Genomic DNA, 41582 nt, shown 5'->3' with positions numbered 1-41582 from the left:
CTAGGCCGCTTCCTAGATCGGGCCAAGTACGAGTAGTGCTAGAAGTGCTCTAAAATCAACGTCCGAGAATGGCTTGCTCAAAAGAGGCTTGCTCGAATGCGCATCGGCTATCCGGTCAGGTGCCTCAGAGGTTATGAAGGCGTACGGAATTCGACGGCGCGCGAGTATGTCCGCCACTGGATAGCTTAGCGCGCCATCAAGCAAGTGTACGTCGAGAACCGCGGCGTCGAGAGGTTGCGACGCTGCGATGGAGCAGGCGTCGCTCAACCGCGCGACTGGTCCAACAACTTGGTATCCGGCGTCGCTCGCAAAGCTAGCCAACAATATCGCAATCCACGCGTCGTCTTCGACGATCAGCAGTCTCTGACGTTGATCGTCCATGACGGCGGCACCATAGCCATTTCACCACAATTAACGCATGTCATATTCGGACGTTCCAACCATGGCCTCGGTCTTCCGCTTGCGCCCTTCCCCGCCGGCGCAGTCAGGCGGGACCGCGCCATGAGCAGTCGTAGCGCCGCCGTTCCAAGACCCGCCAGGAACCAGGCCGGCAGGGTTCGGCCCTTTCCGGGCTGCTGAATGACCGCTTCGAGAGAGACCGGGCGCCCCGGTCGCGGCGCCAGCTAAGCAACGCGCGATCGGGACGATAATCGCGCATCGTTGCGCGTCGCTGACGCTGCTGGATCGCCGTTAGAGGTGCCAAGGCCGCGAAGAATGGGCGGGAAGGAGAGCCCGACGCTCCCAGCAGCCGCAGCGCTGACAGCTCAAGCCGTACCTCAGAGTCCGAAAGGTACGAGAGCCCGTCTTGGAATAGGTTGGATTACCCCGTCAGCTCCGCACGACAGGACTGCGTGAAATCGCGCAGGATGTCGTGAGCGCCTTTGTCCCAGGCCGGCTCCTTCAGTTCGTCCGGGGGAAGCCCGTAGGTCTCGACAAGCCGGTCCAGCACCGCCTCGGCGGCCCCGATCGTGCGGGGCGTCGCGAAGAGCCGGAGCTTGTTGAGAGTGGCGTACAAGGGAACCAGCTTGGCCGGGTCGTCGAGATGATCCTGCAACAGAGCATCGCCGTAGACCTTCGACGCCTGCTCGATGAATTCGCCGAACAGCCGTTCGCGGCGCGACGCTTCTTTGCTCAACCGATCCGCATGGTCCTGGTGGCGTTGCGTGAGCCAGGTCGTGGCAAAGGATGCCGTAGCGCCGATCGCGGAGCCGGCGAGCGCCGACAAGGCTGAGATGTAGGCTGTGTCCATATCCGTGCTGCCGTTTTCGTCCTTCTCTTTTGTCCGATAGACACATCGCCGCGTCTCTATATGGCGCGCCTTGCGATCTGGTCGGCAAGCCCGGCAACGGCCTCGCTCATCGCGCGGACCTTGGCGGCGGTGCTGTCCTCGGCCGGACGGCGGGTGATGCGGGCGGCCTCGGTGGTCGGCCGGCCGCCAGTCTTGCGCCGCACGCGCCATTGCGCCTCCAGAACGATGGTGCCGTCGGGATCGGGATCCAGGCGACCGAGCGTCACTTCGACCGTCAGCGCCTCGTCGCCCGAGAGGGTGCGGCTGGCGGTGACGATCGAACCGGCCGGGAGGCGCTGAGCCAAGTCGTCGGCCAGCACCCGCTGCGCCATGTTGGCCAGGGGTTCGCCCCAGCGCTCGAACTCGTCGAGGCCGAGCTCGACTGTGCCGGAGCGGCGGACGATCTGCGGTCGGTCGAGGTATTTCGGGATCTCGACTACCGCCACCGAGGCCGCCATTGGCCGCCCTGTGGTGGCTGTGCCGGGCACCGTCGCCAGCGTGTAGACCCTGGGCGGCGGCGAGGAGCAGGCGGCTGGTGCCGCCACAGCCGCCAGGAGCAGGGCGCGGCGGGACAGGAGGGGCAGGGTCATTCGGTCAGTCCTTTGCCTCGGATCAGCGCCTCGGGGTGCTGCTCGAGATAGTCGGTCAGCACGCGGGCGGAGCGCAGCGTGTCCTCGCCCTGCCCTATCAGGCGGGTCAGGTCGCGCTTGAAGAGGGAATCGGCGCCATAGCCGCGATCGATCGAGCCAACGGCACCGCTCAGCTGCCGCACGGCCTGCTGTGCGCTGGCGAGGAGCGGCGGCAGCTTCTCCATCGCCGGGCGGAGATCGGTGTTGGCCTGGGTCAGGAGCGTTTGTGCCGACGCCAGCGCCCCGGCGAGCGAGCGCAGCGACTCCGTGATCTCCGGCGATGCGGCCAGGGTTTCGAACGACTTCAATGTGGCGTTCGCCTGGTCGACCAGCTTGTCGAGCGGCAGCGCCGAGACCTTGTCGAGAATGCCGTTGATCGAGCGCATGGCGCTATCGAGCGGCGCCGGGATGCTCGGGATCACCGGATAGCGGTCGCCTGTGCCCAGCTCCGCCGGGGTGGCGCCGGGAATCATATCCAGCGCCACGACCGTCTGCCCGGTGATCAGGTTGGCGGTCTTGAGCTGCGCCCGCAGCCCGCGCCGGACCAGCGCCGCGAGTTGCTCGCCACTGCCATCATCCGGGTTGCCGCCGACCACCTCGAAGCGCTGCGGCTCGATCTCGATTGTCACCGGGATGCGGGCCATGCCGGCGGCGATGTCGTATTGCAGCCGGATATCTGTGACTTGGCCGATCTTCAGACCGCGCCATTCGACCGGGGCGCCCGGCGCCAGGCCGCCGACCGAACCGTCGAAATACACCAGATAGGGCAGGCGGATCGTGTACTGCGCCTCATCGACGCTCTGCTGGTCCTTGTAAAACGGGAAGGCGGTGCCCGCCTCGGCCGGCCCGCCGGTGCGGGCGGTGGCCGGGGTGTCGAAGGCAATTCCGCCCGCCAGCACCGCCTCCAGGGATTCGAATTGGAGCTTGAAGCCCTGTGGCCCAGTGGTCAGCGAGATCCCGGCGGCGCTCCAGAACCGCGTGCCGGCATAGACCTGGCGGTCGTACGGCGCTCGGATGAAGGCATGGATGGTGACTCCGGCTCCGAGGTCGGTGGAGTCGAAGCCCATCACTTGGCCGACCTGGACGTCGCGGAAGTAGATCGGCGAGCCGGGTCCGACCGAGCCGATCCGGTCGGCGGTCAGCAGGAATTCGGTGCCCGGCACGTCGGCCCGCACCACCGGCGGGTCCTCCAGCCCGGTGAAGTGCCGCTCGCTCGCCCCTGGGCCGGGGTCGAGCTCGATAGAGGCGCCGGACAGGATCGTGCTCAATCCAGACACGCCGCCGGCGGAGAGCCGCGGCCGCACCACCCAGAAGCGGGTACCCTGGCTCAGATGCGGCGCCGCCTCCTTGGTCATCTCTGCGGTGACCTCGACATGGCTGAGGTCGTCGGACAGGGCGATGCTCTTGACTGTTCCGAACACCACCTCCTTGTGCTTGATCAGGGTCTTGCCGGCCTCGAGCCCGTCCGCCGTCTGGAAACGGATGGTGATGGTCGGCCCCTTCTCGGAGACGGTGACCCAGGCGAGATAGAGCCCCACCAGCGCCGCCACGATCGGCACCAGCCAGATCGCAGGCAAGCGGCGCCGGCGGTCGATGCGAGGAGCCGGGTGCGCCGGCACGGGCGGTTCCGGCGTGGCGGTGTCGCGGAGTGTATCAACCATGGTTCTGTCGTGCCGCGTCCCACATCAGGCGCGGATCGAAGGTCATGGCGGCAATCATGGTGACGATGACCACCGCGGCGAAGGAGACGGCCCCGATCCCCGGCTCGATCGTCGCCAGCGCACCGAGCTGCACAAGGGCCACCAGGATCGAGATCATGAAGATGTCGATCATCGACCAGCGGCCGACCGCCTCGACGATGCGGTAGAGCATGGTGCGGTTGCGGAGCTGCCCGGTCTTGCCGCGCTGGGTGGTGATCAGCAGGTAGATCAGCCCGGCCAACTTCAACACCGGCACCGTGATCGAGGCGAAGAACACCAGCAGCGCCAGCGGCCACATGCCGGCATCGGCCAAGGCGACCACGCCGCTCATGATGGTGTCGGGCTCGCCGCTGCCCAGCGAGATCACCGTCATCACCGGGAAGATGTTGGCCGGGATGTAGAGGGTGATCGCGGCGACAACGAGCGCCCAGGTGCGGGTCAGGCTCTCCGGCCGCCGCTGGTGCACGGCCGCTCTGCAGCGCGGGCAGGCGCCGGGGCTGGCGGGCGGCAGGTTCGAGACCAGGCCGCAGCCGTGGCAGAGGCAGGCCGGGCGGCGCGGATCGACCAGCGGCGGGGGCGCCACCAGGCCGCGGCGCTCGAATTCCCGCCACACCGTCTCGGTGTCCAGGCTGGTGCCGGCGGCGATGATCGCCAGCATCAGCCCGCCGACCGAATAGAGGCCGGGGCCGACCACGATGGAGGCGAGATCGATCAGCTTCACATAAGCGACGAAGACGCCGAGCATGTAGACCTCGACCATCGCCCATGGGCCGAACAGGTCGGCCCAGCGGTAGAGCCACGGCAGCCAGCGCGGCGGGCGCTGGAGGCGCTGGAGGCGCAGGCCGCCCAGCACCAGGATCAGCAGGCCGAGCCGCAGCCCAGGAGCGACCAGCATGGTCAACGCCACCACCGCCGCCAGCTCCCACAGCCCTTGCTGGTACAGCGCGAAGACCCCCGTGACCAGGCTGGCGCTCTGCACCCGGCCGGAGATCTCCAGCGAGATGAAGGGCAGGAAGTTCGCCATCAGGAACAGCACCAGCCCGGCGCAGGCATAGGCGAAGGCGTGGTCCAGCGAGCTGGCGCGGAACCTGTGCAGCGTCGCGCCGCAGCGGACGCAGCGGGCCGCGGTGCCGTCCGGCAGCGCCGGCACGGCGTGCCGCAGCCCGCATTCATGGCATTCCATCAGCCGATCAGGTCCGGACATGATCAAGGGCGCCCGGCTCTGATCGGGCCAACAAACTGTGTGGCGGTTCAGCTTCGTATCCTCCAGCACGACGACGGCGGCGCCCCGGGGCGTGGTACGAGACAGCCTCTCGCACCACGGGCGAGCCCATCGACGCGCTCTCTCCTGCAGGGCTGGCTGCCCGATCTAGTCCCGATGAACGCGCGTCATCGCGTCTATCCCGCCTGGACGAAGCGCCGGTGCAGACCGACGCCGGGCTGCCGGCCTTCCGATGTCGCCTGGGTCTTCATGGCGCCTGTTCGAATGACGACGATCACGTCTTCGGCTTGCAGGCAGGAGCCACGCCGAGGGCCCGCAGCGCGGCGTCGAGCGCCTGGCGGGCAAGGTCCGGCGCAGGCCGCCGCTCGAGGCTGCCGTGGACGACCTGAAGCCAGATGCCGATGACGATGTCGGCCGCCAGGTCCGCGTCCTGCACGGCCAGGAGTCCCCGGGCGATCGCCTCTGCGACGTCGCCCCTGACATTCGCGCGGATCCCCCGGCCGGGCGCAGCAGCGATCTGAGCACCGCGGACCACGAGCCGCGCCCAGACGGGGTCGTCAATCGCCTTCTCCAGGAGCTTGGTGAAGCCGAAGGACAGGCGCGCGAGGGGATCCGGCTGATCGAGCCTGGATGGCGCCATGAGCTCGTCGAAGCTCTCGGCGAGCTGCGCGCCCACCGCCGCGACCAGCTCCTCGACGCTCTGGAAGTGATAGTAGAACGTCCCCTTGGCGACGCCCGCGGCCTCGACGACGGCATCCACCGTGAGCGCCTCAGGTGGCCGTTCCGCCAGAAGAATGGTGCCGGCCTCCAGGATCTGCGCCCGGGTCCTGGCCCGCTTCTCCCGGCCGATCTCTGCCCTGCGTGCCAGATCAATCTTCGCCATCAGCCACCCACTCCGCTCGATCCGCGAAATTTCGAATTGACGATATAGTCGAATTGAACTAGATAGTCAATCCGAGATCGGCCGGCGTGATCGCCTGCCCTCCAACATCGCCCACTCCCCTGCAACTCGACCCTATTCCGGTGGAAGGCTTCCATGCGCCTCGCATCAGGTCCGTTCGTCTGCGCCTGCATCGCCTGCGTGGTCATCGCGGGCTGTAATGAAGAGAAGAGCTCCCCACCCGCCGCACCGCGGCCGGCGAGGATCGTCGAGGTGACGCCCCACAATCTCGGCTTGGTTGCCCAAGGCGCTGGCCGCATCCAGCCGCGCTATGTGAGCCGGGTCGGCTTCCAGGTGGATGGCCGCCTCGTCTCCCGCGACGTCGATGTCGGCGACCTCGTCAAGAAGGGCCAGAAACTCGCCCAGATCAGCGCCGTCGACTATCAGAGCAAGGTGGCCGCCGCCGAAGCCGACCTCGCTGCGGCCAGGGCCGCTGTCGACCAGGCGACGCCACAAGAGGCGCGCTACCGCACCCTGCTCGCGCAGGGCTGGGCGACCCGCGCCGCTTACGAGAACACGCTCAAGGTCCTGCAGAGCGCCCAGGCCCAGGTGCAGTCGGCCGAAGCCAATCTGCGCATCGCGCAGAACCAGCTGGGCTATACCGAGCTTCTGGCGCCTGACGACGGCGTGGTGACGGCGACCTACGCCGACCCGGGCCAGGTCGTGTCGGCGGGCCAGACTGTTGTCGAGATCTCCACGAATGCCGAGCGCGAGGCGGTCTTCGCCGTCGCCGGCGCGGATGTCGCCCATGCGAAGCCCGGCATGGCGGTCAAGGTCTGGCTGCAGGGCCGGCCCGACATCGCGGTCACCGGCTCGATCCGGGAGATCTCGCCCGAGGCCGACAGTTCGACCGGCACCTACACCGTGAAGGTGGCGCTGCCGTCGCCGCCGCCGGAGATGCGCCTGGGCGCCGTCGTCGTCGGGCGCGCCGAGGTCGAAGGCCAGGAGGTCGTCAGCCTGCCCCCCTCCGCGCTGCTGCAGTCGGGAGACGGGCCGCAGGTCTGGGTGGTGGGTCAGGACGGCAAGGTGCACCGCCGGGCGGTCGGGCTCCTCGAATTCGATGCCGGCGCCGTCGTCATCGGCCACGGCCTGTCGGCCGGCGAGAAGGTCGTGACCGCCGGCGTCAATGCGCTGGCCGAAGGCGAGCCGGTGAAGCCCGAGACGGAGGTCGAGTGATGGGGCGCTTCAATCTTTCGGAATGGGCGGTTCACAACAAGTCCATCGTCGTCTTCCTCATGCTGCTCTGCAGCATCGCGGGTATCCGCGCCTATGAGGGGCTCGGCCGCCAGGAGGACCCCGACTTCTCGGTGCAGACCATGGTGGTCCAGGTCTCCTGGCCGGGCGCCACCGCCCTCGACACGCTCAATCAGGTGACCGACCGGATCGAGAAGAAGCTCGAGGAGACGCCGAACCTCGACTACATCAAGAGCTACACCAAGCCCGGCCAGGCGACCGTCTTCGTCTATCTGAAGGAATCGACGCCGAAGAGCGAGATCCCGGAGCTCTGGTACCAGATCCGCAAGAAGGTCAGCGACATCAAGGCCACCCTGCCGCAGGGCGTGGTCGGGCCGTTCTTCAACGACGAGTTCGGCGACGTCTTCGGCATCGTCTACGGCATCACCTATGACGGCTTCACGCCGCGGCAGGCGCGCGACTTCGCCGAGACCGCCCGGGCCGAGTTCCTGCGCTCGCCGGATGTCGGCAAGGTCGAGATCTTCGGCGACCAGGACGAGAAGATCTATCTCAACTTCTCGCCGCAGAAGCTCGCCAACCTCAAGCTCAGCTTCGACGACGTGCTCGCGGCCGTGGCCCGGCAGAACGCGGTGGTGCCCTCCGGCGTCATCAACACACCGGGCGAGAACGTGCTCGTCGACGTCACCGGCGCCCTGCTGACGCCGGAGAGCATCGCCGGCCTCAACCTCTGGATCAACGGGCATTTCTACAAGCTGAGCGACATTGCCGAGATCCAGCACGGCTACAGCGACCCGCCGACCAAGATGTTCCGCGTCAACGGCAAGCCGGCGATCGGCATCGGCGTCAACATGCGCTCAGGCGGCAACAACCTGACCTTCGGCCAGGGCCTGCACGAGGCGGCGGAGCGTCTGACGCAGCGCTTCCCGGTCGGCATCGAGCTCAACCTCGTCTCGGACCAGCCCGAGGTGGTGCGCGAGGCCATCGGCGGCTTCACCGAGGCCCTGATCGAGGCGGTCGTCATCGTCCTCGCGGTGAGCTTCGTCAGCCTCGGCGTCAGGGCCGGGATCGTCGTCTCGCTGTCGATCCCCCTCGTGCTCGCGATCGTCTTCGTCGGCATGGAGGCGACGGGCATCAGCCTGCAGCGCATCTCCCTGGGCGCGCTGATCATCGCCCTCGGCCTGCTGGTCGACGACGCCATGATCACCATCGAGATGATGATCTCGAAGATCGAGGAGGGCATGGAGAAGATCAAGGCTGCGACCTTCGCCTTTACCCACACCGCCTTTCCCATGCTGACCGGCACGCTGGTCACCATCTTCGGCTTCCTGCCGGTCGGCTTCGCCGACAACAACACCGGGCAGTACACCTTCTCGCTGTTCGCCGTCGTCGCCATGGCGCTCGTGGCCTCGTGGTTCGTGGCCGTCATCTTCGCGCCGGTGATCGGCCTGTCCGTGCTGCCCGCGCGTATGAAGGCGCACAGCGCCGCCGGCCCGGGCCGCTTCATGCGCGCCTTCGGCAGCGCGCTCCAGTTCGGCATGCAGCACCGCTGGCTGACGATCGCCGTCTCGCTCGCCGCCTTCGGCCTGTCCGTCTACGGCCTGGGCTTTGTTCCGCAGCAGTTCTTCCCGGCCTCGAACCGGCCGGAGCTCCTTCTGACGACGACCCTGCCGAAGAACGCCTCGATCGCGGCGACCCTGGCGCAGACGGAACGGCTGGAGAAGGTGCTGGCGAACGACCCCGACATCGCCCGCTTCTCCTCCTATGTCGGCGGCGGCGCGATCCGCTTCTACCTGCCGCTCGACGTCCAGCTCGACAACGACTTCATGGCGGAGACCGTGGTCGTCGCCAAGGACCTCGAGGCCCGCGATCGGGTCAAGGCCAGGCTCGAGCGGCTGTTCGCCGAGGAGTTCCCCGACACCGTCGCCCGGGTCTCCCGCCTCGAGCTCGGGCCGCCCGTGGGCTGGCCGGTGCAATACCGGGTCAGCGCGCCGACCACCGACGAGGCGCGGCACTATGCCGAAAAGGTCGCGGACGTGCTGCGTGCCTCCGGCCTTGTCCGCCACGTCAATTATGACTGGGCCGAGAAGAGCAAGGCCCTGCGCATCGTCGTCGACCAGGATCGCGTCCGCCAGGCAGGGCTCAGCTCGACGCAGCTCTCTCTCGCGCTCAACCGGGTGATCAGCGGCGCGACGGTCACGCAGGTCCGCGACTCGATCTATCTCGTCGACGTCGTGGCACGGGCGGAGGCGGGCGAGCGGTCGAGCGTCGAAGCCTTGCGCAACCTCCAGATCACGACACCGATGGGCGCCTCGGTGCCGCTGCGCGAGCTGGCGCGGATCGACTACGACCTGGAGGAGGGCTATGTCTGGCGCCGCGGCCGCCTGCCCACCATCACCGTGCAGGCGGAGCCGCTGCCCGGGATGGAGCCGTCGCTGGTGAACCAGCGCATCGCCGCCGCGATCGACGGCGTGCGCGCATCGATGCCGGCGGGCACGTTGCTCGAGGTCGGCGGCTCGGTCGAGAAGAGCGCGCAGAGCAACGCCGCCCTGGCTGCGCAGGTGCCGCTCATGATCGCGCTCATGCTCACCGTGCTCATGGTGCAGCTGAAGAGCTTCCGCCTGGTGGCGCTGGTGATCAGCGTCGCGCCGCTCGGGCTCATCGGCGTCGTCCTGGCGCTGCTCCCCACCGGCACGCCGATGGGCTTCATCGCGATCCTCGGCACCGTCGCCCTGGCCGGCATGATCATCCGCAACTCGGTGATCCTGGTCGAGCAGATCGAGCACGAACGGGCGCGGGGCGTCGATGCCTGGGACGCGGTGATCGACGCGACCAGGCACCGGTTCCGGCCGATCATGCTGACGGCGGCCGCGGCCATCCTCGGCATGGTCCCGATCATGCACGACGTGTTCTGGGGGCCGATGGCCTATGCCATCGTCGGCGGCCTCGCCATCGCCACCGTGCTCACCCTCGTCTTCCTGCCGGCCCTCTATGTCGCCGTCAACGGCATCCGGGAGAAGGACGACCCGAGCGCCGAGCATGAGCCGGCCACTGCACCCAGCCCCGTCCCTCAGCACTGACGGCAGCGGTGATGCAACCTCGATCCTTGCAGCCTTCGTTCCTTGGAGATGACCATGCCTGATGGATCATCGGCGCCGGCGGCCGTGCGTCGGCCACCCGCACCATCGCCCCGACGCTCTTCCCGCCCGCCCTTCGACTGCATCGCTCTCCTGCTGCAGTGCGGCGGCGCGCTCGGTTCCTACCAAGCCGGCGTCTATGAGGCGCTGGCGGACGCCGGGCTGCATCCCGACTGGGTCGCCGGCATCTCGATCGGCGCCGTTAACGCCGCGATCATCGCCGGCAATGCGCCCGACGAGCGGGTCGCGCAGCTTCGGACGTTCTGGGAGGAGATCAGCGCCAACCCGCTCCTCGACTGGGCGCTCGCCTGCGACGCGTTGGTCCCGAAGGGCGATGCGGCGCGCGGCCTGCTCAACCAGATCAGCGCGACCTGGGCACTGTTCGGCGGCGCCCCAGGGTTCTTCGCCCCCCGGCAGCTCTTCCCATGGCTGCATCCGGCCGGCACGCTGGAGGCGATCGGCGGCGCCCCAGGGTTCTTCGCCCCCCGGCAGCTCTTCCCATGGCTGCATCCGGCCGGCACGCTGGAGGCGACCAGCTGGTACGAGACGAAGCACCTCAAGGCGACGCTCGAGCGGCTTGTCGACTTCGGGCGCATCAATTCCGGCGAGATGCTCTTCAGCGTCGGCGCGGTCAATGTGCGCACCGGCAACCTCGTCTGCTTCGACAACACGACCCACATCATCCGTCCCGAGCATGTGATGGCGAGCGGCGCCCTGCCGCCCGGCTTCCCGCCCGTCGAGATCGAAGGCGAGTTCTACTGGGACGGCGGTCTGATCTCGAACACGCCGCTGCAATGGGTCGTCGAGTCCGCCCCGCGCCAGGACACGCTCGCCTTCCAGGTGGATCTGTGGAGCGCGCAGGGCGACCTGCCGCGCAACCTCGCCGAGGTCACGACGCGGCAGAAGGAGATCCAGTATTCCAGCCGGACCCGCGCCAACACCGATCAGTTCAAGAGCGTGCAGCGCCTGCGCTCGGCGCTGGGAAGCCTGCTGTCGAAGCTGCCTCAGGATCTGCGTGAGACCGACGAGGCCAGGCTTCTGAGCCGGGAGGCCGATCAGAAGGCCTACAACCTCGTGCACCTCATCTATCGCGCCCGGACCTATGAGGGGCACTCCAAGGACTACGAGTTCTCGCGCCTCACCATGATGGAGCATTGGCGCGCCGGCCGTCACGACGCCGTCCGGACGCTGCGCCACCCCGAGGTGCTGGAGCGGCCCGATACGCCCGACGGCGTCTTCACCTTCGATCTCGCCCGGCACGGGCGCGAATGATCGCCTTTCCCAGCACAGGACGGAACAAATCATGAGAGAGGACGAGGTGCGCGAGCGCGCCTTCTCGATGCCGCTGACGAGCCCGGCCTTCCCGCCTGGCCCCTACCGCTTCGTGGACCGCGAATATCTGATCATCACCTACCGGACCGAACCGGCCCGGCTCAGGGCCCTCGTCCCGGAGCCACTCGAGGTGGACGCGCGCCAGCCGCTGGTGAAATACGAGTTCATCCGCATGCCGGACTCGACCGGCTTCGGCGACTACACGGAATCGGGCCAGGTCATCCCGGTCACCTTCCACGGACGTGCGGGCGCCTATTCGCATTGCATGTTCCTCAATGACGAGCCGCCCATCGCCGGCGGACGCGAGCTCTGGGGCTTCCCGAAGAAGCTGGCGAACCCGTCGCTGCGCACCGAGGTCGACGCCCTGGTCGGCACGCTCGACTACGGCCCCGTGCGGGTCGCCACCGGCACCATGGGCTACAAGCACCGGCCGGCCGATCGCGCCGCCGTCCTCGCCGCGCTGCAGGAGCCCAACTTCCTGCTCAAGATCATTCCCCATGTCGACGGCACGCCGCGCATCTGCGAGCTCGTCGAGTACCGTCTCGAGGATGTCGCCCTGAAGGGCGCCTGGACCGGCCCGGCGGCACTCGACCTCACCTCGCACGCGCTGGCGCTGCTCGCGGAGCTGCCGGTGCTGGAGGTCGTCTCGGCCGTCCATCTCGTCGCCGACCTGACGCTGGGGCTCGGCAAGGTCGCGCACGACTATCTGGCAACACCGCACCGTCAGACCGTGAAGGAAAGGACCTATGACTATGCAGCGTGACGTTCTGGACAGGGACGCGGCGAGCGCTGGCCGTCAGCTCCCGGCTGCAGGACAAGGTGGCCGTGATCACGGGGGCGGCGAGCGGCATCGGAAAGGAGATCGCGCTCACCTTCGCCCGCGAGGGCGCCAGGGTGGTCATCGCCGACCTCGACCGCGACAGGGCCGAGGCCGCCGCCTGCGACATCGATTCGAGCGGACGGCGCGCGATCGGCGTCGCCATGGATGTCACCAGTGAAGAGCAGGTCGAGGCCGGCATGTCGCGCGCGATCGAGGCCTTCGGGGGCATCGACGTCCTGATCAGCAATGCCGGCATCCAGATCGTCGCGCCCCTCGTCGAGTTCGAATTCGCCCAGTGGCGGAAGCTGATGAACATCCATCTGGACGGAGCCTTCCTGACCACGCGTGCCGCCCTGCGGCAGATGTACCGGCAGAAGAGCGGCAGCGTCATCTACATGGGCTCGGTGCACTCCAAGGAGGCCTCGCCGCTCAAGGCCCCCTATGTCACGGCCAAGCACGGCCTCATCGGCCTCGCCAAGGTGGTGGCCAGGGAAGGGGCCGCCCATGGCGTCCGCGCCAACGTGATCTGCCCCGGCTTCGTGCGCACGCCGCTGGTCGAGACACAGATCCCGGAGCAGGCGCGCGAGCTCGGCCTCTCCGAGGAGGAGGTCGTCCGGACGGTCACGCTGAAGCAGACCGTCGACGGCGAGTTCACCACGGTTGCGGACGTGGCCGAAACCGCCACCTTCCTCGCCGCCTTTCCCTCGAATGCCCTCACCGGCCAGTCGATCGTCGTCAGCCACGGCTGGTCCATGCAGTAGCCGGGCGCTCGGGGGTCATGTGACGCTGCGGCTCCGCAGGAAGTCCGAGGATTGCATGCACTGGAACCTCCATGGTCCAATCCCGTACTCGGACGACATCCAGGCCCTCGTCGAGGAGCTTGAGAGACGCCACCGCCGGTCCGAGGACGTCGAGCACATCCTGGACGAAGGGCGTGGCTATCTGGCGCGGATGACGCGTTCGTCGTGACTATGGCCGTCCGGCCGCGGGAGAAGCGGCGGAACGACAAGCTGACCTCAAAGCCCTGACCACTTTCGTGTCTTGACCCCAACAGGTGACGCAAATGCCAATCCAGGAGACGAGCCCGCAGCCCGCATCACCAAAAAATCGGGACTCAGGCCACGCGAGGCAAAGCAGCACCACCCATCGCTGCCAAGTCTGCGGCAACCACTATACGGCTCACAGCGTACTGCCCGGAAGCTTGGTGCGCGACAAGATTGCCGCGGTAATCACCGCCCGCCTGCCCGGATGGACCTCGGCCGGATTTATCTGCCGCTCTTGCCTCAACGGATTCCGCGCCGAATTCGTCCGCAGCGAGATGGAAAAGGATCGCGGTGCGCTTTCCGCAATCGAGGAAAGGGTGGTGCGCAGCCTTCACGACGGCGCGCTGATAGCCGACAACCTCAACCAGGAATTCGACCGCTCGTTGACCTTTGGCGAGCGCATTTCCGATAATGTCGCCGAGTTCGGCGGCAGTTGGCGGTTTATCATAATATTCTTCGGGATAATGATCATCTGGATCGCGGCCAACAGTTTCCTTTTGTTGTTCCATCCTTTCGACCCCTACCCCTACATCCTCTTGAATCTGGTGTTGTCGCTATTGGCAGCAGTACAAGCGCCAATCATCCTGATGAGCCAGAACCGGCAGGAGGCGCGTGACCGGATGCGCGCCGAAAGCGACTACAAGGTCAACCTGAAGGCCGAGCTCGAGGTGCGCGCGGTCGGTGAAAAGCTCGACCAGCTGGTCCATCACCAATGGGCGCACCTCCTCGAAATCCAGCAGATCCAGATCGAGATGATTGAGGATATGATGGAGCGAAGGACCAAGTAGTCGCGTCATCCCTGGCCCCGCCGCATCAACCTCGGCTTGACCCCGAGCCTCCGCTACTGGGTGGGCCGGCTGGGGGCTCTGAATCGGCATCGGGTCCCGACGCCATGCCGAATTTCAATCTGTAGCGCGGCCTGTCGTCACGGCCGGCTTTCCGTCCAAGTCCAGCGGCCGTCCTCCCCGCACTCAAGGACCGCATCGAAAAGGTCGGGCGAGGCAACGGCCTCCCCGTTGACAACGTAGGTGATCGACTTCTCGGAACACAGGCGCAGAGCCTTGTCGACCTGGCTGGATCCCAACGCCGTGCCGATTCGGTCGAGACACACAAATCGTGGCGCTGCAAGGAGGACACTGACCAGGGCCAGGAGTTGCTGCTCGCGCAGCGAAAGCATCGTGACCCAATCCTGTTCCGTATCGAGGCCGCCCGATCGGCTCAGAACCTGTTCGAGGTCGAGTTCGCGGAGCAGTCCGAGGATTTTGTCATCGGGACAGTCGGGACGGTGCGGTTCTCGCACGAGAACCTGCCGCAAGGTGCCGGGGGGCAGATAAGGCCGCTGTGCCAGAAAAAGGATGTTGCCGGGGACGGGGCGAATGATGCGCCCCTTCCCCGCCATCGTGATACCGGCCGTTGCCCTGAACAAAGCCACGCCGGGAGCATGGTTCGATCCTGCGATCAGAACGCGGGTCCCGGCCGGAATCGATACCGACAGGTCCTTGATCACGGGCTTGGCGTCGGGCGAGGAGCGCAATGTCAGGCCTTCGTAAGCAAGACCACCGTCCTTCTCGATGATCTCGATCGCCCCGGCGGCAGTTTGCGACTGCTCGATAGCATCCATCAGGGAACTGAGCCGTGCGACCACTGCGGCGAAGTTCGACAGCGACTGGAATTGGGTGACGATCAGGGAAAACGCGGCGATAAGCGCAGAAAACGCCATGGCCGACTGGGTTATCACACCGAATTCGATTTCTCCGTTGATGAAGGCCGGCGCGACGACCAACGCCGGAACGATCTGGATCAGCCAGTTGTAGCCGGTGGTAAAGAATCCCACGTTGCGATTGATGGCGGTGATCTTGCGGAAATTGGCGACCAGCTCCTCGAGCCGTCGCAGCAAACGCGCTATTTGTCGCCCCTCTCGGCGCGCCAGCATCACCGATTCGGCGTTCTGCTGGACATGAATGAGACCGGAGCGAAAGCTCGCCTCCTTGTCGAGTTGGTCGTAGTTCAATTTGATGAGCGGACGACCGAGGATGATCGTGAGGTACGATCCGCAGGCCGCATATAGGACAGCCACGACGAACAAAAGCGGACTGATCGACCACAGGACACCGGAGAACGCCACGATGGTGAAAGTGCCGTTGAGCCACATGAGGACGAAGGAGAGCGTGGTGGTCGTGAAAGCGCGAATGTCCTCGGCGATCCGCTGGTCTGGGTTGGCGAGCCCTCCGGAGACGTCCAGACGGTAATAGGCTGCATTGGCGAGGTAGAACTCGATCGCCCGCCGGGTGACGAATTCCCGCCAGAGCAGCCCGAGGCGTTCTTCGGCAAAACGGGCGATAACCGCAACGACGGTGGATGCTGCGAACACACCGATATAGAATACCGCCTGCCGCACGAACTCGGCCATGTTGCGATCCGTGATCGCGGTCATGAAGTTTCGGCCGACGTAGCTGTTGACGACGTTGAGGCCATTCACGCCGCACAGGAGCGCGACGAGACAGGCAAAGAGCAATCTCGCCTTCGATCCGACTTCGGAATGCATCAAATCCCGGACCACCTGTACGAAACGCGCTGCGGTGGCTCTGAAAGCTCTGAAGGGAGTCGATTGCTTATCCATGACATCCCTTGGGGAAGAATAAGCCCGAATCATCAGCGGGAGCAGCGCTGCCTACGCGGTCAACGCAATTGCAGTCGAATCGATCGAGCGCGATCTCCTGACGAACTGCCGCCGATCGGTCGAAACGGGACGCGCTACATGCTCATGATCGCCTTCCTGAACCGGACCAGCGAGATACCAAGGAAGACAGCGGTGAAGCCTACGAGGACCACCAATTCCGGCCACACGATGTCGAGCCCGGCACCGCGGTACAACACGGCCTGAGCAAGGGCGACATAGTGCGGGGTCGGCGTAAATTGCATCGCGTACTGCCATCCCACGGGCATGCTTTCCATCGGGGTCGTGGCGCCCGACATCAAATCCAGCACGGTTACGACCGGGATGATCAGCAGACCGTACTGCGCCATCGAGCCCGTGAAGGTCGCAAGCAGAATGGCGAGAGCCCCGATCGAGACTTGGTAGAGCGCCGTACCGGCGACGAACAAGGGCAGCGACCCCGCCAACGGCACATCCATGAACTCGTGGACGACGAACCACAAGGACGCGGTCGCGGCCACCATGACCACGAGCCCATTTGGCCAGATTTTCGCGATCATGATCTCTGCCGGCCTGACCGGCATGACGAGCAGATGCTCGACCGTTCCATGCTCGCGTTCGCGCAGCAATGCCGCGCCGACGAGGACGATCACTAGCAAGGTGACGTTCTGAATGATCGCCATGATCGCGTTGAACCACTGGGTCCGGAGGTTCGGATTGAACCGTGTGCGAATGACCAGATCGATCGGCGACTCTATCTTTACTTCGCGCCGCGCGGCGTAGCTCAGGGATTCCTGCAGGATGATGCTCTGCAGGTAGGAGGCGCCGTTGCCGGCGAGCGTGAGCGCCGTCGCGTCCACGTTGATCTGGACTGTCGGCCGTTTGTCCGCCAGGACGTCCTCCTCGAAGTCGGGGGGAATCTCGATGACGAAAAGAAGGCGACCGGAGTTCATTTCGCGGTCGATCGCATCAGCCGGAATCTCCACGGCGGGCTTGAAGTAGGGCTCCAGCAGCGCACCTGCGATCCGTCGCGAGAGTTCGGAGTTGTCTTCGTCGACCACACCGACCGAGGCGAGCTCCGTCTCAAACTTGATCGAGCCAACCGAATAGACTGCGACCGTGAAGACAAAAGCCACGATGAGGAGGAGCACCGGGTCTGCTGCCAAGCCGTATAGCTCCTTGATCCCCAGCCTCCAGATGTTTTCCCAGCGCATGCGCGTCATGCCTCCTGCTTGGGCAAGGCCGCGACGGCGAGGGCCACGAACAGAACGGCAAAGCCCACGAGCACCATGAGCTCAGGCCACAGATCCACGAATCCCAGTCGCTTTGTAAATGCCCCGAGGCTGATCTGCATGAACCATCCCGCCGGATAGCCGAGGCTGATGACATGAGAGGCTCCGGAGAGGGTCGATACCGGTACCAGCAGGCCGGAGAAATTCACGCAAGGCGTGATCGTGAGCACGGAGGCCGCGAAGATGGCGGCCACCTGGGTGGTCGTGAAGCACGAGATGAGCAGCCCGAATCCGGTTGCCGCACAGACGTAGACGAGAACACCGGCCAGCAGCGTGACGAAGGAGCCCGTCACCGGAACGCCGAAAAGGAACACCGCCAGGAGCAGCAGGCTGATAAAGCTGATCAGCGCGATGGCCACATAAGGCAGCTGCTTGCCGAGCAGGAACTCCAACCCCGTGATCGGCGTCGACCGGAAATTCGCGATCGATCCGGTCTCCTTCTCGCGGACCACGCCGAGCGCGGTCATCATCGCCGGGATATTCATCAGCAGGAGCATGATGACCCCAGGTATGATCGCGTAAACGCTCTTGAACGCCTGATTGTAGCGGAAACGGCTTTCCAGCTTGACGGGGACGTTCGGGGCGGTCGTGCTACGGCCCCTTGCCACCTGCTCGGTCGCGAAGCTTTGCGCCATCAACTGCAGGTAGCCCCGGGTGGTCTCTGCGCGGAATGGCACGGCACCGTCCAACAGTACCAAAACCTCCGGGCCCTTGCCGCTCACGAGGTGCTTGCCGAAATTCGGAGGAATCTCGAGTGCAACCTTCAGTTCTCCATTTTCGAGTCGCCGATCGAGCTCAGTGTCGCTGGTGATGGGTGGATGTTCCTCGAAATACCGAGATCCCGACAGTTGCTCGATGAGTTCGCGGCTCTCGAGCGTCTGATCCTGGTCGTAGGCGGCGAATTTGAGGTGTTCAACGTCGAAGGAGATGCCGTAACCCATCGTGAGCATCACGGCGACGGGACCGAGAAGTGAGAAGGTGATCCGGATGGGATCGCGGAAGATTTCCATCGCTTCGCGCCGCGCATAGGCCCAAAGGCGGCGCAAATCGAAACCGTGCAGGACCGCGCGCGGGGCCAGCTTGACCTCGGGCTCCGCAGGCGCCGCCGCCGCATCCTTGTCGGTGCTCGCGGCCCGCTCGCTGCGCGTGGCATCCTCAAGGTAGGCGATGAATGCATCGCTGAGATTGGCGGCGCCGCGACGCCTGATGAGTTCCTTGGCCGTGCCCACGGCAAGGACCTTGCCCGCGTGCATCAGCGAGATCCGGTCGCACCGCTCCGCCTCATTCATGAAATGGGTGGAGAGGAAGATCGTCACGCCTTCCTCACGGGAAAGCGCGATGAGCTCCGTCCAGAACCCGTCACGGGCGATTGGGTCGACGCCCGACGTCGGCTCGTCGAGTATCAGCACCTCGGGCCGATGCAGGATGGCGACGGCCAACTGAAGTCGCTGCTTCTGGCCAAGCGGCAAGCTTTCCGGCCGGATGTCGGCGACCGGGAGCAGATCGAACCGCTCCAGCATCTCCTGTACGCGCGCCTCGCGGGTCTCTTCGGGCAGCGCGAACAGGTGCGAGTGGAGCTCGAGATTCTGTCGGACGGTGAGCTCGCCGTAGAGCGAGAAGGCCTGGGACATGTAGCCGACCTGCCGCCGTGTCGCCATGTCGGACGCGTCTAGATGGTGCCCGAGCAGCTTCGCCTCGCCCTCGGTCGGCGGCAGCAGGCCCGTCAGCATCTTCATCGTCGTGCTCTTGCCGCAGCCGTTGGACCCGAGAAAGCCGAAAATCTCGCCGCGCTCGATGCGGAAGTTGACGTGGTCGACAGCGGTGAACTTGCCAAACCGCTGCGTCAGGCCCTCCGCCTCGATCGCCGGCGGTCCCTCGATCATACTTCGCGGCGTGACGACCACGGCCTGGTGGCTGGCCCGTTTCTCGGCCGGCAGGAGGTCGATGAACGCCGTGTCGAGCGTACCGTCGCCGGCGCGCGACTTCAGCTGGTCCGGCGTGCCGGTGGCGATCACGCGGCCGTCGTCCATGGCGGCCAGCCAGTCGAAGCCTTCGGCTTCCTCCATGTAGGCCGTGGCGACCACCACGCTCATCTGCGGCCGGCGTTCGCGGATGCGGTTGATCAGGTCCCAGAACTGCCGGCGCGACAGCGGATCGACGCCGGTGGTCGGCTCGTCGAGGATCAGGAGATCCGGATCGTGGATCAGCGAGCAGCACAGAGAGAGTTTCTGCTTCATGCCGCCCGACAGCTTACCGGCCGGCCGGTCGGGGAACGGATCGAGGCCGGTCGAGGCTAGGAGGTCGCGGATGCGGCTCTCGCGTTCCGCCTTGGGTTGGCCGAACAGGCGGCCGAAGAAGTCGAGGTTCTCGAATACGGTCAGAGTCGGATACAGATTGCGGCCCAGGCCCTGCGGCATGTAGGCGACACGCGGCAGGCTGTTGCGACGATGCTCGGCGTCGCCCATATCGCCGTCGAGCGCGAACACCTCGCCCTCCTGGATGCGGCGGACGCCGGAAATGAGGGCGAGCAGAGTCGATTTGCCGACCCCGTCGGGACCGATCAGCCCGACCATACAGCTGGCCGGAATGTCCAGCGTCACGTCGTCCAACGCGACCGTCTTCCCATAGCGGTGCGACAGCCGCCGCACGCTGGCGGCAAACGCGGCGGTCATGGCAGCTTCACCGCGAGCCAGTCGGGCCAAGCGATGGTGGCATTGCTCCGTACGTAGCCCATGCCGCGGATCCCGGTCTTCACCTGGCTTTCGTACTTTTTGCGAAGTTCGGGGTCGATCGTCAGCTTGACCCGAAACATGAGCTTTTCGCGCTCCTCCGGGGTCTCCACCGTCTTGGGCGTGAACTGCGCCTCGGTGGCCGCGAAGGTGACCTTGGCGGGAAACACATATCCGGGGATCGGATCCAGGACGACGCGCGCCTCATCGCCGATCGTGAGGGGACCGGCGACCCGTGCGGGCACGAAGATCGTCAGGTACACTTCGCTGAGGTCGAGCAGCGTGAGGACCCGGCCACCGGCAGACAACACCTCTCCCGGCTGTGCGAGCTTGTATTGGATACGGCCGCGGCGCGGGGCAACAAGCGTCGAATCGTCGACTTGCGATTGGAACCGCGCGACCTCGGCCTGACCCGCCGCGATGGCCGCCGTGGCCGCCGCCAGACCGGCGACGGCCGTATCATAGCTCGCCTGGGCTGTCCTCATCTCGTTGCGCGCCAGGTCGAGCTTTTCGCCCGTCCCAAATCCCCTTTCATGGAGCTTGGCGGCCCGCTCGAGCTCTTGTCCTGCGAAGGTCCGTTCGCTCTCGCGCTGGGCGATCAGAGCCTCGGCCTGCGTCTTTTGGTGCTCGGCCAGATTAACCCGAGCCTTGCCGGCCTGCAGCTGCGCCTCGAGCTCCGTTGTATCCATGCGTGCGACGACCTCGCCCGCATCGACCATCTGACCCTCGCTGGCGAGCACGACGGCAATCCGGCCCGCGTACTTGGTCGCGATCTCCACCTGCTCGGATTCGAGGCGCCCGTTGGAGTTGGCGAGACCTGCGGGGAGCGCATTCAATTGCTGTTGCCACCAGTACCAAGCGCCAGCACCTCCGAGCATCACGAGACAAGCCACGATCATAACGGAGATAAGTCGCTTCGCTTTGCGCGGCTTTTTTTTTGGCACGGCCGAAGGCTCGCGCGCGGTGCCGCTGATAACCAATGGCGGCGGCTTCGTCTTGTCCAAGGATGGGGTATCCGCAATCGACATAGACCGTCTCCCAGTGATCAGTTTGGCGCAGTCGGTCGCAAGGAACCCGCCTTGCCGTTAACCCGTCACCGGAGCCGGCAGCGCCACCTCCGCACTCACAGCTGCGGCGGGACTCGTGTCGTTCTGGCTCTTCCCTGGCTGCGGCTTCACTCCTACGAGGAGCGTCTCTGGCGGCCCATTTTGTGTTGCTGCCCGCGGGCGACCTTCGGACCTCGTTTCCGGCAATCTCGCGCGATCACGAGTCACCAACTTGTCCATGGCGATCCTCGACCGCGCGCCGGATAGCCTGCTGGAAGGACTGTGCGTAGAACAGCACGGCTGCTGGGTCTCAGCTTTGATCTAGATCAACCGAATTGGGAGTTGCGGCTTGATATTGAGGGTCGCGACGTCGAACCGATTCACACTCGCGGTCCCACTGCCGCAGGATCGACGCTGCCATCGAACAGGAGACGCCGGTCATAGAGCGCATCGCCCGTCCCGGTGAACCGGATCGGGCCGCATTCGTACTGCTCGAGGAGCCGGCCTCTATCCTCCGCCGGCGCATTTAGCGTCCTCAGGTCGACCGTCTTCCCGTCGCTGCCCATCGCTTGTTCTCACGAATCTCGGGTGCCGTCTCCCGGCCTGGGGCCCTCGTTCTCGTTCGCAGCGCATCGAGCAGGGTTGACGTAGCTCTTCCAGCGGCCGTGCTCCATGGCCCGCTCGAAGGGGACGCCGAGCCGGTCCGCCGCGGTCATCATGCCGGCGCGCAGGCTGTGCCCCGAAAACTCCCCCGCGTCGATGCCGGTGCGGGCGATCGCGCGCTTGACCACCCGCGCGATCGTCGCCGGATCGACCGGCAGCAGCCGGCCGTCGGCGCCGGCCTCCAGGTTGCCACCGCGGTCGAGCCGGCAAAACAGGGCGCCGGGCGCATCGCCGCGGACCTCGAGCCAGCGCCGCAGGGCGGCGACGACGCAGAGCGGCGAGCCGGGCACCGCCTCGATGCCGATTTCGGCGCCGTGGCGCTCTTGGTCGGCCTTGGAGCGGCCGACGAACAGCACCAGGCCCTCGGCCGAGAACGACAGGTCGCGCAGATAGAAGGCGGCGAGCTCGGAGCGGCGGAAGCCGCCGGCCAATCCGGTCAGCAGCAGCGCCATGTCGCGCACCCCGCGGGTGTCCCGCAGAGCCTGGCGCCCCTCCCCTGCCCCGCCGGCGAGCGCGGCGCCGGCCAGGTCGGGATGCGCGTCCGGGGTCAGCACCAGGGAGGCGGCGCGCAGGTTCGGCTCGAGCAGGGCCGCCCTGCGCACCGGCCGGGCGACATTAATGCGGCGCAGGCCTTTGAGGAAGGCCTCGAACCCGGCGTCATCGAGCTGCAGCGGCCGCTTCAGCCGCTTGCGGATGGAGACGACCGCGGCGCGCCGCAGCAGGATGGTGCTGAGCGACCGCTTCTCTGAGAGGGCGGTGAGGTGCATGACCAGCCAGCGCTCGTCGGCCGCGGCATCAGAGTTCTCTCCGGTTGGGTCGAGGCCGAAGCCCAGGCACCAGGCGCTCCAAGCCTTGCCGTAGGCCATCCGCGTGTTCTCGGAAAGCGAGGCTTCGACCAGCTGGTCGGCCTTTTGCGCCAACGCCTTCTGGTGGCCAGGTGCCCTGCCCTCATGGCCCGGCGCTGCAGCCGGCCGCGGGCGGTGCGGCCATCCTCACGGTCGATCCGGGCGTCCGGATGGGCGACGCCAAGCTGGAGGATTGCAGCGCTGTCTGCCGGCACCGTGGCGTCGTTGCTTCGCATCGTCATCCCCTCATCGCCCGGACATCGGCCGCGGCGTCGTGCCGCCCGACCACGATTCTACCCGACCGGCACCGCGCAACGAGTTGTCCAATGCGCGATAACTGTCCCGTTATCATTCAATGAAAACAATTATTTGATTGGCGACGAGGTCAGCCGATCTTGCTCGAGCTTCGGCAAATGTTTGACGGAGGTCCCAGTGTCATCGTGAACGGTTTTTCACACATCTTTTACCTTGTCGTTGATGGAAGCGCTGTTTGCGTTCCCCACATGGGTAGAGACCGGCTCGCAGGGGAAGCCCCATCAGACTTACACTGGCCGGCTAAACCACCTAAGGATGATCGCGATGACACGCGGTCGAGCGCCGGCTCTGCTGCTCGTCGGCTTTATCGCACTGACCCTATCAGGATGCGCGTCGTACAGCGGCTATGCCTCCGCCCCCGGCACGAGTTATGCACCCTCCGCTGTTGGCAGCTACGCCTCCGCGCCCGACGGCAATGACGCTGCCGATTCTGTCGCCAGCGCGTGCTTGCCGTATGACGACGATCCAGGCTGTGACTATGGTGATCCGTATGGCTTCTATGATTATGGGGGCTATCGGGGCTCGGATGACGGGCGGCACGATGACTTGCGCCATGGGGACTACCACGCGGATGGCCACGTCATGACCTATGATTTTGGCCATGGCGGGTTCGGCCACGGTGGCCTTGGCGGCGGAGGACATGGTCGCTGACCATCCAGTCGGCGTCGCCGCCTTACAATCACGTCGACACGTGCTCGGAATTTGTTCCGACTGCGTTCCGTAATATGTCTGATAAAATGAACCCGCGCTTTCATTGGCGCCGGCGACCCGGTCGCTACGATCGAAGCCTCGCGTGGCGGCCGGGCCGCATCGACCTGCGTGCAGGCAGTTCTCCGACTCTGCATTCCGGTCGCGAGCCAAATACTTCGGCATAGGGCCGATGACTGGGCCATCGCCCCGTCCGATTCGCGCTGCCGGCGGACATGGCCTCGTCTCAGTGGTAGTCCGCGCCCGGATCGACCTTGCCCTTGAAGACGAAGTAGACGACGAGCGTGTAGATCAGCGTGATCGGCAGGACGATGATGCCCGCGCCCCAGAACATGAAGGCAAGGCTGGCCGGCGGCGACACCGCATCCGCGATGCTGATCGAGAACGGCACCATGTAGGGATAGAAGGACAGGGCGAGCGTGCCGAAGGCCGCGGCGAAGATCGCGATGCCGCAGAGGAACGGCACCCGCTCGCGACGCCGGCGGATCGCGTCATAGGGTGGTGCCAGGCACGCCCGGCCCCTGTCCTGCCATCGACAGGAGCCGCTTAGGATTGATCGCTGCCTCGGCGTAGTCCGGCGGGACGACCGGCCCGCGCTGCAGCAGCCGGTAGATGTAGACCCCGCCGAACAGGAAGATCAGCGTGTAGACGGCGACGAAGATGACCAGGCTGGCCGCGACCTGCGGCGCCGTCAGGAACGGAGTCACCGCGTCGGCGATCCGGACCTGGCCATAGACGGCCCAGGGCTGCCGGCCGACCTCGGCCGTGAACCAGCCGGTCAATGTGGCGATGAAGCCGAGCGGGAACGACCAGAAGGTCGCCCGCAGGAACCAGCGCTGGCGCTCGATCCCGCCGGTCGCCATCAGCACCGTGCCGAGCCAGGCCAGGGCCAGCATCAGCAGCCCGCAGCCGACCATGATGCGGAAGGCGAAGAACGGGATCAGCACCGGCGGCCGGTCGGCTTCCGGAAAGTCGGTCAGCCCGACCTCCTTGCTGTCGAGGCTCATCGACCCGATCAGGCTGCCGAGATACGGGATGTTCAGGGCATAGCGATTGCGCTGCTGCTCCGGGTCGGGCCAGGCGATCACGACCTCGGAGGCCGGCTGCTCGTCATGCCAGCGTGCCTCGATCGCGGTGAACTTGGCCGGCTGTTTGTCGTGCGTGTAGTCGCCGACGAGGTGGCCGAACAGCAGCTGGGCGGGAACCAGCACGGCGGCGAGGCCCAGCCCCATGCGCAGCATGGTCCGGGCGTCGGATTTGAAGCGGCCGCGCAGCAGGTGCCAGGCCCCGGTCGCCGCGACGCAGAAGGCGGATGTGGCATAGGCAGCCAGGATCATGTGCGGGAAACGGACCCGGACGACCGGGCTGAAGATGATGGCCCACCAGTCGGTGGGGACGAACGCCCCGTCCGGCCCCGGTCCGAAGCCGACCGGCCATTGCATCCAGCTGTTGTGGACCATGATCCAGAAGGACGACAGGCTGGTGCCCGCCGCGACCATGACGCAGGCCAGCATGTAGAACCATCGCGGCACGCGGTCCCGGCCGAAGATCACGACGCCGAAGAACGCCGCCTCCAGGGCGAAGGCCGTGAAGCTCTCATAGGCCAGCAGCGGCCCCTGGATGGAGCCGGTGCGGCGCGCCAGCTCGCTCCAGTTGGTGCCGAACTCGAAGGCCATGACGATGCCCGAGACGACGCCCATGCCGAAGGCCACGCCGAAGATCCCGAGCCAGTAGTCGAACAGCCGGCGGTAGACCGGCCGGCCGGTGGCGAGCGACAGCGCCTCGAGCACGGCGAGCCACGCCGCCAGCCCGACCGTGAAGGCCGGGAAGATGATGTGGAACGACACCGTGAAGGCGAATTGCAGGCGCGAAAGCAGCAGCGCTGTCAGGTCCATGACTCGCTCCGTGCGGTATCCGGTGAACCGAAGGGGTGATCGGCGTCGGACGGGCCTGCCGACGCCGATACCGGCGGCGCCGCGTCAGCGCAGCAGGTTGCTCCGGGCGACCTCGATCAGCTCGTCGCCCCGCCGCTCATGGCGGCCTTGAGCGCCCACGACGCCGTGGATGTGGCGGAGGCGCACCGAGTGGAGGGCGTCGGGGAAGAGGTCGGCGGCGTTCATCGGTGCAACTCCAAGACATGCGGGATGGGTGCCGGCCGGGCGGCAGCGCCCGTTCGGGCGATCGGCTCGCCCGTGCGCCTTCCGGCGTGGGCTCAGATGCTGGCGATCTCGAGCACCGGGGCCGTATCGGCCCGGGTGCTGCGGCAGGCGTCGGCGTCGACGGTCAGGTCGATGCCCCAGGTCGGGAACACGCGCCGGACCGCGGGCAGCCAGCCATCCTCGGTCAGCCTGTCGGCGAAACAGAGCTTGAGGACCTCGGTGGCGATGAAGGCGGCCGTGGAAGCGCCGGGCGAAGCGCCGAGCAGCGCCACCAGCGACCGGTCGGCGGCCGGGATCAGCTCGGTCCCGAACTCCAGGACGCCGCCCCGCTCCTTGTCGGGCTTGATGATCTGGACGCGCTGGCCGGCGACGGCTTCCTTCCACTCGTTGCGCGTCGCCCTGGGGAAAAACTGCTGCAGGGCCGCGAATTGATGGCTCGCGCTCTGCAGCACCTGGCCGATCAGGTATTCGGTCAGCTGCAGGTTGTCGCGCGCCACGTCGAGCAACGGGACGATGTTGTCCGGCCGGATCGACCGGAACAGGTCGGTGAGCGACCCGTGCTTCAGGAACTTGCTGGAGAAGCCGGCATAGGGGCCGAACAGCAGCGAGGTCTTGCCGCCGATGACGCGCGTGTCGAGATGCGGCACCGACATGGGCGGAGAGCCGCTGGCGGCCTTGCCGTAGACCTTGGCGTGGTGGCGTGCGCTCACGGCGTCGTCGTCGCAGCGCAGCCAGATGCCGCTCACCGGGAAGCCGCCATAGCCATGACCCTCCGGAATGCCCGACTTCTGCAGCAGCTCGATCGAGGCGCCGCCGGCGCCGATGAAGACGAAGCCGGCAGACACGGTCTCCCGCGTGCCGTCATAGGTGTGTTCGACCGTGACCCGCCAGCGGCCGCCGGCCTCGCGGTCGAGCGCCACGACCCGGCTGTCGTAGCGGACATCGAAACCGGGCTGCTTGGACAGCGCGCCGACCAGGAGGTGGGTCAGCGCGCCGTAATCCACGTCGGTGCCGGTGATGATGCGCGTGGCGGCGATCGGCTGGCTTTCGTCGCGGCCCTCGATGATCAGCGGCGCCCACTCGGCGATCTGGGCGCGATCCTCGCTGTACTCCATGCCCTGGTAGCAGTGATGCGCCGACATCTCCCGGTAGCGGGTCTTCAGGAAGGCGACGTTCTCCTGGCCCCAGACAAAGCTCATATGCGGGCAGGGATGGATGAAGGCGCGCGGATCCGGGATCGCGCCCTTTCGGACGAGATAGGCCCAGAGCTGGCGCGAGACGTCGAACTCGGTGTTGACCGTCAGCGCCTTCGAGATGTCGACGGTGCCGTCCGGGCGCTGCGGCGTGTAGTTCAGCTCGCAATTGGCGGCATGGCCGGTCCCGGCGTTGTTCCAGGCCTGGGAGCTTTCCTGGGCGCAGTCCTTGAGCGTCTCGAACATCGTGATCGAGAGCGACGGCTCCAGCTCCTTGAGCACGGTGCCGAGCGTGGCGCTCATGATGCCCGCCCCGATCAGGACCACATCGGGGGTGTCGGTCTGTGTCGGCATGGGTCGGCTCCTGTGGGTCAGGCCTTGGGGGAGTTGGCTTTGAACGGAAGCGCGGCGCCGGTCGGGAACACCACATAGGCGCGCCGCCATGGCTCGTCGCCGATCAGCTTCCACCGGTGGCCGGTGCCGGAGTTGTCCTCCGCCAGCAGGATGTCGCCGGGGCGGATGGTGAAGCGCTCGCCGCCCACCGTCTCGAACTCCAGCGTGCCGCTGAGGGTGATGACGAAGCGCGGGACCGGATCCTGGTGCCACTCATAGGATCCGCCGGATCCGGTCTCCTGGAACGACAGGTTGGTGGCCGCGACCGCGACGGTCCGGATATCGCCTCTTTCCCCGCCGGACAGGTCGATGACCCCCTCCTCGAAATGGGAGTTGCCGTCGTCGCCGGTCCACAGCCTTACGCATCGGATCATGGTGCTGTCCTTTCCTGTCAGGCGCCGGCCAGGCCGTGGCCGACCATGCTGAGTGGGTCGATGGTCTTGTCGAACAGGGCCGCGTCGACCTTGCCGGATGCGAGCGCGGCCTCTCTCAGGGTCGTGCCGTCGGCGATCGCCTTCTCGGCGATGTGCGCGGCGTTCTGGTAACCGATCACTGGCGACAGGGCGGTGACGAGCATGACGCTGCCGTCGACATAGCCCTTGATCCTGTCCTGGTTCAGCTCCGTCCCCTCCACCGAGAACTGGCGGAACTTCTCGCAGCCATCGGCGAGGATGCGGGCCGAATGCAGGACATTGTTGATGATGATCGGCCGCATGGCGTTCAGCTCGAAATTGCCCTGGCTGCCGGCGAAGGCCACGGCGGTGTCGTTCCCCATGACCTGGATGGCGATCATCACCATCGCCTCGCACTGCGTGGGGTTGACCTTGCCCGGCATGATCGACGATCCCGGCTCGTTCTCGGGCAGCTGCAACTCGGCCAGGCCGCAGCGCGGGCCCGAGGCGAGCCAGCGCATGTCGTTGGCAACCTTCATCAGCGCCACCGCCAGCCCGCGCAGGGCGGCGTGGGCGCGCACCATGGGGTCGAGCGAGCCCAGGGCCATGAACTTGTTGGGCGCGGTGACGAAGGGCTTGCCCGTCAGCTCCGCGATCTTCGTCGCCACCTGCTGCGAGAAGCCCTTCGGCGCGTTGAGGCCGGTGCCGACCGCCGTGCCGCCCACCGCCAGCTCGTAGAGTCCGGCGCGGCTCGCCTCGATCGCGGCGACGGCGGCGCGGATCTGGCCGGCCCAGCCGTGCCATTCCTGGCCGACCGTCAGCGGCACGGCGTCCTCCAGATGGGTGCGGCCGATCTTGACCACCTTCATCCAGCCGTCGGCTTTGCGCTCGATGGTCTCGGCCAGCTTCGCCGCCTGCGGCACCAGCACCCCGTCGGATGGCCTCGACCGTGGCGATGTGCATCGCTGTCGGGAAGGTGTCGTTCGACGACTGGCCCATGTTCACGTCGTCATTCGGCCCGATCGGGTGCTGCGAGCCCAGCGTGCCGCCCAGCAGCTGGATGGCGCGGTTGGCGATCACCTCGTTGACGTTCATGTTCGACTGGGTGCCCGACCCGGTCTGCCAGACGAACAGCGGGTAGTGGTCGTCGAGCTGGCCGCCGATGGTCTCATCGGCCGCGCGGATGATGGCGTCGCGCTTCCAGTCCGGGAGCCGGCCGGCCGCGGCGTTCACCAGGGCGCAGGCCTTCTTGACGGTGCCGTAGGCGTGGTAGACCGCCTTCAGCATCCGATCCCCGCCGATCGAGAAATGCTGCAGCGATCGCTGGGTCTGGGCGCCCCACTACCGATCGGCCGGGACCTCGACCTCGCCCATGCTGTCGAATTCGCGGCGCAGGCCGGTTGCGTTCAGCCCTATCGGTATGTCATGGAGCAGGCGCGTCCCTTCTTCGGCGGAGTGCGTCATTCCCAACCTCCGTATCGGAAAGCCAAGGCAGTACCGTCACAGATCTTCTTATATTCTTCTGATTTATTTGAACCGCCCTATTTTTTCTCCGAGAGTCATCGTTATGTCAGATAAAATGTTATGATGATCTCTGCCTGCGCCTCCAGTCTACGAAGGTTCATCTATCCTCTGAATTAGGATTGCCGGAACAATACCTTCGTATGGGTGGCTTCTCTCACCTGAGCATTCGAAGAGAAGACAGCCCAGTCCCGAACATTGTCGTCGGCCGTCCGACCTTGCTTGAGATTGGCCCATGCAGACCTGAGGGTCACCGGCTTGGCGCGAAAGGCGGCCATCGCACTCGGCTCCCGCGAGCGGACACCAGAGCGACCACCCTAACCCATTTGACAACAAACACTTTCCTTAGCGTCGCTTTTGACACGCGTTGCACGGAAAGGCCATCACCGCTGCCGCCCCGATATCGTCAAGACCGTCGGGAATGCGCACCGCCATGCCATGATCCACGCGGGCAAACTCCGCATAGGCGCCGCCGCCGACCATGGCCATGACACGCTCACCGGCATGGACATCCGTGACGTCGTCGCCCACGGCGATCACCTCGCCGGCCACTTCCAGCCCGAGCAGGTCGCTCTCGCCATAGCTCTGGCGGCCGTAATAGCCCTGCCGCTGCAGCAGATCGGCGCGATTTACCCGGCTGCCTTCACCTTGACCAGGAGATCGCCGGGACGCGGTTTCGGCATCGGCGCTTCAGCGAGGCGGAGAACGTCCGCCTCGCTGAAATCATCGAACACCACCACCTTCATTTCGCGGCGGCCTTGGCAGCCGCCCGGCGGGCGATGCTCGCGGCGAAAAGCGGCGTCTCGCGGCGGTTATGATCGCCGCCGGCTTCCTGCCGGGCTGTCGCCGCCTGCTCGAAGGTCTGGCCGTGCGCGGCGACGAAGTCCATGAACACGTCGGTCGGGTGCGAGGTGACGCGGTTGGTGTAGCGGGTACGCCCGCCCTCGATCGCCTCAGCGATCAGTTCCCAGATTACGTTGACCTGCGTGCGCCCGACAGGGGTGAACACGTCGGAGATCGAGTTCATCCGGCAATAGCTCGCCGTCGCTTCCTCGGCGACATAGTGCTGGATGACCAGCCCGGTGCCGATCATCTCGACATTGATGACCATGGGGCGGCCTTCATCGGTCGTCGTGACGCCGGAGCCGATATGGTCGGGCGGGCAGCAGCGCAGATACTCGGCTTCCGGCAGGTTGAACAGCCAGTCGACGATGTCGACCTTTTCCAGCGGAACGTCGATCTCGGCTGTGTAGGCGGACTGCGAGAGGATCTTGTCGGTGAGGACTTTCATGGCATTGCCTTCTCAATTGCGTCTTGTCTTCAGGCGCGCGATTCCCTCGCTGCGCAGGCGGGATGCCATGTGCACAGCGATGGCGCCCCGTGTGTTTGTGCGCCGCGTCAGGGAGCGCCGTATTTCGAGCTTTCCCTCATCGCTGTCGCTACTTGCGAGATGGAACGTCCGTGTGATTTGCCCCGCGATGAGGCCCGGTCACTGTGTTGACGGCGACGAATATGCGACTGTCGCGGATCGCCGATAAGCTGACGCTTTCGTCAAACGGCTTTGCCTGGATCGCAAAGATGAGACCCCATTTCGCCGAGTACCTCGCCACCTTCGTCGACGTCGTCCGGGCGGGCAGCTTTTCCGGCGCCGCCCGTCGGCGCGCGGTGACCCCTTCAGCCATCGTGCGCCAGATCGATGCGCTGGAGGCGGATCTGGGCGTCGCCCTGTTGATCCGCTCGACGCGCGCCCTCACTCTCACTGATGCTGGCCAGCGTCTCCACGAACGGGCCCTGCGGCATCTCGAAGAACTGGCCGACACCCACGCCGAGGTCTCCGCCTTCGACGGATCCGTCTCCGGCACATTGCGGATCGCCTGCTTCCCGACCTTCGGCAAGCGCTATGTCCTGCCGGTCGTCGCTGCGTTGCAGGCCGAGAACCCCGCACTCAATGTCGAGCTCGACCTGACCGAGCGGCTGGCCGATCCGGTTATCGAGCGCCTCGACGTGGTCATCCGCATGGGCGCGCTGACCGACAGCACCCTGATCGCCACAAGGCTCGCGCCGCTGACGCGACTTTTGGTGGCAAGCCCGACCTATCTGGCGAGTGCTGGTACACCACAAAGCATCGAGGATCTGTCATCGCACCATCTGGTCGACAAGCTGCACGGCGCCGATCTCCTTGGCTGGCGCGACGTGCTCGGCTGCCCGGCGGGTCATGCCGGGAACGGTAGGGTGACGTTCCGTTCCGACGACTTCGAGGCGTTGCGCGCGGCGGCCCAGGCGGGCATAGGAATCGCGTTCCTATCCAGTTGGGTGGTCGGGCCGGACATTCGGACGGGGAGACTGGTTCGCTTGCGGCCGGACGACGAGCCCTGGAACGATGCGCCGGCTGGCATCCACCTCCTGCGCGCTCTGCCGCAGCCGAGTGCCAAGGTTCGGGCCTTTACCGAGGCGTTGCGAGCATCAATTGAAAGTCCGCCGATCTGGGAGCCGTGAACTGGCGCGTATTTGATGGACGGCGAAGGGCGTGTGCGCCAGCAACGGAAACTCCGGTCGTGTCCCCTCGGGTGGTGTAGGAGCTGTGGGTAAGTAGCCCGTCGCAGCGACCGCCACGAGTCCGGCGGCGGCGGGCTACTTATCCATAGCGATGGTCATCTACGGTTCTCCGGCAGGGTCTGGTTACTGACACCAACCTGAACCGAAGGAACCGAAGATGACCGACGACATGATGGCCCTGCGCGGGCTGATGGAGAAGAGCGCCGACGCGGATCTGCTGCGGGAGATGATCGGGTTTGCCGCCCAGCGGGCGGCCCTGGGAACAGGCCCAGGCTCGCCAGCTGGGCGGCGGTCGCCGGCTGTGCCTCGGTGAAGCGTGCAGCGACACGGTGATGGCCGCCGGAACGACGCGGTCATAGACGGCCAAGGAGAGATGCGGCGCGATCCTGGCCCGTCGCGGTGTCATTGCATGAGGATCAGGCCGCTCGACGGCGTCGATCAGCGGCGCCAGGGCGCCGGCGCCATGCGGATCGAGATCGAGGGTGACGGCGAACGGCACGGAGCCTCCGGGGCGGGCGACCGGATGACTCTAGCCGCTCCGGCTCCCAGGCGGAGGCGTCAACGCCCGATAATCGCCCTTATCGGGCACCGCACATGTCTGCTTCGCAAGGCAGCCTGGACGTCCGCCTTCGCGTCTGACATTCCCGACATGGACGGCGTGGCGGAGCGTGCGACGTGCGCTACCCGTGTGCTGGTCACGGCGCTTGGAGCAGGTCTAGCCTTCCCCGTGAACGTTCGTCAGAATGCAGAAAGCCCCGCCTTTTTGGGGCGGGGCTGTGTCTCAGACGTCGATGTGGATGGAGTTATAACAAAGGTGGTTGCGGGGACAGGATACCACCGATGCCCATACAAGCTCGCCATCGCGGTCTAGGGCGGGATCCATAAAGGGGCTCTTCACGTTGGGGGTTATGTGATTCACGATCTCGGCTGGGAGGAAGATCGTGATGGGGTCGGAGTTCTGGCTGAGCGATGGTCAATGGAGCGGTTGTGACTGCTGCTGCCGAACAAGCCGCGAGGCGTACCGCGAGTTGACGACCGTCGCGTGATCAGCGGGATCACACATGTGCTGAAATCGGACCGCCGATGGAAGGATGCCAGGCGGTCTACGGGCCAGCCAAGACCCTGCACAACCGGCATGTTCGCCGGGCAGCAAAGGGCGTGTGACGGAAGGTGTTCATCGCGCTGGCCGAAACCGGCGGCGCGGTGACGGAGGCGCTGCTCGACGGCACCCAAGTGAAGACGCATCGCTCGGCTGCCGGTGGCAAAGGGGAGCCGCGCGCAGGCGATCGGCATCAGCCGTGGCGGACGCACCGGCAAGCTCACGCGCTCACCGATGGACGGGGGACGTCCGCTCGGCTTCGCCCTGACGCCCAGGCCGGGCGGCGCACTGTCGAGCTGCTGATCCGCTGTTCCCAAAGAAAGCGAGCCGCACCGTTGCCGGATGCGGCCCGAGTTTAGGGAGGAAACGCCCAAGAAGTGCGTTACGGCAGCAGTTAGAAACTGCATACCGCACTGCAACATAAGCACGGCCATCGCTTCGGCGCAAGTCCCAGTGGCCCAAAATTTACTCATAGTAGATGTTGCCTATATTTTGAGCATGTGACGGAGGTCGGATGGCCCGGCAATGGAGATGCTGCTCGACAGCACCCGTGTGGAGACGAATCGCTCGACTATCTGTAGATCGGCGCGGGGTCTCGGCGCCGATCGGCGCAGCAAACGCTTGATTTCGCACGAACTGCGGGGTGACCACACCAGGTGGCGCCGATTACAGCGACTCTCCAGCGCTGGCACCAAGTGTGAAGGCGCAGGATGCTGCGATGCAGCATTTATGTTGCATCGCAGCATAACCGTGATAAGATTTGCGCGTGTTTGGGGAGGAGAACTGCCCGCGCCGAGAGGCGGCATGCAGAGGATCCGAACCATGATTTTCGTCCCCCTGATCATCAGTTTGCAGAGCAAATTCCGCAAGCGCCGCAGATACCTGCGCGCCGTGGCCGAGGTTAAAGGCCTTTCGACCCGTGATCTAATTGACCTTCGCGCGGACGCGACGGATATGCTTCGGTGCCTAAAGAATGAGTTCGATGGTGAGCCGAAGAGTCTGTCTCCCCATCGGAAGATACACCAGTACCAGTGGCGGTGGACTACGCGCACTAGATCTGGCCGACAAGTTAGGGGATGAATCTCAAGCCAGAAAATGTAGGCAGGAGAGACGTATCTCCAAACGTTGGTCGTCAGTGGGTTCGGGCCGGTGTGCCCATAGTTGCCGTCAAGCGTATCTATCCGCCACAGGTCGGCGTGATCCACCCGAGTGTCGCAAGGCTGGCGTCGAACTCTTGCAGCGCGTGATCGTAGTCCTGGTCGCTGTTCCATAGCTTGGTGGTGACGAACAGGACAGAATCGCCGCTCTCTGAACCCGCATGACCGATTCCTTTCTCGTTCCCATCGGCCGCGGCTGCATCGACGGGCCGAAAACCGGCGTCGATTGCCATCGCGAGCGCGGGATCTCTTGCTGGACTTGGCTGCCTCGGGACGGCGGCATCCCTATTTGCAAAAGCCCGGTGAGTTTGGGCAATAGGACGAAGGAACCAGTCCGGCATCAACCAATGAGTCGGCGTGCAATCTCACCCAAGGTCACGGGCCAGGCCCGGAGATGCGGCCGCAAGCTCGCTGATCCATGCGCTCGCGGTCGCGACATCGGCCTGCGACAGGCCATGACCAGCTGACAGGACGCGATGCCGAACAGCGGCGCCGGCGCTTTTCAGCATCCCAACGAGGCGCGCCGCATTGTCGGCCGGCACGATCGGATCCAGTTGGCCCGACAGCAGCAGGACGGGCTTGCCCCGGAGGTCCGCAGCCGGAGGGTCGCTCAAGGGGACCATCGCCCTGAGCAGCACGGCGCCGGCCAGCGCCTCCGGCCGCAGCAGAAGCATGGCGGCGGCGATGTTCGCCCCGTTGGAGAAGCCGAGCGCCAGCGGGGCCGCCAACCCATAGGCCGCCCGCGCCTCGGCGACGAAATCCGCGAGCTCATGCGCCCGGGCCCGGACGTCCTCCTCGTCGAACACGCCTTCCCTGAGCCGACGGAAGAAGCGGGGCATCCCGCCCTCCAGCACCTTGCCGCGGGGTGACAGGAGGGAGGCGCCCGGGGCGACCAGGCGCCCGAGCGGCAGCAGGTCGTTCTCATCGCCGCCCGTGCCGTGCAGCAGGAGAAGCGGCGGCGCATCCGGCTGCTGGCCGGGCTCAAACCGGTGGGTGAAGGACTGCGCCTGGGTCATCGCGCATGCTCCCGATCTCTGGCGTGAAGACTGGGCCGGAGACCGTGGGATGCGGCCTCCGGCGAGGGTGGACAGGGCGTCAGGCGACCGCCGGCAGGACCCGCTCGATCTCGGCGCGATGCGGCTCGAGAAATTGCGGCAGCTTCAGCGCCTGGCCGAGCGTGCCCGCCGGCTCGTCCACCGCAAAGCCCGGGATGTCCGTGGCGATCTCGAACAGCACATGCCCCGGCTCCCGGAAATAGACCGAGCGGAAGTAGTTGCGGTCCTTCTGCTCGGTGGTGAGCAGCCGGTGGTTCTCGGCCAGCCGCTTCACCATCTCGGCCTGCGCCGCGTCGTCGGTCGCGCGGAACGCGATGTGGTGCACGGAGCCGGCGCCCGGACGGCTGGGCAGGAACCCGCCGGCCGCGCGGAGATCGACGATGCCGCCGATCGCGGTGTCACCGGCCCGATAGCGGACAACAGTCCCTTCCCGCCCGACCTCGGTGAAGCCGAACACGTCGCTCAGCACCGCGCCGGTCGGCGCCGCATCCTCCAGCAGCAGGCTGACGCTGTGGAAGCCGCGGATCGCATGCTCCGCAGGGATCTCGCCGCCGGCCCAGCCGGGCTCGGCCTCGATACCCGGGACCGCGACGAGCGCCAGGCGCATGCCGTCCGGATCCTTGAAGGCCAGCACGGTCTCACCGAAGCGCTGCTCGATGGCCTGGTGCGGCACGCCCTTCTCGACGAAGCGCTGCACCCAATAGCCGATCGACTCTTCCGGCACCCGGAACACCGTCTCCTGGGTCTCGCCGACGCCGAGGCGTCCCGGCGCGACATGGGCCCAGGGGAAGAAGGTCAGGATGGTGCCAGGCTGGCCGGTCTCGTCGCCATAGTAGAAGTGGTAGGTGCCGGGATCGTCGAAATTGACCGTCTTCTTCACCAGGCGGAGTCCGAGCACCCGCGTGTAGAAGTCGAGGTTCCGCTGGGCGCCGCCCCCGATCGCCGTGACGTGATGAATGCCGTTGCTACGCATCATGTACCTCCGAGCTGCGAGCCCCGTCGGCCCGCCCGAGGCCTTCAAATAATGCCGCCTGCCCCGGAAGCCGATGGCTGCATTCTTGCATCAATGCAAAGATAGTACTGCAACAAGGCAATTTGCTGTGCGGATGGGATAAGAACATCCTGGCTCGACCGCTTATCCACGAAGCGCGCAGGATTGAAGATATGGGCGAGCCGTTCGGCAATATCTCCTGGGACGATTTCCGGCTGATCAAGGCCATCGCGGACTCTCGAGGCCTGCCTGGAGCCGCCGTGCAGTTGGGCCTCAACCATTCGACCGTCTTTCGCCGCCTCGGCCAGGTCGAGCAGGCTCTCGGCGTGACGCTGTTCGAACGGCACCGCTCCGGCTATGTCCTGACCCCGGTCGGCGAGGAGATGGCGGAGTTGGCCACCCGCCTGGACGACGACATCACCGGCTTCACCCGCAAAGTCGCGGGGCGGACGATCTCGCCGACCGGCGAGTTGCGCGTCACCACCAATGACTCCCTCCTGATCCACCTTCTGACTCCGCTCTTCGCTCGGTTCCAGAGCGAGTGCCCTGATGTGCGGCTGGATGTTGTGCTCAGCAACGAGCCGTTGAATCTCTCCAAACGGGATGCCGACGTCGCGATCCGAGCCACGGACAACCCGCCAGAGACGCTGGTGGGCCGACGGGTCGCCCGGATTGCCTGGGCGCTCTACGGACGGGCGGCCGATTTCCCGCAGCCCGAGATGCCGGCCTTCGAGAACCTCAAGGGTCGACCGTGGGTGTCGCTCGGCGACAACTTGGCGACGCTCAAAGCGGTGCGGTTCGTCCGACAGCACGTCGCGCCGGAACGGATCGCCTACAAGATCAACACGGTCCTCGGCTTGGCCGAGGCGGTCGAGAGCGGTATAGGTATCGGACATCTGCCGTGCTTCATCGGCGATGTTCGTCCGACACTAGTCCGGCTGGCTCCGCCGAATCCCGACTTTGCGGCGGATCTCTGGCTGCTGACCCATCCCGACCTTCGTCAGTCCGCCCGCGTGCGCGTGTTTCTGGACTATCTGGCCGGCGAGATCGGTCGGTCACGGCCGCTCTTCGAAGGCGACCTGCCGATCGTATCCAGCTCCGCATTCGCGACGTCAGCCGTGTCGGGCCGCGGCGCCGAGTAAGCTGCCACGCAAGTCAAGATTGCAGTAACGCAAGCGATTATCTGCCTCGACGACGGCGCTCTTCACTACACTTCGTGTGCGCTCGGCGCGGGCCTAGGGCTGATCGATCCAACGGATTGTTTGATCATTCGGTCGAAGAAGTTGATGACGCATCATGGGTTCGTCCGACTGTTCGTCCGCGGAAGCGGATCACGCTTCCCTCGTCGGCGCGAGACGTCCTCTGCGACTGACGCTGGACAGTGACACCGATGCGCGTCTCTCCTCTGCCCCTGTTGTGATCTTAGCCGCGCTTGCAGTCGCTCCGAGGGTCCGCAGCAACGGCTACCGCGGGTATCAGAGACTCGTGGCCGAGAACCAAGCATGATCGATCAGCTCTCCCCTGAGGAGCGTCAACACCGGCTAGGAGCGCCGGGGTCTCTAATAGCAGACGTGGTGAATGGTTCCCGCCCCCTGCGTGATAGCGCCAAGGTAATTGCTGTCAGGCAGGATCAGCTTGGAACCCGCGGGCCGGACGGCGATGTCGGGGCAGATAACACACAACGACAGCGATTGAGCCATTCGGATCATGGGTCAGGGCAAGCATGATAGACCTGCCCCTGACTGATCCCTGAGGCAGGCCCGCATCACGGCTTATGGCGCATAGACGACGATAACGCGACCTTGGGCAGTCAACTGCACAGCCCAGTTCTTGCCAGCCGCATCCTTGTACCAATTGCGCTGCGCAGGAGGCCGCACAGAAGAGGTGTGGTTGCCCTGGAGCTCGTCGATCGCCCACAGCGTCAGGCCATCGGGAGCGCCCCGTTCCTTCAACGCCGCACGCGCAACAGAATCGAAGGGCGCATCCTTGGTGGCGAACTCCTGGGCTGCGGCGCCACCCACGGCGAGGAGAACCGCCGCCAAACCCGGCAGAAGCGGGCGTAGAATGCGGCCGGCGGTTGGGGCCATAATGTCTGCCTTTCGTTCTCTGTCGATTGATCTCTTCAACGCCCGCTGCCGCCGCTGTCGAGGCAGAGGCGGAGGGATCCGCCCAAGATGCTGGACGAAGGTAGGGCGGCGCTCTGATCTCGCGCCGAGGTGAGGGTCAAGGGACGGCGGTCGGCAGCGACCGGGCCTCCACGGCCCAGCCGCAATTGGGGACTTCAGGAGCGAACGAGCTCGTGTTCCACCCACTCGATCACCGAGCCGTGCATCGGCTGCCAGCCGAGCTCACGGCGCGCCTTCGCCGAACGGACGCGACTGTTCGAACCAAGAGCGAAGACCGCGAGCTCGCGGCCCCATTTGGCAACGGCATCTTCGGCCGGCCATGACTGGGCCGATGTGGGAAGCCCGAGTGCCTTGCCGATGGCACGGACGAGATCACCGAAGGCCGCCTCGCCGTTCTCGACGTAGTAGAAGCTCCCAGCCGGCGCCTTCTCCAATGCAAGGGCATAGAGATCGGCGATGTCGGCGATATGGACGTTCGACCAGACATTGAGACCGCGGCCGATATAGCGAGGAACGCCACTCTCCTTCGCCTGGGCGACAAGCGGCGGAATCTGCACGCTCTGCGCAGGCGGGCCGAAGGTATGGCCGTAGATCAGGCTGTTGCAGAGCACGATTGTGCGCACTCCGGGAGCGGCATCGACGATCAGCCTGTTGAGCGCGACGCGATGCTTCTTGTCGGGTTCCGGCGCGACCGGCGTGTCTTCCGTAAAGACCGCATCCGAAGGCTCGCCCATAGCCTCGTCTCCGACGAGGCTGGTCCCGCTGGTGTGGATGAACGGCCTGCCGGTCCCAGCTAGGCCGGCCAGCAACGCCTCGACGGCTCCCTGATGGTCACTGTCGGCAGCGTTGATCACGGCATCGGCTGCCCGCGCTTCGGCGGTCAGCAATTCGGCGTCGTCGAGAATGCCGATCACAGGCTCGATACCCTTCGCCCTGACGCCTGTCGCCTTGTCCGGGCTGCGCACGAGGCCACGGACCTGGTGCCCCTGGGAAGCGAGAAGGGTCGCGACAGCGCCACCGATGTAGCCGCTCGCTCCGGTCACGAAAATCTTCATGGATCTGTCCTCCTTCAACGCCGATCCGGTGCACGACCGACCGGCGACATCGGATTCAGGCCACCTCAGCAGCCTGGTAGGTCGGATGGTCGGTGTAGCCGCGGGCCCCGCCGCCGTAGTGAAGGGCCCGGTCTGCCCGCGCGAGCGGCCAGCCGTTGCGCAGACGCTCGACGAGATCGGGGTTGGCGATGAACGGTTCGCCGAACGCGGCGACGTCAATCAGCCCGTCCTCGATGTGGCGCTCCGCCAGTTCCCGGGTCATGCCTCCGGCGAGGATCAGCGTGCCCTTGTAGCGGGCTCGGAACTTGTGAAGGAAGCCGGCGGGGATCGGCGAGCTTCCTCGCGACCGCTGGTCCATCAGGTGGATGTAGGCCAGGTTCCGCTTCGACAGCTCGTCGGCCAGGTAGACATAGGTCTCTTCGATATCCGGATAGACGCCCATGTCGAACAGTCCGCCATAGGGCGACAGCCGGATTGCGGTTCGATCGGCACCGATCTTGGTGATGATCGCGTCCACGACTTCGAGCAGAAATCGCGAGCGGCTTTCGACGGAGGCGGCACCGTACATGTCGGTCCGGTCGTTCACCAGCGGATTGAGGAACTGCTCCACCAGGTAGCCGTTTGCGCCATGCACCTCGATGCCGTCGAAGCCGGCCACGATGGCGTTGACGGCAGCCTGTGCGAAGTCCTCGACAACTCTTTCCACCTCCGCCGTCGTGAGGGCGCGGGGCTTCGACACGTCGACCGGCCCGGGCTCGCCATTCTCTGTGTAGCCCCAGGCCTGCGAGTTGCGCGCGATCTGTGCCGTCGAGCTGACCGGGTCGATATCGTCGGGCTGGATCGAGACGTGGCTGACCCGGCCGACATGCCAAAGCTGCGCGAAGATCACACCGCCCTCATCGTGGACGGCCGTCGTCACCTTGCGCCAGCCGGCGACCTGGCTGTCCGTGTAGATCCCGGGGATGAAGAGGAAGCCCTCGGCCGTGCGGGAGATCGGCGTGCCTTCCGTCACGAGCAGGCCAGCCGCCGCGCGCTGTCTGTAGTAGCGCGCGGTGAGGTCGCCGGCGATCCCATCCGGACTGCGCGAACGGGTCATCGGCGCCATTGCGATGCGATTGCGCAGCGTGAGTGGCCCAAGCTTGTAGGGTTCGAACAGTTTGCTCATGGCGAAGGTGTCCTCCGAAGGCGTGGCAGCCCGGCCTGCCGCTTGCTGCGCTCGTCGGACTGGGACGTCCCGGCGGCAGGATCAGATCGGGGACGCCATCGCCCGATGCGGTGCCTCTCGATGCCCTCTAGCGTCGACCGTCAACAGCAGCGAAGGATGGCGTCCCGCAGCAGATAGGCCAACCGCACCGCATTGATAATTCCGGCGCCGGCACATGATTTGTGATACGGCTTCACAAATCAGGACGGAGAGATTTCATGGACAACCGGGCCGGCGAGATGATGGTGTTTGTCCGCGTCGTCGAAGCCGGCAGTTTTTCCGAAGCCGCGCGGCAGCTGCTCATGACGCCCTCCACGGTCAGCAAGATCATCTTCCGGATCGAGCAGCGGCTCGGCGCTCGGCTCATCGAGCGGTCGACACGCAGATTCTCGCTGACCGAAGAGGGGCGCCTCTACCATGAGCGCAGCAGCGCCCTATTGGCTGATCTCGACGACATCGAGCGGGAACTGACCCAGGGCGCACAGACGGCACGGGGAACGGTCCGTGTGAACGCGTCGGTCGCGTTCGGAACCCTCGGCATTGAGCCGCAATTGCCCGCTTTCTGGGAGAAGCATCCGAACATCGTCGTCGACCTGTCCCTGTCCGACGAGATCGTCGATCTCTATCTCGACCGCACCGACATCGCGTTCCGCGTCGGCTCATTGGCGGATTCGAGCCTCACCGGACGCCGGATCGGCGTCGCCCGCCGGAAGATGGTGGCGGCACCGGCGTATCTCGAGAAGCACGGCACGCCGGCGACGATCGAGGATCTCGATCGGCACAACTGCCTCGGCTTCAATTTCCGGCGCGGAACGCCGGTCTGGCCGAGCAGGCAGGGCGGCCCGATCGCGGAGCGTATCGCCCGTGGCAACGCTTTGGCCAACAACGGCGAAACGGTGCGCCGGCTCGCCATCGCCGGAGTGGGGATCGCGCGGCTCGCCGATTTCCACATCGACAGGGATATCGCCGCCGGCCGGCTCGTCGAGGTTGCCGTGACCGAGTCCGACACCGAGGAGGTGCACGCGCTCTATGTCGGCGGGCAGCGCGTGCCGCAGCGCATCCGCCTGTTCCTGAACTTCATGGTCCCGCGCTTGCAGGCGTTCATGAAGCGCCCGTGACCGCTAG

36 protein-coding genes and 2 pseudogenes are annotated in these 41582 nt (G+C 65.8%); 13 read left to right on the top strand and 25 right to left on the bottom strand.

Annotation, left to right across the window (positions count from 1 at the left end; translation table 11 throughout):
* Positions 1 to 820: 820 nt before the first annotated feature.
* The 5 genes from AAHM41_RS15585 to AAHM41_RS15565 form a co-directional block, all read right to left on the bottom strand.
* Positions 821 to 1249, bottom strand: coding sequence for a hypothetical protein (locus tag AAHM41_RS15585; RefSeq protein ID WP_342237472.1), 429 nt, complete (start codon positions 1247 to 1249; stop codon positions 821 to 823).
* A 56-nt stretch (positions 1250 to 1305) separates the two neighbouring features.
* Positions 1306 to 1878 carry a PqiC family protein gene (locus AAHM41_RS15580; RefSeq protein WP_342237471.1) on the bottom strand — a complete coding sequence of 191 codons (573 nt, stop codon included), beginning with the start codon at positions 1876 to 1878 and terminating at the stop codon, positions 1306 to 1308.
* The gene (locus AAHM41_RS15575) at positions 1875 to 3578 is read right to left on the bottom strand and encodes a PqiB family protein (protein ID WP_342237470.1); all 1704 of its coding nucleotides are present in this window, start codon (positions 3576 to 3578) and stop codon (positions 1875 to 1877) included. The genes AAHM41_RS15580 and AAHM41_RS15575 overlap by 4 nt, the downstream gene beginning before the upstream one ends.
* Positions 3571 to 4821, bottom strand: a complete 1251-nt coding sequence (locus AAHM41_RS15570) for a paraquat-inducible protein A (RefSeq protein ID WP_342237469.1) — start codon at positions 4819 to 4821, stop codon at positions 3571 to 3573. Before AAHM41_RS15570 ends, AAHM41_RS15575 begins: the two co-directional genes overlap by 8 nt.
* Before the next feature lie 292 nt (positions 4822 to 5113).
* Positions 5114 to 5722 carry a TetR/AcrR family transcriptional regulator gene (locus tag AAHM41_RS15565; protein ID WP_342237468.1) on the bottom strand — a complete coding sequence of 203 codons (609 nt, stop codon included), beginning with the start codon at positions 5720 to 5722 and terminating at the stop codon, positions 5114 to 5116.
* 153 nt (positions 5723 to 5875) lie between these two features.
* On the opposite strand from AAHM41_RS15565, the gene AAHM41_RS15560 reads away from it, so the two are divergent.
* The 7 genes from AAHM41_RS15560 to AAHM41_RS15530 all read left to right on the top strand — a co-directional run bounded on the left by AAHM41_RS15560 (position 5876) and on the right by AAHM41_RS15530 (position 14090).
* Positions 5876 to 6955 carry an efflux RND transporter periplasmic adaptor subunit gene (locus tag AAHM41_RS15560; RefSeq protein ID WP_342237467.1) on the top strand — a complete coding sequence of 360 codons (1080 nt, stop codon included), beginning with the start codon at positions 5876 to 5878 and terminating at the stop codon, positions 6953 to 6955.
* Positions 6955 to 10050 (top strand): efflux RND transporter permease subunit, encoded by a 3096-nt coding sequence (locus AAHM41_RS15555; protein ID WP_342237466.1) that lies wholly within the window; start codon positions 6955 to 6957, stop codon positions 10048 to 10050. The genes AAHM41_RS15560 and AAHM41_RS15555 overlap by 1 nt, the downstream gene beginning before the upstream one ends.
* Before the next feature lie 54 nt (positions 10051 to 10104).
* Entirely contained in the window at positions 10105 to 11379 is a 1275-nt protein-coding gene (locus AAHM41_RS15550; RefSeq protein ID WP_342237465.1) for a patatin-like phospholipase family protein, read from the top strand.
* A 31-nt stretch (positions 11380 to 11410) separates the two neighbouring features.
* Positions 11411 to 12202, top strand: coding sequence for an acetoacetate decarboxylase (locus tag AAHM41_RS15545; RefSeq protein ID WP_342237464.1), 792 nt, complete (start codon positions 11411 to 11413; stop codon positions 12200 to 12202).
* Positions 12199 to 13020 (top strand): 3-hydroxybutyrate dehydrogenase, encoded by an 822-nt coding sequence (locus AAHM41_RS15540; RefSeq protein ID WP_342237463.1) that lies wholly within the window; start codon positions 12199 to 12201, stop codon positions 13018 to 13020. The genes AAHM41_RS15545 and AAHM41_RS15540 overlap by 4 nt, the downstream gene beginning before the upstream one ends.
* 55 nt (positions 13021 to 13075) lie before the next feature.
* Entirely contained in the window at positions 13076 to 13228 is a 153-nt protein-coding gene (locus tag AAHM41_RS15535; RefSeq protein ID WP_342237462.1) for a hypothetical protein, read from the top strand.
* Positions 13229 to 13463: 235 nt separating this feature from the next.
* Complete coding sequence (locus tag AAHM41_RS15530; protein WP_342237461.1) at positions 13464 to 14090, top strand: DUF1003 domain-containing protein; 627 nt, start codon at positions 13464 to 13466, stop codon at positions 14088 to 14090.
* Between the two features lie 137 nt (positions 14091 to 14227).
* Here AAHM41_RS15530 and AAHM41_RS15525 read toward each other — a convergent pair whose 3' ends face one another.
* From AAHM41_RS15525 to AAHM41_RS15505, 5 genes are all read right to left on the bottom strand, one after another.
* A complete protein-coding gene (locus AAHM41_RS15525; protein WP_342237460.1) occupies positions 14228 to 15847 on the bottom strand; it encodes an ABC transporter ATP-binding protein/permease in 1620 nt (539 codons plus the stop codon).
* A 209-nt stretch (positions 15848 to 16056) separates the two neighbouring features.
* A complete protein-coding gene (locus tag AAHM41_RS15520) occupies positions 16057 to 17181 on the bottom strand; it encodes an ABC transporter permease (RefSeq protein ID WP_342237459.1) in 1125 nt (374 codons plus the stop codon).
* On the bottom strand, positions 17178 to 19922 hold the full coding sequence (rbbA, locus tag AAHM41_RS15515) for a ribosome-associated ATPase/putative transporter RbbA (RefSeq protein WP_342237458.1): 2745 nt from the start codon (positions 19920 to 19922) through the stop codon (positions 17178 to 17180). The genes AAHM41_RS15520 and rbbA overlap by 4 nt, the downstream gene beginning before the upstream one ends.
* Positions 19919 to 20983, bottom strand: coding sequence for an HlyD family secretion protein (locus tag AAHM41_RS15510; protein WP_342237457.1), 1065 nt, complete (start codon positions 20981 to 20983; stop codon positions 19919 to 19921). Before AAHM41_RS15510 ends, rbbA begins: the two co-directional genes overlap by 4 nt.
* A gap of 617 nt (positions 20984 to 21600) precedes the next feature.
* Positions 21601 to 22608 (bottom strand): tyrosine-type recombinase/integrase, encoded by a 1008-nt coding sequence (locus tag AAHM41_RS15505; RefSeq protein ID WP_342237456.1) that lies wholly within the window; start codon positions 22606 to 22608, stop codon positions 21601 to 21603.
* A 504-nt stretch (positions 22609 to 23112) separates the two neighbouring features.
* Between AAHM41_RS15505 and AAHM41_RS15500 the strand changes: the two genes are divergently transcribed.
* Positions 23113 to 23499: a hypothetical protein gene (locus AAHM41_RS15500; protein WP_342237455.1), complete on the top strand. Its 387-nt coding sequence runs from the start codon at positions 23113 to 23115 to the stop codon at positions 23497 to 23499.
* A 283-nt stretch (positions 23500 to 23782) separates the two neighbouring features.
* Here AAHM41_RS15500 and AAHM41_RS15495 read toward each other — a convergent pair whose 3' ends face one another.
* The 9 genes and pseudogenes from AAHM41_RS15495 to AAHM41_RS15460 form a co-directional block, all read right to left on the bottom strand.
* Positions 23783 to 24043, bottom strand: a complete 261-nt coding sequence (locus tag AAHM41_RS15495; RefSeq protein ID WP_342237473.1) for a cytochrome d ubiquinol oxidase subunit II — start codon at positions 24041 to 24043, stop codon at positions 23783 to 23785.
* A gap of 4 nt (positions 24044 to 24047) precedes the next feature.
* Positions 24048 to 25451, bottom strand: a complete 1404-nt coding sequence (locus AAHM41_RS15490) for a cytochrome ubiquinol oxidase subunit I (RefSeq protein WP_342237454.1) — start codon at positions 25449 to 25451, stop codon at positions 24048 to 24050.
* Positions 25452 to 25535: 84 nt separating this feature from the next.
* Positions 25536 to 25676, bottom strand: a complete 141-nt coding sequence (locus AAHM41_RS15485; RefSeq protein WP_342237453.1) for a hypothetical protein — start codon at positions 25674 to 25676, stop codon at positions 25536 to 25538.
* A 92-nt stretch (positions 25677 to 25768) separates the two neighbouring features.
* Positions 25769 to 27262 carry a malate dehydrogenase (quinone) gene (mqo, locus tag AAHM41_RS15480; RefSeq protein ID WP_342237452.1) on the bottom strand — a complete coding sequence of 498 codons (1494 nt, stop codon included), beginning with the start codon at positions 27260 to 27262 and terminating at the stop codon, positions 25769 to 25771.
* A 17-nt stretch (positions 27263 to 27279) separates the two neighbouring features.
* On the bottom strand, positions 27280 to 27675 hold the full coding sequence (locus AAHM41_RS15475) for a cupin domain-containing protein (RefSeq protein ID WP_342237451.1): 396 nt from the start codon (positions 27673 to 27675) through the stop codon (positions 27280 to 27282).
* A gap of 17 nt (positions 27676 to 27692) precedes the next feature.
* Positions 27693 to 28562, bottom strand: a complete 870-nt coding sequence (locus AAHM41_RS40620) for a lyase family protein (protein WP_446719452.1) — start codon at positions 28560 to 28562, stop codon at positions 27693 to 27695.
* Positions 28563 to 28689: 127 nt separating this feature from the next.
* Positions 28690 to 28980, bottom strand: a pseudogene (locus AAHM41_RS40615) (lyase family protein); the annotation flags it as partial.
* Between the two features lie 579 nt (positions 28981 to 29559).
* Positions 29560 to 29829 carry an alcohol dehydrogenase catalytic domain-containing protein gene (locus AAHM41_RS15465; RefSeq protein ID WP_446719453.1) on the bottom strand — a complete coding sequence of 90 codons (270 nt, stop codon included), beginning with the start codon at positions 29827 to 29829 and terminating at the stop codon, positions 29560 to 29562.
* Positions 29830 to 29956: 127 nt separating this feature from the next.
* On the bottom strand, positions 29957 to 30505 hold the full coding sequence (locus AAHM41_RS15460) for a hypothetical protein (RefSeq protein ID WP_342237449.1): 549 nt from the start codon (positions 30503 to 30505) through the stop codon (positions 29957 to 29959).
* Positions 30506 to 30726: 221 nt separating this feature from the next.
* Here AAHM41_RS15460 and AAHM41_RS15455 point away from each other — a divergent pair, with 221 nt between their 5' ends.
* The 3 genes and pseudogenes from AAHM41_RS15455 to AAHM41_RS40610 all read left to right on the top strand — a co-directional run.
* Entirely contained in the window at positions 30727 to 31710 is a 984-nt protein-coding gene (locus AAHM41_RS15455) for a LysR family transcriptional regulator (RefSeq protein WP_342237448.1), read from the top strand.
* Between the two features lie 217 nt (positions 31711 to 31927).
* The gene (locus tag AAHM41_RS15450; protein ID WP_342237474.1) at positions 31928 to 32083 is read left to right on the top strand and encodes a hypothetical protein; all 156 of its coding nucleotides are present in this window, start codon (positions 31928 to 31930) and stop codon (positions 32081 to 32083) included.
* 678 nt (positions 32084 to 32761) lie between these two features.
* Positions 32762 to 33188: pseudogene (locus AAHM41_RS40610) on the top strand (transposase); the annotation flags it as partial.
* A gap of 858 nt (positions 33189 to 34046) precedes the next feature.
* Here AAHM41_RS40610 and AAHM41_RS15445 read toward each other — a convergent pair.
* From AAHM41_RS15445 to AAHM41_RS15435, 3 genes are all read right to left on the bottom strand, one after another.
* Complete coding sequence (locus AAHM41_RS15445) at positions 34047 to 34259, bottom strand: hypothetical protein (RefSeq protein ID WP_342237447.1); 213 nt, start codon at positions 34257 to 34259, stop codon at positions 34047 to 34049.
* 132 nt (positions 34260 to 34391) lie between these two features.
* Positions 34392 to 35042 (bottom strand): alpha/beta hydrolase, encoded by a 651-nt coding sequence (locus tag AAHM41_RS15440; RefSeq protein WP_342237446.1) that lies wholly within the window; start codon positions 35040 to 35042, stop codon positions 34392 to 34394.
* Between the two features lie 79 nt (positions 35043 to 35121).
* Positions 35122 to 36057: a ring-cleaving dioxygenase gene (locus AAHM41_RS15435; RefSeq protein ID WP_342237445.1), complete on the bottom strand. Its 936-nt coding sequence runs from the start codon at positions 36055 to 36057 to the stop codon at positions 35122 to 35124.
* 188 nt (positions 36058 to 36245) lie between these two features.
* On the opposite strand from AAHM41_RS15435, the gene AAHM41_RS15430 reads away from it, so the two are divergent.
* A complete protein-coding gene (locus AAHM41_RS15430; RefSeq protein WP_342237444.1) occupies positions 36246 to 37214 on the top strand; it encodes a LysR family transcriptional regulator in 969 nt (322 codons plus the stop codon).
* Between the two features lie 630 nt (positions 37215 to 37844).
* On the opposite strand, the gene AAHM41_RS15425 is transcribed toward AAHM41_RS15430, so the two are convergent.
* From AAHM41_RS15425 to AAHM41_RS15415, 3 genes are all read right to left on the bottom strand, one after another.
* On the bottom strand, positions 37845 to 38159 hold the full coding sequence (locus AAHM41_RS15425) for a hypothetical protein (RefSeq protein WP_342237443.1): 315 nt from the start codon (positions 38157 to 38159) through the stop codon (positions 37845 to 37847).
* Between the two features lie 194 nt (positions 38160 to 38353).
* A complete protein-coding gene (locus AAHM41_RS15420) occupies positions 38354 to 39253 on the bottom strand; it encodes an NAD-dependent epimerase/dehydratase family protein (RefSeq protein ID WP_342237442.1) in 900 nt (299 codons plus the stop codon).
* Between the two features lie 55 nt (positions 39254 to 39308).
* Positions 39309 to 40418: an alkene reductase gene (locus AAHM41_RS15415; RefSeq protein ID WP_342237441.1), complete on the bottom strand. Its 1110-nt coding sequence runs from the start codon at positions 40416 to 40418 to the stop codon at positions 39309 to 39311.
* A 257-nt stretch (positions 40419 to 40675) separates the two neighbouring features.
* On the opposite strand from AAHM41_RS15415, the gene AAHM41_RS15410 reads away from it, so the two are divergent.
* Positions 40676 to 41575 carry a LysR family transcriptional regulator gene (locus AAHM41_RS15410; RefSeq protein WP_342237440.1) on the top strand — a complete coding sequence of 300 codons (900 nt, stop codon included), beginning with the start codon at positions 40676 to 40678 and terminating at the stop codon, positions 41573 to 41575.
* Positions 41576 to 41582 lie beyond the last annotated feature (7 nt).

It is taken from the genome of Inquilinus sp. OTU3971 (assembly GCF_038440215.1).
Note: the sequence above shows the minus strand (reverse complement) of the source record. Positions and strands in the feature narration are given on the sequence as shown.

Excerpts from the sequence above, each read along its gene's own strand:
- AAHM41_RS15560 (WP_342237467.1), top strand. The coding sequence starts at position 5,876 with ATGCGCCTCGCATCAGGTCCGTTCGTCTGCGCCTGCATCGCCTGCGTG.
- AAHM41_RS15475 (WP_342237451.1), bottom strand. The coding sequence starts at position 27,675 with ATGATCCGATGCGTAAGGCTGTGGACCGGCGACGACGGCAACTCCCAT.
- AAHM41_RS15550 (WP_342237465.1), top strand. The coding sequence starts at position 10,105 with ATGCCTGATGGATCATCGGCGCCGGCGGCCGTGCGTCGGCCACCCGCA.
- AAHM41_RS15500 (WP_342237455.1), top strand. The coding sequence starts at position 23,113 with ATGACACGCGGTCGAGCGCCGGCTCTGCTGCTCGTCGGCTTTATCGCA.
- AAHM41_RS15520 (WP_342237459.1), bottom strand. The coding sequence starts at position 17,181 with ATGACGCGCATGCGCTGGGAAAACATCTGGAGGCTGGGGATCAAGGAG.
- rbbA (WP_342237458.1), bottom strand. The coding sequence starts at position 19,922 with ATGACCGCCGCGTTTGCCGCCAGCGTGCGGCGGCTGTCGCACCGCTAT.
- AAHM41_RS15580 (WP_342237471.1), bottom strand. The coding sequence starts at position 1,878 with ATGACCCTGCCCCTCCTGTCCCGCCGCGCCCTGCTCCTGGCGGCTGTG.
- AAHM41_RS15450 (WP_342237474.1), top strand. The coding sequence starts at position 31,928 with ATGACCGACGACATGATGGCCCTGCGCGGGCTGATGGAGAAGAGCGCC.
- AAHM41_RS15570 (WP_342237469.1), bottom strand. The coding sequence starts at position 4,821 with ATGTCCGGACCTGATCGGCTGATGGAATGCCATGAATGCGGGCTGCGG.
- AAHM41_RS15455 (WP_342237448.1), top strand. The coding sequence starts at position 30,727 with ATGCGACTGTCGCGGATCGCCGATAAGCTGACGCTTTCGTCAAACGGC.
- AAHM41_RS15425 (WP_342237443.1), bottom strand. The coding sequence starts at position 38,159 with ATGGCCCCAACCGCCGGCCGCATTCTACGCCCGCTTCTGCCGGGTTTG.
- AAHM41_RS15410 (WP_342237440.1), top strand. The coding sequence starts at position 40,676 with ATGGACAACCGGGCCGGCGAGATGATGGTGTTTGTCCGCGTCGTCGAA.
- AAHM41_RS15555 (WP_342237466.1), top strand. The coding sequence starts at position 6,955 with ATGGGGCGCTTCAATCTTTCGGAATGGGCGGTTCACAACAAGTCCATC.
- AAHM41_RS15415 (WP_342237441.1), bottom strand. The coding sequence starts at position 40,418 with ATGAGCAAACTGTTCGAACCCTACAAGCTTGGGCCACTCACGCTGCGC.
- AAHM41_RS15545 (WP_342237464.1), top strand. The coding sequence starts at position 11,411 with ATGAGAGAGGACGAGGTGCGCGAGCGCGCCTTCTCGATGCCGCTGACG.
- AAHM41_RS15525 (WP_342237460.1), bottom strand. The coding sequence starts at position 15,847 with ATGCATTCCGAAGTCGGATCGAAGGCGAGATTGCTCTTTGCCTGTCTC.
- AAHM41_RS15585 (WP_342237472.1), bottom strand. The coding sequence starts at position 1,249 with ATGGACACAGCCTACATCTCAGCCTTGTCGGCGCTCGCCGGCTCCGCG.
- AAHM41_RS15435 (WP_342237445.1), bottom strand. The coding sequence starts at position 36,057 with ATGATGCGTAGCAACGGCATTCATCACGTCACGGCGATCGGGGGCGGC.
- AAHM41_RS15490 (WP_342237454.1), bottom strand. The coding sequence starts at position 25,451 with ATGGACCTGACAGCGCTGCTGCTTTCGCGCCTGCAATTCGCCTTCACG.
- AAHM41_RS15440 (WP_342237446.1), bottom strand. The coding sequence starts at position 35,042 with ATGACCCAGGCGCAGTCCTTCACCCACCGGTTTGAGCCCGGCCAGCAG.
- mqo (WP_342237452.1), bottom strand. The coding sequence starts at position 27,262 with ATGCCGACACAGACCGACACCCCCGATGTGGTCCTGATCGGGGCGGGC.
- AAHM41_RS15430 (WP_342237444.1), top strand. The coding sequence starts at position 36,246 with ATGGGCGAGCCGTTCGGCAATATCTCCTGGGACGATTTCCGGCTGATC.
- AAHM41_RS40620 (WP_446719452.1), bottom strand. The coding sequence starts at position 28,562 with ATGAAGGTGGTCAAGATCGGCCGCACCCATCTGGAGGACGCCGTGCCG.
- AAHM41_RS15445 (WP_342237447.1), bottom strand. The coding sequence starts at position 34,259 with ATGGCAATCGACGCCGGTTTTCGGCCCGTCGATGCAGCCGCGGCCGAT.
- AAHM41_RS15485 (WP_342237453.1), bottom strand. The coding sequence starts at position 25,676 with ATGAACGCCGCCGACCTCTTCCCCGACGCCCTCCACTCGGTGCGCCTC.
- AAHM41_RS15565 (WP_342237468.1), bottom strand. The coding sequence starts at position 5,722 with ATGGCGAAGATTGATCTGGCACGCAGGGCAGAGATCGGCCGGGAGAAG.
- AAHM41_RS15460 (WP_342237449.1), bottom strand. The coding sequence starts at position 30,505 with ATGAAAGTCCTCACCGACAAGATCCTCTCGCAGTCCGCCTACACAGCC.
- AAHM41_RS15420 (WP_342237442.1), bottom strand. The coding sequence starts at position 39,253 with ATGAAGATTTTCGTGACCGGAGCGAGCGGCTACATCGGTGGCGCTGTC.
- AAHM41_RS15535 (WP_342237462.1), top strand. The coding sequence starts at position 13,076 with ATGCACTGGAACCTCCATGGTCCAATCCCGTACTCGGACGACATCCAG.
- AAHM41_RS15575 (WP_342237470.1), bottom strand. The coding sequence starts at position 3,578 with ATGGTTGATACACTCCGCGACACCGCCACGCCGGAACCGCCCGTGCCG.